We start from the raw sequence: 57,495 nt of genomic DNA on the forward strand, positions 1-57,495 counted from the left end.
TGACAAAGCCGCGCTGCTGTAGCTCGGCGAGCAGCGCCGGATAATCGTCATACAGATGCAGACACAAAAAGGTGCCGCACAGCAGCACGATATCGCCGTCAGACGCGGTAGCCGGCAGTTGATCCAGCACATCCTGCGCGGTGAGTTGCACGATATGGCCGAGATTACTCAGGAAAGAGCGTTCGTGATCCGAATGCGTCACGCCAACGGTAAGCGAGGTTTCGCAGCTGTAGCGCGTCCAGTGCGCAGCGCTGTGCGGAAAATGACTCGCCAGCCAGGCGCTCAGGCCATCATTGCCCTGATTGGCGACCGCGCGATGGCGCACCTGCATCGCTTCCAGCGCCAGCGCGCAGTTGCCCGCCGAGCCGCCAGGACGCAGTTCGCTGTGATTCAGCATCACTTCAGTACCGCGCTGCGGCCAGTTATCCAGCGTGCCCATGATCAAATCGACATTAATGTTACCCACCACATACAGCGTGGCGGTGAGTTTCTGCTCCATTATCCTTTGCTCCCGCCACTGGCAAGGCCGCTAACCAGCGTCTTCTGCAGCCAGATGGCAATAAACAGCGGTGGCACCGACGCCAGAATGCCAACGGCAGCGATCAAGCCATCATCGGTGGCGCGTCCGGCGGTAAATCCGGCAATGGTGACCGGTAAGGTTTGTGCGGCGATATTGCTGGTAAACAGCAGCGCATAGAAAAATTCGTCCCACGCCAGCAGCCAGCCAAACAGTGCGGCGGCCCCCAACACCGGCTTCGCCAGCGGCAGCGTAATGCGTAACAGCACTTGCCAGACGCGCAGGCCGTCGAGCCGCGCCGCCTGCTCAATATCCTGCGGCAGCGTATCGAACTGGTTTTTCAGCATCCAGGTAAGGAACGGCAGAATCAGCGAGCAGTAAACAATGATCAATCCGGGCCGCGTGTTGAGCAGATCGAACTGCTGCAACAGGAAGTAGAGCGGCAACACGAATGCCACCGGCGGCACCATATAGATGGCAAGCGAGGCAAACAGCCAGCCGTCGCGCCCGCGGTAGCGCGAGAAGCTGAACGCTGCCGGAATGGCCAGCAGTAAGCAGATGATTGTCGCGCCGGTGGCGACTAAAAGGCTGTTGCCGAGTGCATGCAGAAACAGTACGCCCGGCTGGCCCGGCTCCAGCGACAGCAGCTTGCCGTAGCGGGTGAAATCCCACTGGCGCGGCAGCCACTCCAGCGGTACGCGGGTGAGATCGCTGGCGGCGCTGACGCTCATCAAAAACAGCCAGCCCATCGGCGCTAACACTGAGAACGCCACCAGCAGCGCGGCGGCGTATTTACCGACATGGCGCAATTTAACCTTCATGAGCGCTTCCTTTGCGGCGCTGGCGCCACAGTAACAACATGTAAAGCGTGATCAGCACCGCGCACAGCAAGGTCATCAACATCGCGTAGGCCGCGCCGCTGCCAGCACGCAAGTAGCTAAACGACTCCTGATACACGTAAAAACTCAGGGTTTTGGTGCTATCGACCGGACCGCCGCGCGTCATTACGTAGATGATGTCGAAAATTTTGAAGGCGTCGATGGTGCGCAGCACCAGCGCCACGCTGAGCGGGCCAACAATCGCCGGGAAGGTGATGGCACGAAAACGCCGCCACGCCGATGCGCCATCCAGCCGTGCGGCTTCGAACAGATCGTCGGGGATCGATTGCAACGCCGCCAGCACCAGTAAGGTCACCAGCGGATAGTTTTTCCAGATATCGGCGAACATCACCGCGTTGAGCGCCGAATCCGGCGAACCCAGCCAGCTGCGATAGCCATCAATGATCCCTAACTGCGTCAGCAGGGCGTTGATGCTGCCGTAATCCGGGTTGAAATTCAGACGCCACATCATGGCGTTAACGATGGTCGGCAGCGCCCACGGCAAAATCACCAGCACGCGCAGCACGTTGCGACCGGCGAATTTCTGGTTCAGCAACAGCGCTACCAGCACGCCGATCACGCCTTCAATTGCCACCGACACCACGGTGAAATAGAGCGTGCGCCATAGCGAACTGCGGAAATCCGCATCGGTGATGGCGAACAGATAATTTTCAAAGCCAATCCAGCCCGGCGCTTCACCGCTGCCGATCAGGGCGGCATCGGTGAAACTCAGCCAGATGGTGCGTAACAGCGGCCATGCGGTGAGCAACAGCATCACCAACAACATGGGTGCCAGCAGCACCCATGCCTGCCGTTGTTCGCGTTGACGCAAACTCAGCATTGTTGCCCCTTAGCGCAGACGCGCCGCACTCTTATCTACCGCTTGCAGCGCGGCATCTGGCGTTGCACTGCCCACCAGCACCTGCTGCAACTGCTGCTGCAGCGTGTTGGAGAGACGCGAATAGTCAGCCGTTTCCGGACGCGACAGCATCACGTTAAGCGACTTATCCGCCGCCGCGATCAGGCTTTCCTGGTTTTTCAGCACCGCCGGATCCTGATACGAGCTTCTCCAGATCGGCAGACTCAGCGTGGCGTATTGGTTCTGTACCGGCTGTGAAGTCATGTAGCGAATGTATTGCCATGCCTGATCCGCATGCGCGCTGCCTTTAGTGATGCCAAGGCCCATCGAACCGTTTACCGCACCGAATTTGCCCGGCGCATCGCCTGGCGCGGGAACGATGCCCACCTGGCCGGCGACCTTACTTTGTTTAGGATCGTTGGCCATGTTGTACATGTAGGTCCAGTTGAGCGCGAAAGCCGCATCGCCATTGGAGAAGGCTTTACGCACATCCTCTTCCAGATATTCGCGTGAAGCCGGATTGCTCAAGCCTTCATCCAGCGAGCTTTTCATCAGCTTCACCGCTTGCAACGAGGCCGGGGAGGAGAAATCGAGTTTGTCGTTGTTATAGAACTTGCCACCGAAACCTGATACCAGCGTGGTGTAATCGCACACCAGCGCTTCCGCCTGCGACCAGCTCCACACCAGCGGATATTTCACGATGTTTTTCTGCTTGATGATGCGCGCGTCATCCATCACCTGCTGCCAGGTTTGCGGCGGGGTGGTGATACCGGCTTTTTCCAGCATCGCTTTGTTGTAATAGAGATATTTGGTATCGAGAATCCACGGCATGCCGAGGGTTTTGCCTTTGAACTCAACGGTGTTCATTGCGCCGGGGAAAATCTGCCCTTTTTCATCAGCGCTGATGCGGCTGCTGACGTCCTGCAATAGATCGAACTTAGTGAATTCTGCCGGCCAGATGGCATCGAACAGCACCACATCGTAGCCGTTACCGCCCGCGCCACGCGCCGCAACAATTTTGTCATGCAGCGCTTCGTACGGCACAAACTCAAGATTAACCTGCACGTCTGGGTGCGTTTTCTGAAACGCCTGCGTCATGGCGCGGATATCATTTTCGCTATACGCCGCCTGCGTCATAAACAATGCATTCAACGTGGTTGCCGCTACCGCGCTGCCTACGCTGGCTAACAGAACTGCTGCAAAACAACCTTTTATGACTGGGTTGAATCGGATTTTCATGGTGTTTTCCGCCTTGATGCAAAAAGAGGGTGTTTTATTAAATCAATTTGATGGATTTAATAACGCGCACAGGTTGTCAGGTTGCTGCGGCTGACATTGGTTAGCTAAAGCAATTGACGTGCCAGGGCATAAATCTCGTTTGCCGCTGGACACTACTTTGCACAGATTTTCGCCGCTGCCAGGTAAACAGATTGTAAAATGTGTGGCCGATCATAGATATTCATGTGGTTTTAAAAAGGAGGACATTTGTGAAAAGTGCCGATCAGCTTTTTGCCGAATGCATTGTTTAGGTGCAGTTGCGTTGGGGCTTGCTGCATGAAAGCGCATCTCTTAACGGCGAAATGCCGTTATCAGTAGCTGGTTAGGATGAGATTTTCGGCTGATAATACAGCCAAAAGCGGACGTCAAAATGATGACGGCTTAGGTAGTTCTGTCACATCAAACATAACACCGCATCTTGAACCTAAGCACCATGTGCTGCTGGCGTTCCCTGATGAAAAACCAGAGTTCACTGTCCTTCCTCCGAACTTAAAGCAACCTGAGCTTTTCCAGTAGCATTCTGCTTATCCTCAAATGTTCCTACCATATGCTCTCTTTCAACATAAAAGTGCTTCACTGAATCGCTGCAGCCCCTTTGCGCGATTGGAAATTAGAGACCGCTTTGAGCAAAAAGAGGATATTCGCAATTTATCGATAAAGGATGCAGGCTTGTAAAACGTTCGCGCATTTATGGTGTAGAAATAAAGCATTCTTTTTATATAGTTGGCTGATGGACTTTCAAAAATCAGTAGGTAATCACATGATCTTAAGTGTCAATCACGTTGGTTTTTCAGTTAAAAATATTGAAGACTCATTATTATTCTGGACTCAGATTCTTGGCGGTAAATTATTACGTGAAGGAAAAATGTCTGGGCCTATAATCGATGAGGTTACAGGTGCAAGGGGAGCTGATGTACGGATGGCTTTGCTTGAACTGGCTGATATCCGAATTGAATTACTCCAATACAATAACATTGAGCAGCCAGAAGAACCTTCAGCGCCCTATATCCCAGGCTACGCTCACCTTGCTTTTATGGTTGAGGATCTTGATACGCTCTTAGGCAAAGTATCGGACTACGGTTGGAAGACGCCGGGTAAACCTCAAACAGTGTCGTCAGGACCCATGCAGGGTACCAGAGTAATATATTTACAAAGTCCTGATGGTCAGACGCTTGAATTGATGGAACGCAGCCAATGAGACCCACATATTATTAGCTGTTATCCTTTAATTAAACCGTGATGTTTGCAAAGCCCGCTTAGGGAAAAGAGTGGACGACGCCAGGCCAATTTCTGTTTTTAGCGAAAAGCGTACATTAACGCTGCCCTTATAATTAATAAGGGCAGCGTTAAATCACAGCGAATTAATTAACGTGTATAGATCAGTTGTGTAGCGGTAATGTGCCAAGCACGATGGCGCCTGACAGCATGCACAATACTGTTCCCACCGCCCATTTAAGGCTTGCGCGCTGATTCAGCCCGTAATCCAGATTAAGAATGCCGACAAGAAGGTAAGTTGACGCAACAAGCGGGCTGAGCAGATGAACAGGTTGTCCAATCAGTGAAGCAACGGCCATCTGCATAGGCGAGATTCCGTAGCTTGTCGCTGTCTGCGCAAGAATGGGTAAAACGCCAAAATAGAACGCATCGTTTGTCATGAAGAAGGTGAACGGCATGCTGATCAGCGCCGTGAGGATGCCGAGCCAGGGGCCGGCTGAGGCTGGCAGTGAATTTACAAGACTGTTAGACATGGCATCTACCATACCTGTTCCGGACAGGATGCCGGTAAAAATTCCTGCTGCAAAAATGAGAGAAACAATGGCAAGCACGTTCTCTGCATGTTTGGCAAGGAGCTCCTTCTGATGCTTCAGGTTAGGGAAATTCACTAGCATCGCCACTGCAAAGGCGATCATAAACAGTGTTGCCATAGGAAGCATGCCCAGAATTAACATAACCAGTAGGGCAATGGTCAGCGCTGAATTAAAGAGATAACGATAATTAGTTACAGATGTAAGCTGCCCGGTCTCTTCACTCAGATCGATTTTAATCACCCCAAGCCGGCGACGTTCGCGCAGTCCAAAAATAACGGCAACCAGCACTACCCAGGCAAGGCCACAGATCATAATGGGCAGAAGCAGCATAAAGAGCTCTCCAACGTCTACCTTCATGGCGCTGGCAGCGCGCGCTGTTGGTCCTCCCCACGGGAGCATGTTCATTACGCCGATTGAAAGCAGCAGTACGGTGGCCATGTACTGAAGCTTTATTCCCAGCCGACGATACAGTGGAAGAAGTGCTGCCGTACAGATGAGATAGGTGGTGGCACCATCGCCGTCGAGCGCCACGCTGATATCAAGGATAGCAGTGCCGATCACCACTTTAAGCGGATCGCCTTTTACAATACGAACAATGAGACGGATAAAAGGATCAAAAAGCCCGGCCTCCCGATAGGTTCAGGATCATGGATGTAGTCACCATCAGCTACACTAAGGGCATCAAAATAGGTATCTCTGTTCTGGAACTGTGTGAATCTTCCGCACATAGGTTGTTCCTCCTTATGGAAGGATAGCTCGTTTAGCGCTGTTTCAATGACGAGGAGATATGTGCTGACACCATATGTTTCGATTCGGTTTTTTGGTGGACTGACATGAAATATACGCATTGAATAAAACCGCCGGCAGCATAGGCAAAGCTTTGGGATTATACGTAATGGCTTGGTCTGATAACTATAAACCCGGCTTACATTAGGCGCTTTGTAAGGGATCTCTTCTCTGCTTCACTATGTGAAGCAATTGCCGGATTTGTTCTTTGATTGGCTTCACGCTATCTCTCATCGCCGGCGCAATATCTCATCAAAATTCATACGCTAACTTCCAAGACATGACGCGTCTCTCTATGGCGTGACATTTACCTTCTGGAGGTCGTATGGAGAATTCAACCCGTCAGTATGGCGGTGAGTACGTGGCGACAAAAACCAATAATCCGCCAAAGCGTACTGCCAAAATCATGATGGCAGCCGGGATTGGTCATTTTATCGAGTGGTTCGATTTTGGCTTATATGGGACCCTGGCGGCGATTATTGCCAGTAACTTCTTTGTCAGTTCTGACCCTGCTACCGCACTTCTGAAATCTTTTGCTGTATTTGGATCCGGCTTTTTAATGCGCCCGCTGGGTGGCTTCTTTTTCGGTTCCATGGGCGATCGTCTGGGACGACGCAAAGTGTTGGTGACGGTAATTGTCATCACCTCAATATCTACATTTGTGATGGGCATTCTGCCGACCTGGCATCAGGTGGGAATTGTCGCACCGGTGCTGTTGGTGATGACTCGATTAGTACAAGGATTCGCCGCAGGTGGTGAGAGTTCCGGCGTAATCACCTATCTGGCAGAAAGCGCTGAGCCGCATCGTCGCGCCACGCTTACCTGCTGGAGTGAGAACTTCAGTTTCATGGCGTTTGTTTGCGGCTCTGGACTGGTGCTGCTGTTGACCTATTGGTTGGGTGAGACGGCAATGAATGACTGGGGATGGCGCATTCCTTTCCTGCTCGCAGCACCGCTCGGATTGGGTGGGTTATATATGCGCCGCAACATGGAAGATTCGGCTGAATTTCACAAGTTAAAAGCCACCGGCAAAATCGAAAAATCGCCACTGCACACAGCCTTGAAAACCTCATTGTCGGCGTTGCTGTTTTGTACCGGTTTCGTCGTGATCAAAGCGGTCAGCAGCTGGGTGCTGCAATCCTTTATGCCCGGCTATTTGTCTACGCATCTGCACTACAGCCGTACTGATTCTTATCTCATCACCACGCTGGGCTTACTGAGCGTCGCTATTTGCATGCCAATCACGGGCTACTTGTCTGATAGATGGGGACGACGGCCGCTGATGCTGGTGGCATGCGCTGGTTTCATCCTGTTGACCTATCCCGCCATGCTGCTAATGACACAGGGATCGGTGGGCAGCTCTATCGCGGCAATGAGTGTATTGGGTGTGTGTGTTGCGTTGTTTAACGGTGGCTGTGGCGCAGCAATGGTCGAACTGTTCCCCACAGCGATTCGCTATGGCGGCATCGCGATGTCCTACAACCTGACTGTGGCGGTGTTTGGCGGTGTAACACCCCTGGCATCCGCCAGCCTGATCTCCTTAACGGGAGATCCGCTGTCACCCGCCTGGTACGTGATGATCACCGCGCTAATTTCATTCATTGCAGTGTGGTTTGCAAAAGAAACTGCCGGAAAAGTGTTGAATTAACGGAAACTGGAGCCTTTATGCACATAACGAAAGTGGAATGTTTCCCACTCAAAATCACCCCGGAGCATGCCTACCTCGGCGGTAAGCCGGACGGAACCGGCCCGGATTATTACTATCGTCCAGAATACCGCTGCGTCTACTCACGCAAGATGGAAACCTGCCTGGTGAAAATTACCAGTAGCGAAGGGCATGTAGGGTGGGGAGAAGCCCTGGCGCCCGTGGTGCCTCAGGTGATCGCAGAACTGATTAAGCAGCTGTTCGCGCCATTGTTGATAGGGGAATCGCCATTCTCTGGCGGCGTGCTCAACTCAAGGATGTATGACTCCATGCGCGATCGTGGACATACCGGTGGTTATCATATCGACGCTATTGCAGGTGTGGATATCGCATTGTGGGATCTCAAGGGAAAAATTCTTGGTCTTCCGGTCCATCAACTACTCGGCGGTGCCTTTCGCGATGTGATCCCTTGCTATGTCTCGGGTTTACCTGAGCCTGATATTGAAAGCCGCAGCCGCCTCGCCAGGCAATGGCAGGAGAAAGGCTTTAATGCCGTTAAGTTAGCTCTGGGCTACGGCGTGCGAGAAGACATTAAAAATATTCGAGCCATTCGTGAAACGCTCGGCGATGAGGCGCAAGTCTTCATTGATGCGCACTGGAATTACGGTGTGGCAGACGCTACTGATTTAGCAGCGCAACTGCACGCGCTGGGCGTCGGCTTTCTCGAAGCACCACTGCTGCCAGAAGATATCGTCGGCCACTGCGAATTGCGTGCCAAAAGTGCGGTCAGCATTGCGTTAGGTGAAACCGAGCGTACGCGTTATCAATTCAAAGCGGTGATTGAACAGCGCGCTGCAGATATCCTTCAGCCCGATGTCGGCAGAACCGGCATTAGCGAGCTGATGCATATCGCGTCGCTGGCCGAGACATGGAATTTACGTGTGGCACCGCATTTAAGCGTGGGTCTAGGTCCTTGCATCGCCGCATCGATCCATGTTGCCGCCGCCATACCCAACCTGTTTATGCTCGAATATCAGCCGCCAGTTTTTGCCCTCGCTAATCAACTGCTCAAGCAGCCACTGATTTGCGAACGCGGTGAGTATCACCTGCCGCAGGGCGCAGGGTTAGGCATTGAAATTGATGAAGATCGCGTGCGCGACGTGATGATGGAGGCTGCATGTTAAAAGGTAACATACCCATTCTCGCCACGGCATTTGATGAGCAGGGCCAGCTGGATTTGGCATCCATTGAACGTCTGGTGAAATTTCTGCTGCAACAAGGCATTGATGGTCTTGCATTGTTTGGCAATGCTTCCGAAGGCTACGCCTTAACGCAGGATGAAAAGCAGACCCTGTTCTTTTGCGTCAAAAAGCTGGTGGGGGATTTACCGCTGGTGGCTGCTGCTGGCGGTGCTTCATCCGCTGTTGCCATTGAAGACATCAACAGGGTGCATCGCTGGGGAGCTCAGGTGGCGATGGTCAATCCGCCTTCGGTGGTTAAGCCCGGTCCGGAGGAGATCTATCACTTCTGGCGAGACATATGCCAGGCCTGCGAAATCGATATCATGATCCAGGACGCGCCTCTGATGACGGGCGTTAACATTCCCGTTTCGACGCTGGTGCGTTTGTGTCAGGACTTTCCTGCCATCAGGTATATCAAAGTGGAACAACCGCCGACGACGTTGAAAATCACTGCGTTAAAACAGGCGCTTGGAGATAGCGTAGGCCTGTTTGGCGGCTTGAACGCAGGTTTCCTCTTTGAGGAGTTATGCCGTGGTGTAACGGGCACCATGCCTGCTTGCGAATTCCCGGACGTGATTAACGCCATCCTGGCGGCATGGCAGCAAGATCGTCAGGAAGCGCAAGCGCTGTTTTATCGCTATCTACCTTTCCTGCGCTATGGAGTGCAACCGGGGATCGGGGTAGCCATACATAAAACAGTGCTGCATCAGGCAGGGATTTTTGCCAGCGATTATGTACGTGAGCCGGCGAAAAGTCTGGATGACGCCACGCGTCGGGAATTGAAAGAGATCACGGATTTCCTGCCTCTCGCCGTGTTAGGAGGACGTCCATGAACTATATCGCGGTGGATTGGGGTACCAGCAACTTTCGCGCCCTCAGCGTGCGCGATGGCGTAGTGATTAAATCTGTGCAAGACAGCTGCGGCGTCGGCAAGTGCCAGCGCTCAGCGTTGCCTGAGATTTTAAAGCAGCAGCTGCATCGGCTAGAGGATGCTTACGATGAACAAATACCCGTGCTGCTCTGCGGCATGATTGGCAGCAATATCGGTATTGCTGACGCCGGTTACCTCAATATGCCACTTAGTTTTTCGCAACTGCTGGGTAAAGGCCTGGAACTGCCGGGTATCCTGCCAAATCCGCTGACCATACGGCCCGGTATTTGCGATAAACGAGTGAATGAGATCTGCCGTGGTGAAGAGATGCAACTGGCGGGTGCGCTCACGCTTTCTGATGCCTCCACATTCGCCGCCGTCGGCACCCACAGCAAATGGCTGTGGGTTGAACGCTCGCAGCAGCAGGTCACTGAGATGCAGACCTTGATGACTGGCGAACTTTATCATTTGTTACTCAATCAATCCGTGGTGGGTAAAGGGCTGCCGGAGCAAGTTCACTCACCGGCCGCTTTTCAGGCGGGAGTCGAAACCGCGCTATCAGTGGTGCATGAAAAAGTTGAACTGGTGACGGAACTGTTTCGCTGCCGAGGCCGTTATATTCTTGGTGCTTTGGCACAGGAACAGGCCGCTTCCTGGCTTTCCGGATTGCTCATTGGATACGAAGTTGCATGCGGACATCCCAGCGGCGATAAAACGGTATGCTTTATTGGTAGTGAAATGCTTTTGCCACGTTATCGATTGGCATGTGAGGTTTTGCATCGTCGTTATGAACTCTTAGCCGCCGAAGACGCAATCATAGCCGGATTAAATGGGGTATTTAGTTATGGTGGATAATAAGCAAATCATCGCTATCCTCCGCGGGATAACGCCAGAAGACGCAGTGCCGCATATTGCCTGCCTGGTTGAGCAGGGCATTCATCGTATAGAAATCACTACCAATTCACCTAACTGGGAAATCAGCCTGCGACAAGTCCGCCATCGCTTTGGGAATGATATCCAGCTTGGCGTGGGAACTGTCACCACGGAAGATCAGGTGCAGCGCAGTTTTGCAGCCGCTGCGGATTTTATTCTGACTCCTAATTTAAACCCGGCTGTGATTGCGCAGGCTAAACTATACGGACTTGTAGTGTACGCGGGGGTGTTTTCGCCGAGTGAAATATTCACTGCTATCGATCTGGGAGTGGATGTGATGAAAGTTTTTCCGGCCTATTCGCTACCGAAAAATTATCCTCAACTGGTGAAAGGTCCACTCTCTCAGCCCGTAAGCTTTTCAGCCGTGGGCGGGGTAGGGGTGGAAAATGCAACTGAGTTCCTGCGTTATTACGACAGTGTGGGACTGGGTTCTACGCTATATAAAACCGGGCAGCTCGTGTCTGAGACAGCTGCTCGTTGCGAGTTACTGCTGCAGCATCGGCAGTGATTCTCCGCTAATTTTCTTCGCTGCCGACGTAAGGTACAAACGTAAGCTCTCAATATCCATTTTTTCACTGCTGATATTCGATAGTGCGATCGCTGCCTGCATGCCGGGAATATTACATGCCAGACGGTAATCTCCCGCACCAAAATTTTTGGCAAACACCTGATGCCGACGCGACTCGTCAATATCATTTCTCAGCAGTTGATAATCGTGGATACCAATCTGGCTGATAATCTCTTCGTCGCTCATCGCTGATAGAAGCTTAATGCCGATCACCGAATCATGGACCGGATATGACTCATAATTGCCTATGGCACGCGCAATACTCTTTCCGCCGCGGGTATGAATCAAATAGACCACCTTATTTCCACTTAGAACACCGATCACGATGGAGATGGCGTGATTCCCGCTCTCTTCAAGTAAGTCCATTACCGCATTGTAAAATGCTGAATTGTGAATCGCGTGAGCCGACAAGCGGTGGATACCGATACCTAAACTGTATTTGCGGTTGGCATCGCGCTGTACCATATCCAATGTCAGCAAGGTCTGTATCAATCGCGTAACCTTAGCTGAATCCAGTCCAAGCTCCCGTCCCATTTCACGAATTCCATGCGGACGAGTCGCTGTCGCAAGTAAGTTCAGGCAGCGGAAAGCATCGTATACTGTGCTGTTCATAGATGGCCTCATTGATAACTATGGTTTGAAAATGATAAATCCTATTGTTTCAGCGTGATATGAATTCAGAAAGAGATTGTGATGCACGTAAGAAGAAAGCATTAAGAGGGATAACCAGGTTAACAACCCCGGCTCATCAATATTAGTTAGAACCGCATAGCAAATGGTGAATAATGCTCCATTCGAAAGCCCGCTACATGCCATAAAATGACACTGATCAAAAATAATAATTTAACTGGCATGTGACGTATTAATCCTCTTGTTATTTTTTGAGCTATGCCATAAAACCGGATAGGAGGGCAGCCCCTCTTAAATTAGAAGGATAAATATCATGGGTCTTAAACCTGGTCCAAAACCAATAGCTAAATCGACAGGAAAGCCTGATCAGCGTCGGCGTGACAACAAAGATACTCTCGGAAATACTCCAGGATTAAAACCTAGTAAATCCACTGGGAAATAATAATATGGGAGGGTGATAAAGGTTAACTCCCTCCTATTCCCTAATTAATGGACACTCGCATCTTAAATCCTCCCACTTATAAATCGCTGTCCCCTAGGCACGTCACTCACTCTTTTCAAAAAATCTCCAATCGAAGCCTCAATAACTGGCACACTCAGCGCCTCAGCATCAACAACCATCCGTAGCCCATGCCCATAAGCGAACCCCGGCAGAAATTGATAACTACAACATACATCCTGCTGTTCATCTTGTCCTATTTCCTGCTCACGCTTCTCAACAAACTGCCAAAATGTCAGCCCACCAAAAATCGCATAAGCCTGTTTTTCTCGGTGTAGAAAGGTACGGCTAACGATTTTGCCTTTGCTATTCACATTGGGAGTTGTTTCATATCGCGCCTCTTCTTCTTGTTCCTGCTGACTGAGCATCGCCCAGGTTTCATTGAATGCGCGATCATGTACCGCATCTTGAAAGGCCAACTTAGCCGTGATGATTTCAGCATTCCAGAGATCGGCGGGATCGCGGCCGACAAAATAGATATCACTCCATGCCCAAATATGGTCAGGGTTATCTTTGTAGTATTGGATATCGCAATCATCATAGAACAACCCGCCACAACGCTGACGTCCACGATAGATACGGTTTTTAAGTTCGATGACTTTTTTACGACGCTGACGACGAGAAAGGGAAATGAAGGGGCGGTGTTTATTGAAAGGCGACATGGAAACTCCTTAACCGGCAACGCTAATGCGGCTGGAAGCAGTCCAGCCGCATAGGCTAGCAAAAGGCGAGGTTGAGGAACAGTCGTCACGGAAAGAAAATTTAACTGTACACCACCACTGTAATCCCTTCATCCGCATGCAATTAGACAACGTAACGGCTGCGCATAGGTCGCTGCAACCTCGGGAAATCCGCTATGAGCGAACAGCGGACATAATTAGCTACCTTAAACTTTATATTCCGTTGATTTTATTTTGACATTATTATGAAAATTATTTTGTCATACATGGAGTTAGACTAATGAGTATCTACGTAAGAACAGCTCAACTCTCTGATATCGAGGGTATGTTCGACGTCAGAACATCGGTAATGGAGAATCACCTGAGTCGTGAAGAGATGCGGCAGATGGGTATTACCGAAGGCGTCGTAGGCGATATGATTGAAAAAAGTCTTTGCGCATGGGTTGCGACTGAAAATAACAAAATTATTGGCTTCTCCATGATTTTGCCGGATGAAGGCTGTCTGTTTGCAGCCTTTGTTCTGCCTGAATATGAAGGCAAAGGAATAGGTCGCAGGCTTGTTAGGCTAGCTGAGCAGGAGTTATTCCAACATCATGAGATTGCCTGGTTGGAAACCGATAAAAATAGTCGAGCGGCGAAATTTTATATGCAGCTCGGTTGGGGTAATGAAACAGATCTCAATGGCACTGACATCAAATTAGAGAAATCTCGTGGCGTTTAATTCACAGCAATTTTAATCGATGTCCGCTTCTGGCACAAAGCGGACATGCTCGCGTGGCAAGGTCTACTATGAGCGAGAAGCAGACCTATCGGCTCTCAATGTAGGCTGCAATATCACGTTGCAGCTTTCTTGAAGAGAGTTTTAACATGCAAAAATTCCTCAAGTCTCTTTTTGCCATGTTGTCACCAAAAGATTCAATCACCGTCATACTGTGCTCTTGTTTCCCGGAAATAGCTTGCGGATGTAATAATCCAAGACCATAAAGGTAGCATCCGCAGAAGCATTTCTTTTCCCATATCTGTAATCGCATAAACCACCCGGGGCAACTTTTCCTCATAATCATAGCGAGATATAAGCCCGTCCCGCTCCAGATGTCTCAGTGTTCGCGTCAGCATTCTTTGAGTGACACTCGTAAGGTAGCGGCGTAACTCTCCGTAACGAAGAGGTCCGTTAGTACCAAGAATATGCAGCACGCCCAGCGACCAGCGATTACCTGCATGAGCCAGGATCTCACGTTTTAGGCCCTCATCATCGTTGCTTAATTCCTCACAAAATTCCCTGGAAAATTGCAACAGTGCTTCCCGCTCAGACTCCATATCACCTCCGGTATCATGCGTGTGCCTAATTGAACCAGGTCATGTCAGCTGTCAGGATGACGTTTTAATACAACAGGAAGCAACAATGAATACTGAAAAGAAATCTAAAGATACTGTTTTAATACTCGGTGCAGGCGAGCTTGGTATTCAGGTATTGAGAGCGATGAGCAATAAAGTGCAGGAACATACCGATGTAAAAATTAGCGTGTTACTTAGAAGCGAAGCCGCTTATGCCATTTCTGGCTCGCGCAAGGCACGGCTGGATGAACTGACGAAGCTTGGAATCGCTGTAGTAGAGGGCGATCTGCAGGAAAACAGTATTGATGAACTGAGTGAACTATTTGCTGCTTTCGACGCCGTCATCAACTGCAGTGGTTTTGTCGGCGGGCCGGGAACACAGATAAAAATTACGCAGGCGGTATTCAAAGCGGCTGTAGCCCGCTACTTCCCATGGCAATTTGGCGTTGATTATGACGTAGTGGGTAAAGGCAGCGGTCAACAAGTTTGGGATGAACAGCTCGAAGTTCGCCACCTTTTACGCCAGCAAAACGCAACATCGTGGGTCATCGTATCCACAGGCATTTTTACCAGCTATTTGTTTGAGCCCGGTTTTGGTGTGATTGACGCGCAAAGTAAAACCGTCTGTGCCTTAGGAGACTGGAAGCACGCGGTAACGCTAACTACACCAGAAGACATTGGCAAGCTGACTGCGGACATTTTCTTCCATCAGCCCACTTTCAAAAACGAGATTGTCTATATTGCAGGTGATACGCTGACTTACAGCGAGCTTGCGGATTTAATGAGTGCTTACTGGGGCATCAAAGTAAACAGAAAATTACTGGACAGGCAACAGCTTCAGGGTGATGCGCAGCACAATCCGCAAGATATTGGTGCAAATTACCGAATTGCTTTCGCACGGCCAGACGGCGTAGCCTGGAGTAAGCGCAATACTTACAATCACCGTCAGAGAATTTCAACTACAACGGCCAGTCAATGGCTGGCAAAACAGCACGGCATGTAGCACTCCGGTACTGTTAAGCTCTATTTTAAGCGGTGCAGAACAAAATCAGATGCCGACGTTGTGAATATCTATTGCTCTTGTCTTCAGAGAAAAAAAGCCACTGCAATTTTGCTGAAATTGCGGTTTACCCACCTATCCATAGAGCCAGAGCTTAAAATGAAAGCCCTAATATATTTAGGGCCCGCCTTCGCCCTAAATCAATTCTTCAACGTCCGCTTTTGGCACAAAGCGGACCTAAGACCGGGAACGGTCCGCTATGAGCGAAGAGCGGACAGGATTGATGTCATCCCCAGCACATTGAACGAGCCAGATAATTAATCTAAGCGAAGTACAACCTCTGATAAATAATTGAAGCTTATCGGAGGTATATTAACCTTATGAAATTTCTATAAAATATTCCAGTTTTGATAGCAGATGTTAATTTCGCGGAGCGATGCAAGCATTAGCTTGGGAATGGTTGCCTGCTCGAAAATTTTCATATGGTGAAGGTGGTTTTTAGGGGCAGTATGCACAATGTATTTAAGCATTTCCCAAGTCACATTCTCCCTTCGGATATTGAGACCACCGATCCTAGGTTTGGACGAGTAACATCGGCGTATGTAGCGCTGTAACGCTATCGTTACCGGCACATTAAGCAATACCAGTCCTGTGGCACGTTCAAGTCGGGGGGATATGCACTTTGTGTAATTACCCTCTATCACCCATCTTTCTTTACGAATTGCCTCTTCATGCAAGCGATAAAAATCTTCTGGTTCACGTGGAACCCATTTTGTATCAGGCAGATGATGCAGTTGATCAAGATGAATTAAAGGTAATGACGTTTTAGATGATATAGCTTTTCCCAATGTGGATTTACCACTATTTGATGGCCCCATGATGCAAATGCGTGGCCCCAGGTCACCTAATGATAAAGAAATATTCACTCATCGACCTCTCAAAACCCAGTAAGAATTACCGATGAAAATTATAATTATATTAAAATGTTATGTAAATTTAATGCTGCCTGGTAAATGCAGGTAGTATTACTATGCAATCATTTCTGTGCGAAATTGGCTACTTCCGTTCTGGCATAGAGCAGACTGACTTACTGGGCTAAAGGTCCGCTTTGAGCGAACAGCGGACGTTTACCAACTTTAACTTGCATATACTCAATTTTTACACTGTATATAGGCAGCTACCGGCACGTTTATAAGAAACAATCGACATGCAATCTGCGTATCTACTGGAACAAAATGCGTGCCCCGTGCAATATTCCCACCAGGTATTTTGCCGGAAATAAATTTTTTAAGGCTTATTAGTATTTCATCTGAAAGATTAATTCATAGCTGCGTTAAATATCCTTTAGGAAGTCAGGAAACCGGCCCACAACGCGTTTAGATTGCTGTCACCGGTATGTAATAATCCCCCTGAAAGTGAGATGACATACGGTTTGCCTCATGGCCCGGCCCCATAATGAATAAGTCGTGCCCGTCCCGCCGGGCTTCAGCACGGCGCGGCAGAATGTGCCGGTAAACATTCATCTGCATTTCAGTCAGTTCTGCCGCACTACCTTCAAACGGGAAGCGCAGGAACATGCATGGACTGGACGTCTTCTTCCCGCCACGCTCATCTTTATCCTCGCGACAGCCAAAGGTCAGTGTCAATCGAATATTGCCGGAGGAGCTGTCAGGCTCAAAACGTTCTGCGAACCAGGTGGGGGATTGTCCGCGAAGGAGGCGCGCCGCCTTTTTAAGGCCCTGCTCACGCTGCTCCGTGTGGAAATCAATACTGTAAAGGTCGGCGCTTTCACACTGGTAGCTGAAGGTCACATCAGAAAGCGCGGGCGCTAAGCCATGTGGTTTCCGGTTCCGTCATGGTGCCAGCGTTTGATAAAAGACTGGGCTGCAGGCCGCGAAAATGCCACTCCCTGGTCTGCCTGTAACGCGCCGGGGGAAGACAAAAATATTTTGTAAAGGTCCGGGTGAAAGCCTGCTGATTGGTAAAGCCAAACTTTTCAGCGGCATGGATAACAGGTGCGCTGGTCATTTTCAACAGGATGGCCGATTCGGACAGTCTGCGTTCGCGAATGTAGGTGGCCAGCTTCATGCCCGTTTCCTGGCGAAACAATCGCTGGAGATGCCACTTACTGTAACCGGACTTCTCTGCCACTTCGTCGAGGATGATTTTTTTATCAAGATTCTCTTCAATCCAGATAATGAGATCGCGGGTAAAACTTTTCATTTGGATTGGTCCCGGTGCATCATTAAATTACGCATCGCTTGTTACCCATGTTCATGAGCAAAAACAGATGCGTTGTTGAATGCCTGAGAAAATAAAGCCGCTGGTTATTGTCCAGTGAGACGCTTTCAATGAGGCCTGAGAGGCCTTTACATGCGCTAAGTCACTCGTGTCTGCGTCCGGGCAGGGAACCTGCCGCAAAAAATCATAACTCAACAAGGCTGGCAAAAACGTGCTCGTGAATAAAATGCCAGCATCTCACGAGCACCGGTTCTTTCTTATTGGAGGTTCTTTGCTGAAGCAATTAGCGCACTTTTATTTTCAGTCAAATATTCCCGCACCGTTTTCGCTGGCCTGCCGAGAATATAAGGAAGATCGTTTTGCACCATCGACATATAGGACATCCTGCCATCAAGCATCTGGGTAACGAAATCAATGTTTGCGTTTGCGTACCAGCTGTCAGCCCCTTGAGAGATAAGTGAATCAATCAACTGACGGAATCCTTCCAGTCCTTTGTCTTCGCACCTGATTTCAAGCCCGGTCACCTCACTCATAAGCGCGGCAATTTCTTCACCGTTCAAACTTTCCACGCTCAGCCAGTAATGCTGACCGGCATGACGCGCAGGCCCATCGAAGAGCACTTTTGCGGCTACGGCGGCAATGTCCTCGGGCGCGATATAGCCGACTCTCCGATCGCCCCAGTAAGTCGTGTAGGTGAAATTTTTGGGGATATAAAGGCCGGTGAATACATTCATAAACATATTTGGATGGAGATGCGTCCAGGCAATACCACTCGCCTCGATATATTTTTCAATCATCTGATGCCATACAAAGTGGGCATCCGTGGTATCCCATTCAGCGAACACACCCACATGCACGATATGGCTCACACCTGCCTTTTTGGCTGCATCCACCAGGGTTTTACTCTGCGTGAGCATGGCAACGCTGTAGCCGGTTAAGAGGAAAACGCGATCTACGCCCGCCAGCGCGAGCGCGAAGGTCTCCGGTTTATCAAGATCGAGATAAACGCCATCTTTTCCATCCCTGCGCAGCTGGTCTACCGTGTCTTGCTTGCGTGAAGCGATACGAAGATGAACCTCTTTGTCGTCGAGTTCTTTGACGATATGGCTACCGATAGTTCCGGTAGCGCCCAGAATCAGTACGACGGGCTTCTGATGCATTGCCATGAGTTCAATACCTTATTCAGTTTGTTGATAGAGCGTCAGAGCGTCGACACGTTTCAGGAAAGGGCATGTCTGAACCGGCCACAACGGCTGCATACCCGGGTCGCTGCGTGAGCTACATAAAGAGCGCGCGCGTCAGACGCACGGCATAGTCCGAGTCGGGATTAGTGGTGCTGTCGCCAACCCGTTCCATAATCGCCTCGATGGCGAGGTCACGACGTTTCGGCAGGCGGGCCCGCTCTGTCGCGGTCAGAGCATCCGTCAGTTCATCGCGCGTCAGGTCCGTGCAGTAGCCTGGCGAGCCTGGTTGCTGGCGCCATGATTCGCTGAGCGGTCCCGCATAAACAGCGTCGAGCCCGGTCTCGTCGACCAGCCTTATCGCCACATCCCGTTCACGCTCGCCGCTGGCAGCAACGGGAATGGCGATCCGCCCGGCTGTCCCTGCAGGGAGGCCTTTCTGTGCAAAGGAAGCGGAAGTAATGGCGTTCCACGCTTTGGCGATGGGGCGGCCAAGCTGCTCTGCAACCCACTCGCTTTCGGTTTGGCCGGCTTCGATGTCAGCGATTTCACCGTCACGTTTTGGATAGTAGTTGGAGGTGTCGATTATAACGGTGCTGGCAGGCACGCTGGCGAACAGCGGGGCGATCTTCGGAATGGCGCTGAGTGGTGTCGACAGGATCACTACGTCGACGCCCGTCAGGGCTTCAGTGGCCGTGACGGCACGGGCGCCATGAGTCAGGATTTCGCCTTCGATCGTGTCAGGACCGCGTGAATTGGCGACCTTGACGTCATGACCAGCAGCGCTGAGTTTCATAACCAGCGTTTTACCGATATTGCCGGTGCCCAGTATGCCAATATTCATGATCTCATCCTCGTTACGATTAATCGCTGTGTAATTGATGCGGTGGAGGACGGGGCGGATAAAACAATGACGCCCCATCCTCTGTCAGTCGTGTAAGGTGACACTGGTGTCGACCGGTACACGATCCATGCGGAACCGGTTACCGGGCGCCGCCTCATCCGGGTAGCCGAAAGATATGCCAAAGAGCAGTTTCAATTCGTCAGGCACGCCGAGGAATTCACGGATTGTCTGGGCAAAAAAACCAAGCGAAGTTTGGGGAATACCACCGAGACCACGCGCCGCGAGCGACAACAGGAAGGTCTGTCCATACATACCGATGTCTCCTGCAACGCGCACATTGTCACCAAATGAGGGCATGAACAGGAACGCGACCTGGGGAGCATTAAAGAACGAGTAGTTCATCGCGCCCACGCGATGCCGCCCCTCCTTGTCCTCGCGCATCACGTTCATGGCTTCATAATAGGCCTTGCCTAGCGCGTCGTTACGCTTACGATATTCGCCGTAATAGTCGTTCTGGTCGAAAGTAAAGTCCGGTGTGAATTCTCCAGCATCGTTTTTGACGTGCAGAATTCTGGAGAGCTGCCTGAGCTTCTCGCCGCGGACGATGTGCGTATTCCAGGGCTGCGTATTGCAGTTAGAAGGTGCGTACTGAGCATCTTCCAGCACCTCCCGGATAATGCTTAAAGGCACGGGATTATCGAGAAAGCCACGGACAGAGCGACGCGTGCGGATAGTTTCTCTGAACGACAGCGTTTCATCTGGTGAGGTTTCGGCGCTGGAATGAATGAGATTCATAGTCATAACTGCTTCCTTTGTTAGGGTGAGTGTCTGTCAGGTAGCCATGACCATAACGTCATGGACACGACGGCCCTGGGCGACAATTTCTTTCGATCATCAGATGACCTTAATGGTGGGTCATATTCCGCCCAAACATCTCTAGTCAGCAAGACTCTAGCGTACTAGATAAGTTAGCGAAAACAGACTGTAGTCGGCCTCTTTAATCGTTTCGAGGTCTACAGAGGTCCTGCAAAGTCTCGCGAAGCAAAATAAGTCCAGCTTCGTCCAGCTTACAGGCACTCTTGATCTTCTTAGTAACGCCCAGGATTTCTTCCCGGATATTCTCGGCACGTGGGGTCAGATTGACCAGCACACGTCGTTCATCGTTCGGGTCTCGGGTACGAGTAACAAAGCCGGCTGTCTCAAGACGCTTGACAAGCGGCGTGATAGTGCCCGTGTCCATATCGAGAGAGGTGCCAAGCGTGCCAACTGATAACGGCGATCCGTTCAGGAGTTCGAGTATTACCAGGTACTGCGGAAACGTCAGCCCTAACGGCTCCAGGAACGGCTTGTGCATCCGGGCCATACGGTTAGCTGCCCCATAGAGAGCAAAAGAGAGCTGCATACCAACGCTGCGGGACATAGTCATCATTATCTCGAACGATATCTTCTAGTGCACTAGAGTAAGCCATTACACAACTTTTTCAAGAACCATGACTACCTTCCCGGCCAAAAAATCGTCGGCTGTGCTGCGCTCCTTGAGCCTGAAAAGGCTATCTGGATTAAGTAGTGAAAGGCGGTTGGCCTGTTCTTCAACGTAAGCTTACAGGCATTGGCCCGATTATTTCCCGGTGATTAAATTAACATAATGGTTGCTAAGTCCGCTTCTGGCACATTGCTGATGGCCTCTTCTGACAGCAACAATCAGCTAACACATCGGCATACACTTGTAACTAAAGCCCGCATTATTTCGCCCGAAACTGTTGATGAAAGTAAGCAATAACTTACCAAACACAGCAAACATCGGAGCACGTAATGACCATTTCACAGCGGCTTTTCCTGACCTTCTCGCTACTGGCGATATCACTGATCGCACTCGTTACCACATCCGTTAATGTGGTGACCGGATTTCAGGCACGTTTTAAGTACGTGCAAGAAAACACTATCCCTTCCATTACAGATATTGACGACCTGATTGATACGAGCAACAAAATTATCATTAGTCTTTACCGGCATCAGAGTTCAAAAATCCTCAGCCAGCAGGCAAAGTTTGAAAAAGAGATTAACGAAAATATCGACCAGCTGACGGAAGGTACCCGGCACTATCTTGAGGTGAACGTTTCTAACGACGAAGATCGACAGATGACTGAGCGTGAACTTGCCATTATTCAGCAAATGCGTGCCAGGTTACCGGCTTTTTTTGCTGGTTCCAGAGCGCACAATGATGATGTGGCGATGCCCGACCTGCAGGGAAATGACGGTGTAGGCGCGACCACCCGTAGCCTGATTTATGACTATCTGAAGCAGCGTCAGCTTAACGTCGGCATCGGCAACGCATTCGACGCGCATAACACCCGTACTTATCATAAGACTTTATGGACACTCATCGCGGGTTCTGCCGCGGGTATCGTGATACTGGGTTATTTCACGGTAAGAACCATTCTGTCTATTCGCCGCCATCTGAATGGCATGCGTACCGTAATGGAGAGCGCAAGTGAAAATCTTGATTTAACCCTTAGGGCAGATGAGTCTCGTCGCGATGAGATAGGGCTTACCGCGAAAGCGTTTAATCAACTTGTAAGCAAGGTTGACACTTCACTTAAGACCGTCGGGCAGGCGGCATACTCCGTCAGCGTTTCTTCAGGCGAAATAGCCGCGGGCAATGATGATTTATCCTCGCGGACCGAAGAGCAGGCTGCCTCCCTGGAGGAAACCGCAGCCAGCATGTATCAGCTCAGCGAGACGGTCCGGCAGACGGCCGAAAACACCCGGCTGGCCAGTAAGCTGGCGAAAAATGCCCGTGAGATTTCTGATGACAGTTCCGTCAAAGTCAGCACCATGATTGGTACTATGTCAGACATCCGGAGCAGCTCGGCCAAAATCACAGACATCATAGCCCTGATTGAGGGCGTGGCATTCCAGACCAATATCCTCGCACTTAACGCAGCGGTCGAGGCCGCCCGCGCCGGTGAGCAGGGTCGTGGTTTTGCGGTTGTGGCTGGCGAAGTCAGAAACCTGGCACAGCGCTCTTCCGCCTCTGCCCGTGAAATCAAGGCGCTGATTGAATCCTCGATTGCTTTTGTTGAGGCGGGTACGTTACAGGCCAGCGAAGTTGGTGAGAACATGACGCGGATGGATGACGCTGTTCGTCAGGTCAATGAGCTGATAGACGGAATTTCGGTTGCCGCGCAGGAACAGTCTCTGGGAATAAGCCAGGTGCATCAGGCGATCAATCAGATGGATGACGTGACGCAACAGAATGCCTCGCTGGTCGAAGAAGCATCTGCAGCTGCCCATTCACTGACCGAACAGGCTGAAGCCCTGAATGGCATGGTCTCAGCGTTTACTATTAGTGAAGGCGTTTCTATCCTTAAACCAGAAGTTAAGCTACACAGCAGCAAACTTGTTATGCAGCCGGTAACGTAAAAGCCGTTGTCTGAAACATTCCACAGTAGCGACGACAACTGGGCTAAGTGCTGACAAAATCAGACAGCCGGCGGTATATGCGGCTGCCTGAGCTTATCCGGCCCACACAAGGAAATCCGAATGCACAGTAAGATAAAGAGTGGCGCTGCCGAAACTAATTGGTCAACTTATTGGTATGGGTACTCGAGCCCCCTATCCCCACAGGCAGGGAACACTTATCCATTATCAGGCTGTAGTACAATGAAGCCAGGCAATGTTCGCTTCGGGTTGTGAGTTCAACGCTATCCTTAACCATGGGGGACGTTGCCATGAAAGGAAGAACGCGTACTTATTACAAGACAGAACAGAAAGCGATTATCTGGGACAGATAATCGCGAAGTGATTACCTGCATGATATCGCCAGAATGTTCGACAGATATCATTTTTCTATTATGCACACTATTCAGCAGACTGGTGGGTATCGCCCCTGGTGAGAAAACGGTATCGGTAATCTTTTTCACTTGCTGAAAGAGAGGAAATATCCAGAGGGCTGGTAGCAAAAATCACCATCAGGGCGATCGCAAACAACTTATCAAGAGCCCCCTCAGCGATCAGCCGCTTGATCAGGAGGTACAGAGGTGCAAAACAATACCGGGCAGCAAAAGCCAATGCTGCCTCGTGGGAAAGTGCTCTGAGACCAAAACTCTGCAAGCTAATGAAAGCACCACATTGTGTAAAATTATTGCTGAGAAGATGCATCAGGACTGGTCGCCGGAATAAATCGCCGGTTGGCTGAAACCCTGTTATCCGGATAATCAGGAAATGCATGTGTCACACAAAATGGTTTAAAAAACGCATTTTATACAAATCCGTGGAGCATTAAAAAACAACTGCATCAATGACTCAGAAGCGGAAGAACGGTACGTTGATCCCCAAAGTCTTCACTTAAAGGGAAAGGATTGGGATCAATCCCGGATGCGATATCTGTCACCCAAAAGGCCAGCTGAAGCCGCAGACAGAACCATACCTGGCCACTGGGGAGGTGATCTGATCCAGGGCTCTAAAAACTCCTCTTTCGTCATCCTCGTTGAACGCCGTTTCCGCTTTGTTATGCTCACCATAATCACGGACAACAAAAACAAAATTGTTATATCTGCACTTATCAAAAAAGCGCGGAGATTACCTGATGAGCTTTATATAGCACTAACATGGGATCGAGGCGCTGAAATGACCAGCCCCGCTCGATTTACTGTAGCGACAGACATTCAGATTTATTTATGTGATCCTCAATCTCCCTGGCAGCGTGACTCAAATGAAAATACTAACAGGCTGCTCAGACAATATTTTCCGAATGAACTGACCTGACTGTTAACAGCCAGCAAAGACCTAACAGTGTTGCCACTCAGCTAATTTAAAGGCCGAGAAAAACGCCAGACTATGAATCACCCGCAGAACGGTTCAATAGTGTATTGCATCCATCGGTTGAACTTATAGTGAGAAGCGGACGTTCGGAATTTTTCTCACTGCCCCATAGAAGCATCACAAACATTGCACTGAGTTAAAAAGGCATCAAATCAACAGATGTCTCATCAGCGCAATGACAATGCCTATACTCTGAGTTAACCCTATTGATTTACGAAGGAGTAGGTATGTCCTGTAAACTTCAGGCAGTACTATTTATCGCCTGTTTTTTCTCTGCTTCAGTTAGCGCCGCCCCTCAGAATACTTTACTTATCCGCCAGGGTTACCTGTTACCCATGACAGCCAACGGACAGGATCAGCCCTCGACCGACATCCTGATCCGCAATAACCAGATAGTACAGATCGGAAAAAATCTTGTCGCCGCCGACGCAAAGATAATTGACGCCCGAGGTAAATATGTAATGCCGGGGTTCGTCGATGCGCATAATCATTTATGGGTCACCACCATGCGTGGCCAGTTCAGAAATAAACAGGGAAAGTTTTTCCCTGTCAGTAACAAGTTAGCAAAGAAGATGCAGCCGGATGATATTTGGCTGGCAATGTATTCTGGTTCGCTTGAACTGTTACAGTCTGGAATCACGACTACTGGCGACTTCTTTGATAACATTCATGGCCCTGCATGGGGTGATGCTGGCTTCAGAGCGCTCGAAAAAAGCGGCATTCGCGCCATCATGTATTACGGTGGTCCCGATAAAACCACAAAAAGAATGATTGATTTGACGCACCTGGCTGAACTCAAAAAGCAGTCAACGGATCGTGTTCAACTCGGGCTGGGCTGGCGGATCCCCAGGGACTTATCCAGCCAGCAGAACTGGGCCATGCGGGATAAAGAATACAGGTTTGCTGTTCAACACAATTTGCCCATTCAGGTGCATGTCAGCGGCGATGCCCGCGCAATGTTCGATGCACTTATAGACCGTCAGTATTTATCGCCATCGCTGACAGTGATACACGCAAGCGATGCGCTCCCGCAGCAGTTAAATGCTCTGCAAAAATCGGGGGGTGGGCTGGTATTAACACCGGTCAGCGAGCAACGAGTTGGTTATGGGCTGACCCTGCTTAATCACTTTCAGGACGTTGAAAGGCAGGGGCTGGGCATAGATGGTAATGCATTGTCTGGCGGGGCTAACATGTTTGAAACGCTCCGCACAGCCGCGCTTACTGAAAGTGGTAAAGCAAAAGATGAAACGCTTCCAGACGCGCGCCAGCTTCTGGCGTTAGCAACGCGTCGCTCTGCTGAATCGATAGGGCTGGGGGAATTAACCGGCACCCTTGAAGAGGGTAAGCGGGCAGATATTCAGATAATTAATCCCAACACGCTGAATATGGCAGGATTTGGCGGTGGCGACCCGGCAGCCCTCATCGTCTACTCAGCTCAACCGGAAAATGTAGAGACGGTCATTGTCGACGGCCGCATTATCAAAGCAGATGGAAAACTGCAGGGTATTAATCTGGAAGAGCAGCTAAGAGCGACTAATGCTTCTGCAAAAAAACTATTGGAACATAGTGAATCGCAGATGTAATGAGGCCTGCTAATGTGCCAGCCATGAGGACATAGCAACGTCCGCTTTTGGCACAAAGCTGCCTTTGGAGAATCCATGTCCACTATGGGCGAAACCCGATATATGTAGGTTGCTATTTGACCAACCTTGTTTAGGTGGCTACTTTCGGACTGCACCAATCACGGTATCCGGCTGCATCAGTCCTGAAAAATCCCAGGAAGGTAGGCGCTGGGCGGAGACAGGCGGGCAAAAGTGCATGATTAATAGCTTACCCACACGGCAGTATGGGTAAGCACGATCCGCGAATCAGTTGAATACCATTCCGCCGTCGATCAGTAGCGATTGGCCGGTCATGTAGTCGGAATCCGGTCCCGCCAGAAATGCGACGCATGCGGCCACATCTTCCGGTTCAGATAGCCGGCCCAAAGTAATACGTTTTGCAAATTCCTGCGTCCCAAAGCCAACCGGTTTACCCGCTGCTTGTGAAATTTGCCTGTCGATCGATTCCCACATGGGGGTTTTAACAATACCCGGACAGAAGGCATTGACCGTAATGCCTTTCGACGCAAGATCTTTAGCCGCTGTCTGCGTCAGCCCGCGAACGGCAAATTTGCTGGAGCTATAAACTGCCAGCTCCGGATTGCCAACATGTCCTGCCTGAGAGCAGGCATTAATGATTTTGCCACCGTGATTTTCCGCGGAAAAAGCGCTAATCGCCGCCTGCATTCCCCAAATCACACCCTTAACGTTGACGTTATAAACCTTATCAACAATCTCCTCGGTGATATCGGTAATCGGTGTTGATGGCGCAATACCGGCGTTGTTCACAATGACGTTGAAATCACCCAGCGCATGGCGCGCTTCTTCAACGGCGTGAAAAACGTTATCGCGTTGGGTGACATCAACCTGCAGCGCGATAGCCTTTCCTCCTGATGTGACAATCTCATCAGCGACATGCTGCGCCGTTTCAAGATTGAAATCCGCGATGGCTACGGAAAAGCCGTCTTTTGCCAGGCGTAAGGCAATGGCTGCGCCAATGCCCTGTCCGGCGCCGGTTACAAACGCAACTCTGTTTTTCATAATCATATCCTTTCAATTAGAGAATTTGACTCAGGTGTAACTGACTCATCAGTAGCGGGTTATCGCTGTAGTCGACCGGAATTGCGACCACAGCGGGGCCGCTGACATCCATTGCTTTGCGCAATGTTGGCTCAAGTTCTGCCGCACTGTTAACGGAGAAGCCGGCTGCGCCAAAGGCTTCGGCATAGGCTTTAAAATCCACCGGACCGAAACTGACGCCTGAAACTCGCTGATACTTTTTCTCTTCCTGCATGGCGACCATGTTGTAGGCGTTATCAACCCAAATGATGTGCAGGATATTGGCCTTCAGCCTGACGGCAGTTTCCAGTTCCATGCTTGATTGCAAAAATCCGCCGTCCCCGGACACCGATACCACCTTGCGTGAAGGATCAACCAGCCAGGCACCAATAGCCCAGGGTAGGGCGACACCCATGGTCTGTTGACCATTAGAGATCATGATTTGGCGCGCACGGAAGCTATACAGATAGCGCGCTATCCAGATATGAAAGCTTCCCATATCAACGGTAAGGCTGATGTCAGAGTTAATGATGTCTTGCATCGCATGCACGATGCGCAGGGGATGCAGCGCAAATTGATTTAAGCTGGCACCTTGCATTGCCAGTAATTGGCGTTGCTGCTGGCGGTCTTCCAGTACAGTGGCGGCAGCGTGGCTTAGCGTTAATGGTGAGAGGATACGGGCGGCAATCTTGCATACGGTCTGCGCAATGTCGCCTACCAGTTCTGCATCGGGCTGGTAGCGGTTATCCGTATCAGCCGGTAGCACATCAATATGTACCAGGATGGCTTTGCCGCTGTTCCACATTGCCGGCTCATACTCAACCGGGCTATAACCGATAGTGATGATCAGGTCCGCCTGCTGTAATAACCGGTCTCCAGCCTGGTTGTTAAATAATCCAACCCGTCCAGCAAACCTTGAGAAGTGCTCCTGTCTGACTGCGCCTGCAGCCTGGTAAGTACTGGTAACGGGGATCTGGCTTTTTGACAGCAGTTCATGGATTGCGGCGCTGTTTTCTGGTTGGCTGGCCATCAGGCCCAGCAGGATAACCGGATTTTTTGCCCGGCTGATTTCCTGGCTGACAGCCTCAATTAGGGCATCGGGGGCCGCGCCCAACTTAACGTGTCCACTGTTTTGCAAAGGGCTGCCGGAAACCGGCTGATCAACAATATCCTGCGGCAGGCTGATAAAGGCACCTCCACCGCGTCCGTTTTCTGCATAACGAAATGCGTTAGAGACACATTCGGTCAGCGCGGAGGGGGCGGTGACCTCAACAGCATATTTCGTTACCGGACGAAACATCGACACGGTATCCAGGCTCTGGTGAACCTGTTTGGCGCTATCCGATCGTTTTACCGCTCCGCCAATGGCCACCACCGGATCGCCTTCGCTGGTGGCGGTTGCCATGCCGGTAACCAGATTCGAGCAGCCTGGTCCGGAGGTCACAAGTGCAACACCGGCATGTCCCGTAAGTCGGCCTACCGCTGCGGCCATAAAGGCAGCATTTGCCTCATGCCTGACAGGGATGAGTTGAATGGGAGAATCCACTAATGAATCAAACACTTTGTCGATTTTGGCTCCGGGGATGCCAAACACGTGGTTTACGCCTTGTGCTTCAAGCTGCGCGACCACGAGATCGGCGCCGCTGTTCCAGTGAGTGTGGGTTTTTAACGTTTTCATATTGCCCCCTATTGTTAGCTTTCGACGGCGCGAATGGCTTCATCAAGATTGTGCGGCGTAAGCTCTGCTTGAAGAAATTCATTATCCCGGGGAAGATCAATGACAAGCTTATTAATGGAGCCAAAGGTTAGCGTTCCTTCCTTCAGCACATAATCGAGGATGTGCCCACCGCCTTGCCGGTCATCCGTAATAAAGTGCTCGTGATAACCCGCCACGTTGATTCCCTGCATGTACTGCGGCGTACGGAAGCCAATCAGTTCACCCTGCGTCTCTTTAAATGCGAAGGTTGGCTGATCGCCCAGCACTTCCGGCATCGAGCGATAAGGGCGACATTGGCAGGGAACGGTTCGAGTCCGTACGGCATGAAAGCGACCACTGATACGCATGGCACAGAATTGGTTATCTGAAGTGATTTTGCTGTCGATAACCTGATGAACCTCTTCTCGCGTGGCGGTTTCGGTAAAGCGGTAGCGATTTTCAGGTTTGAAAAAAGTCATCACAGCAAACGGCGTTTGTTGCTCGGGCTGAGCAGGATTGGCGCTGCCATCGGAGCGTAACTGATAGACCTTGCTGTCGAAGGCAATGAGTTCTCCATCCAGCTGGTTGAACGTACCCAGGCCAAAATCGCCTTTCTTTAACAGATCGGACACCGTGGTGGATCCGTCATAAACACCGCTCAGCAGCGCGCTCATCAGTGAAGTCTGATAGATAACCTTTTCTGGTGAATCATCATGGAGTTTAAAGACGGTTTCTCTCAGCTGTTCCTCGCATGAACAGGCAGATACAAAATTACACATTTGCCACCTCGCAAACCAATAGTTAAGCCGTGTTAATATCATGGTGGGCTTTTTGGCTTACCGAATCCAATAGCGAAACCTGTTAACTTTGAGACGTTTTTGATATGGAACTTCGCCATCTGCGTTATTTTGTTGCTGTCGCCGAGACGCTACATTTCACCCGTGCTGCCGAAATGCTCGGCATTTCTCAGCCACCGCTGAGCCAGCAAATACAGCGACTGGAACATGAGATTGGGACACCATTACTGAAACGCCTGACGCGCGGCGTTGAACTCACCGATGCGGGAAGGGCATTCCTAAATGACGCCACTGAGATTGTGCAGCTGGCCGACCATGCGCTTGAGAAAGCCCGTGGTATGGCGCGGGGCATAAGCGGAAAGATGTCGCTCGGGTTTGCCAGTTCTGTCGCTTTCGGGGCTCCCGTGTTTGACCTTCTTCAGCGTTTTAGAACGCGTTATCCGGCAATGGAACTCATTGCCAGGGAAGAGAATATGGCTTTGCTGATGCAGGATCTGCGGGATGGGTTGCTTGATGCGGCGTTTATTCGTTTGCCGTGTGAAAGCAGCAAAGCGTTCAATTTGAAAGTCATCGCTACCGAAAGAATGATGATTGCGTTACCTGCGGGCCATGCATGTAGCTCCTCTGGCACCATTGCATTAGCGCAGTTGGTGGACGAAACATTGATTATGTTTCCGCGTGAAGTCGCTCCCAGCCTGTATGAGCTCATCGTCAGCACCTGTCTGCGCGCGGGGTTCACCACAACACGATTTATTCAGGCTCCCCAAATCACCTCGTCTCTCGGCATGGTCGGAGCAGGTTGTGGCATCGCGTTGGTACCAGAGTCCATGTGCTGTGTGAACAACCCGCATGTTACATTTTGCGAAATAGAGAATAACACCCTGTTTACCGATATCGCCTTTGCCTGGCGGCGCAACAATCCCTCCAGGACGGTGATGCATCTACTCAGTTTGATTAGCCAGTGATACGGCTAACTCTGTGACATTGATACAGTGCTTGATCTTTATCGAATGATACGGACAAGGCAGCTTACTTTTTTTGTTGCGACACCAGTGCAAAATATGGATGTTGCCCAGCCAGCAACAATAACAATTCATATTCGCCCTGGCTGAGCTGCCCTGGATTCTTCGCAGACTCTTTCGACTGCCAAACACGCAGGCTAAGATCGAAACGCTCAGCGGCACTCTGTTGTGAAAGGCCAGCGGCAAGCCTGAGATCACGAATATTATGCTGTACGGCCACGGGCCGCTCTAAAAGTTGATTTCTCAAAGAAAACTCCTTAAATACGGGATGGAGTGAATTTGGGTGTATCGCTCACCCGCCTCTAAACATCACGTTAACTTGACCTGGATGCAGTGTTTTAATTTTCTCATTTATCAGAGGCTTATTAAGAAGAAATGAAAATAATTATTTTTTAGTTTAATGAAATAGATATTGTTAACACATGTCAGAATAAATCGCTGGCCTCGCCAGGATTACTCTCCTTTTTTATCCCCACCTCAACAGCAGGAATATTCCTCTATTTTATCCAGGGTGATTGTTCAATATAGGGAATGTATTGCGCTGGCAAGCCTCATGCCGGGCGTTCCTACATAAAACAGAAAAGGATAAAAATAATGAAAAACCGTCAATACATTCAGCGGCGTATTCCCGCAGACCTCAGTCAGGTAGAGATACGCGAGCAGTGGCAAATCACGTTCTGGACTCTGAAGTTAAGCACCACACAAGACCGACTGAGTCAGGCCCTGCGCGAAGTCGGGCCGGACCTGGAGAACGTGCGCGCGTGGCTTGAGACAACCCCCACTTCTCGCCCAAAACGTTAGTGCCGGTCAACCGTTAACCACCCCCGTGAGGGTGGCGAACGGACCTTGTGGTAGTGAAGTGCTGCTTATAAACGCCCGCGATAACCTGCGGCGCGTCGTAAACCTGCCCAACAAAAGCGTGTGTGCATAAGGTTTTCCCCGGTGTTGTCACTATAAATAAGAATTTTTATCATTTATGTATATCGCGTGCTTTATAATAGCGCGCTATTTATGTAGCTTTTTTATTGTGACAGTTAGCTGGAAAAAGTAAAACGTTTGCACGATGAAATAAATGTATCGTCATTAGATAATTATTTCGTTAAAGAAAGTACAAATAGCTGCTTTCCCAACGGGACACTCTTTACGTTCCAGAATAATCATTCAGGTACGCCTTCCCTAAGCGGCAATACACTTCCACTGAGTAGATAGATCAAAATTCCGGTCGTTGCTCTTGGCTAGCCAGTCAGAGGAATGAATTAAAAAAGTAACCAATTGATAACCAGCGTGGGAGATCTGTTTTTTTTTGCTACCTTCAAACTATCCATAACACCAGTGGATGAAGGGATATTCAGGCTCAAATAACACCTGCACATATCGCTGTTACGTTAAGCAACCTCCGCAGGGGCTGCAGCATCATAAATTACATTCACGTGAGCCGAATTTGTATGAGCAAAAAAAATCATCGCACAGTACCAGGCGTACACCCCTATGATGGCCCGGCGGGCGGTTGGGGAGCACTTAAGGCAACCGCAATAGCCGTTAAAAACCAAATGGATACCTTAAAAGCGCCGCCTACGCTGATGCGCACTAATCAGCCCGATGGGTTTGATTGCCCCGGATGTGCCTGGCCGGATAAGGATCATGGCTCAACCTTCCAGTTCTGTGAAAATGGCGCTAAGGCGGTCACATGGGAAGCGACCACCAAGCGCGTTACGCCGGCATTTCTTGCCGAAAACACTATTACGTCGCTGCTACAGCGTTCCGATTATGAGCTGGAGGGATACGGCAGGTTAACCACGCCGCTGCGCTATGATGCAGCAAGCGACACCTTCATCGAAGTGAGCTGGGAAGAGGCTTTTACGCGTATTGCCAATAAGTTAGCTGCACTGCCGCCAGATGAGGTTGAGTTCTATACCTCCGGTCGCGCATCAAACGAGGCGGCCTATTTGTTCCAGCTTTTTGCCCGGGAGTATGGCACTAACAATTTTCCTGATTGTTCAAATATGTGCCACGAGGCAACCAGCGTAGGTTTGCCTCAGTCGATTGGGATCGGTAAGGGCACCGTGTCACTGGACGATTTCGATAGTGCAGAGCTTATTCTCTCAATGGGTCATAACCCAGGGACCAATCATCCGCGCATGATGGGAACGCTACACGAGCTGGCGCGCCATAACGTACCGATTATCGTGTTTAATCCGCTGCGCGAACGCGCGCTTGAGCGTTTTGCCGACCCGCAGAATGTCATGGAGATGGCAACCAACAGCTCAACCGATATCGCGTCAACGTATTATTTGGTCCGTGCCGGTGGCGATTCGGCTGCGCTTAAAGGTATCGCCAAAGCGGTGCTGGCGATTGAGGCTGAAACCGGTACGGCACTGGATCATGACTTTATCCGCGAGCACACAGAAGGGTTTGAGCGCTTCGCGGCGGACATCGAAGCCACATCCTGGGCATTAATCGAGCAAGACTCTGGCCTGAAGCAGGCAGATCTCAGGCGCGTCGCTGAAGCTTACGTCAAATCGAATGCCACTATCCTGACGTATGGTATGGGCATTACACAGCACAACCGCGGTACGGATAATGTGCGCCTGTTGGTCAATCTGCTGCTAATGCGAGGCAATATAGGTAAACCCGGCGCAGGCGTTTGTCCGTTACGAGGCCACTCCAACGTGCAGGGTAACCGTACCGTGGGGATCACTGAGAAACCGTCGTCCGATTTTCTCAATAAGCTGGAAAACGTGTTTGGATTTACACCACCGTCGCATCATGGTCATGATGCGGTGCAGGCGATGAAAGCGATAGTCGATAAGCAGTCGAAGGCGCTCATTTGCCTCGGAGGAAATTTTGCCGTGGCGCTGCCCGATTCAGACGTGACCTTTCCGGCGATGCGTGAACTTGAACTCAGTGTTCACATCGCGACCAAGTTGAACCGTACTCATCTTCTGACCGGGAAAGAGACACTACTGCTGCCGTGCCTTGGCCGTACCGAACTGGATGAGCAGTCTGGCAATCGCCAGTCGGTCACTGTTGAAGATTCCATGTCGATGGTGCACGCCTCTTCCGGAAAGTTGAAGCCAGCGTCGCCGCTGCTGCGTTCTGAACCGGCCATTGTTGCCGGGATGGCCAGCGCGGCTCTGCCGAGAACGCGGGTTAACTGGAATGAGTTGATAGCCGATTACGATCTCATCCGCGACCTGATCGAAAAAACCATACCCGGATTCGATGATTACAATGCCCGCATTCGCCAACCCGGTGGTTTTCAGATGCCACTGCCGCCGCGGGATCGCATCTGGCCGACCCCGAGCGGTAAAGCGATGTTTTCGCTTTATCAAGGCACGCATGAAGACTTGACGGTGCCGGGCGACGACGTGCTACGTCTGATTACACTTCGCAGTCACGATCAATACAACACGACGATTTACGCCATGGATGATCGCTACCGCGGAGTATTTGGCCGCCGTGACGTCCTGTTTATGTGTGACTTTGATCTGGAACGTTTGGGGCTTGAGCACGGGGATGTTGTGGATCTGGAGTCAGCAGTGCCGGGCTTCCGTATGCGTCTGGAATCCATGACGGTAATTCGCTATGCCATCTCACAGGGATCGATTGGAGCCTATTATCCGGAGGCTAACGTCCTGATCCCGCTGGATTACATCGACAAGGAGAGCGGTACGCCATCGTATAAATCTGCGCCGGTACGTATCACGCTGCGGTCACGCGACGTTGTCACTCCGCAGGCTGTTGAATCCCATTAAAGTGAAAATAAGGCAGGCTTGCCTGCCTTCTGATTGCCACAACCGTGGCAAAAGGGTCGCCAGTTTGCAATGTCTTAAGGTCTGCTATGAGCGAGGAGCAGAGCCCTCATCGTGAGGACAGCAAATGTCTACGGGAACGGGGTCACTTCAGAAGGAAAGTGTGACTGTCCAGTATTCATCAGGATCAGCCCCACCGAAGAGGGGGCGGTGAGCAGTGCCTGTGCATTCTGTGGCGTGCCATAAAGCGCATAAGGCACACGCATCAATCGGCGCGTTCTTTCTTCTGTTTTCTGTCTATCTGCAGAGTGCCTTACATTTAAATGCCTTAGTTGCAGGCACGCTTTTTCTACCCTCTGGTGTCGGCTTTCTCATTGGTCCGTTACTGACACCGTACCTGAGGCAGTATGCCGGAAATTACCTTAGCGCCATCGGAATGGGATGTGAAACCGCAGGTTTGGCAGGTATGGCAGGATTGATCGCTACGACGATGCCCGGTAACTCTCCCGCGATGCTGCCGCTCGCCATGCTGCTTTTCCTGACTGGGCTGGGGCAGGGGCTGGCGATGCCAACTCTGGTGCGGATGGTGACAGGCCGGGTCGCGCCACAGTTTTCAGGTATGATTGCAGGCATAACCAGTTCGACATTACAAATTAGCACCGCGTTAAGTGTCGCGGTTATCGGCGGCATTTTTTACAGCATGGTGGGGAACGGTAACAGCGTCGCAATAATTACACATGCTTTTATCGTCGCGCTTCTGACGATGGCTATCTGCCTGGCTATAGGGGCAGGGTTAAGTATCAGGCTAATTCGGCGCTCCTTTGATCGCTCTAGAAATCCGGAGGGCTTATCTCAAAGGTAACGCGACAGTTCTCAGCTGACGGTAAGCGCCATATAATTAGGCAGCAAGCTGAGAACGTGTTTTTATTTCTATTTTCCAGACAGGCTGTTCAGTTTCTGCAGGAAATATGCACAAGGATAATTCTTCGTTTTGCACGTACTTCAGGCAGATTATTTTTTATCGTATCAGGGATTTATTCGGTATTCATGAATAATTCGTGACATCAAAGTCGTCCGCTACTGGCACAATAAGGACATGCGCGCATGGCAATATCTTCTATGCTCAATGAGCAATGGGTGGATGGGTTAAACATCCTGAGCGCTGAGGGCATTTAATGTTGAAAATGCTGAAATTTATCAACGCATCAACTGGTGATGAAATCATGAAAAAATCTATCGTCCCTGAAGAATTTCAACATTATTTCGATGATTGGCACTTTTCCCCCGTTATCGAAGCAGATGGCACAGTATATCTTTCCGGTGTTACCGCAGCGCGAAGGGATAAACCTATAAGTAAGCATCCTGAAGAACAATTTCATGATGCCTTTTATAAGCTTGGCGTTTATTTAAATGCCGCAGGCTTAAACTATGAACACATACTTGAGATGACCACTTTTCACATTGACCTCAAAATACATATCGACGTTTTTTCCAGAGTAAAAGATGAGTATGTAAAGGCGCCATATCCAGCTTGGTCAGCTATAGGCGTGTCAGAGTTCATTCCTGAAAATGCCCTTGTGGAAATGCGGATTGTAGCCAAAAGATAGTTTTAGGCGTGGGCACTAAAATAATAGTTGTGTCGGTTTCTGGCATCAAGCGGACCGGTATGTCAGGTCCGCTATGAGCGAGAAGCGGACATCCGACTTTTCCATGAAAACCGTTAGCTTTCAGTTAATCAAACAAAAGAAGGCGGAAATTCTCCTTAACTTTCTTCCTCCCTTTTATGGAAAATTAATTATTTTTAAACGACTGGTCGTAGATAATGCAATCTCTACCTGCTCTCTTAGCTCTGTACAGGGCATCATCAGCTGCATTGATAGCAGAGGAAGATGAGTCATGTTTAAGCTTTGTTGCCACACCAATGCTTAGCGTGATACCGAAACTTCCGTTGCATGCATCTGAAACCGAAGTTTTAATTTTTCTGATGATATCTTCTGCGTTGATATTATCAAAGATAACGATGGCAAATTCTTCACCACCCGATCTTGCAATAAAAACATTCTCGCTTACAAGATTACTTAGCCTCAGCCCGGTATCTCTCAACACCCTGTCTCCAGCCTCATGACCATATGTGTCATTAATTTTTTTGAAGTGGTCAATATCAGCAATGCAGATAGTTCCTGACCGGTTCTCCAATCCTCTCAATATAACATTCAAATGTCTTCTGTTAGGCAACCCTGTTAATTCGTCTGTAAGTGAAAGATTAACCGCTGATTTATAATTATGGTTCACGTAGGATATAAACTTTTCAAATAAAAAAATAATCATTAATATGGCTGGAATATAAATAATTGAAGCAATTAATGATGCTGTATCTCTTTCTATTAAACCAAGTCCGCCTGCCATTGAAGCCAGGGATGAGTTCAAAAGCAGAAACAAACTCACTCTAAAAACAAGCAAGTTCACCTCAGTAGATTGGATATTAAAAGATTTCCTGATAAACCATGCCATCACTGCTACAGTGCAAGAATTAATGAAGAAATAAAAGTTGATTTTTGAAGTGTCACCAATAGCAAAAGAGAGAACAATAATCAAGGTTGCCATAAAGCAAGTATAAGTGATCACCATCCTATAAAGAAGTCCTTTAGGAGATTCAACTTCATGTATGAGTTTGTCATGTATCTTGAAATTCATCACGCTATCCTGTTTTGGTCAGGTATAAATAGTACCACATAATTATTTATGGAGGTGATGGTTTGTGTGGCTGAGGTGACTAACCAGGAATGCTAATTTATTGTTTCAAATGAATAAAAAAAGGCTTCCAACTCAATCCTGCTGATTTTCTTTCTATTTATGATTAGATACTTATGGTTTCAATATTGTTCAGGATATACCCGACCTGCTCAGAAATTATTAATGTAATGCAAGACTATCAGCGCCCATTTCTGGCACAAAGGGGACATGTTTAGAAATGAGGTCTGCAATGAGTGAAGAGGGAAAAATAACGCTTCAGGCTCCGTTCATACAGTCCAACCTTACTGCCATATGCAGCATAAAAACTTGGCGGTTTTATACTCAGCGCCATAAGTCGGTGGATCTTCCCGTCAGCCCCGGTAACTTCCGCAACTGCGCGTGCGCGATTTCAGCAGCGTCCTCCAGGCCGAATACCCGCATACTGAGGTCAAGTTCACCGGCAAATACTCCCAGCCGCAGCCTGTTTCTGCAACAATGATAATATTCAGGCCGGCACTTTTAGCCTGGGCGGCGGTTATGCGTCCCGTGTATCAGTTGGCGCCATAAATCAGTAGTGTTTTCATGATTAAGGGTGCTGCCATTCTTTAAAGACAAATTCAAGGCTGTAGCCATCGGGGTCGAAAACGCCGGCGGCGTAGTAGCGGGGATCGTAGTGAAGCCGGGCGCCAGGTGCGCCATTGTCAGACGCGCCGGCACGCATGGCTGAAGCATAGGCTTCATTCACCATTGTTTGATTTCGCGCGACAAACCCGACATGTACAGCAGCTGGCGCAACAGTTCCTTCGCGAAGCCAGAAAAAAATCCGGCCCTGAGCACCGAACCCTTTCAAATCCGGGTGGCCGGGCGGCCCCTCTTTTCCGTCATAATCATGACGAACGGTGATGCCGAGAGGAGCAAGCGCTTCCGTATAAAAACGGACAGAACGGTCTGTATCGCTGACCGTTAAAAATAGATGATCGAGCATAAAACCTCCGGAAGGATTCAGATTTGGTAGCCGCCGGCGACCTCGATGGATTGTGCGTTGATCCAGACGCTGTCATCAGAGACCAGGCCTGCGATTACCCGGCCGACATCATCCGGCTCCCCCACGCGTTCCAGCGCGGTCTGTGAGGCGAGCAGTTTCTCAAATTCTTCGTTCAGTCCTCCGCCCAGCGACGTACGGATTGCACCCGGAGAGACTGCGTTTGCCCGGATGCGCCGCGGCCCGAACTCTTTGGCCATATAACGGGTCAGTACTTCAAGGCCGCCTTTAAAGGCAGCGTAGGGCGCAACACCTGTCGTGGCCACGCGCGTGGTGGCGCTGGTAACGTTGATGATGTGTCCTCCATCGCAAATCAGAGGCAGCAGCTTTTGGGTCAGGAAAAAAGGGCCCTTCAGGTGCACGGCAAAAAGAGTGTCGAACTCACTCTCCGTCACCGTTTCAATCGGGTTGAAGAGCCCAAACCCGGCGTTGTTTACCAGCACGTCAATGTGCTCACGTTCCCAGGTGATACTGACTATCTCCAGTAAGGCATCGCGGAAAGTGCCGAAGGTTTCGGTGCGAGCCACATCCAGATGCAGCGCAACGGCATGGCCGCCTGACGCTTCAATCTCCTTCACAACCCTCAGGGCAGATTCAGGATGGCTGTTATAAGTCACAATCACCCCCATCCCTTTAGCCGCGCACTGCTGCGCCACGCTGGCGCCAATTCCGCCACTGCCGCCGGTAATCAGTACAATTTTCAAGGTTTCATCCTTTCTGTCTGCGAGAGGAAAAAGGATAAAACCTCCGGGACAGCTCAGCCTCTGCGTTCCTGCTCGATTCTTGCCTTTTTCTGCTTTATGCTCGCTTTAATCATCATACGGAGGAGGCTGACCTTGACACTGGAACCCCTGCTTGACGAACTGCGCCTTCTGGCCGCTCATGCCCGAAACTGGCGAACCGAAACCGGTATACCGCGTGTGGCAATGGTGCAGGGGGACGTTCCCGCGCATGCTCTGGCTGCGGTCTATGAGCCGATGGTTAATCTCATACTGCGGGGAAGTAAATCCATGACGGTAGGTGACCGGATATTCCACTACAATCCTGCTTCTTACTTTGTCATGTCAGTAGATTTGCCAGCCGTAGGCGAAGTCCTTCCCGAGGCCACCGGTGCTCCTTATCTCGCGATCAGTCTGACCCTGAAACCTGAGCGGATAGCGACGTTGTTGGCTGATTTACCTCCCGTGAAGGCTGATCCACAGTCGGGTGCTTTTTCCGTTGCTGCCGTCACGCCCGAGCTGCTGGATGCCTGGGTAAGAATGCTTCGCCTGATGAAGAGCCCTGAAGATATCCCGGCTCTCGCACCGGTATATGAACGTGAAATCCTTTATCATGTTCTGAAAGGCCCACATGGCTGGATGCTGAGGGATATTGCTTCACCGGGAACCATGCTGGCGCGGATAGGTAATGCGATTCGCTGGATAAGACATAATTTTGCTGATGAATTTGTGGTTGAATCACTGGCCGCACAGGAAGCCATGAGCGTATCGGCTTTTCATCGTCATTTTAAGTCCGTGACAAACATGAGTCCGGTCCAGTATCAGAAGCGCGTCCGTCTTCTCCATGCCAGAACCAAATTACTGGCGCGCCAGCAGAGCGTCACGTCTGTTGCCATGGAGGTGGGTTATCGCAGCGTGCCTCAGTTTAATCGCGAGTACGCCCGTTTCTTTGGCCGCTCTCCTTTGAAAGACGTTGCAAGTCTAAGGTACGACGCTGATGGTGCAGAAAGCCCGCTGAATCACCACGTTTGATGCGGCAGTAAATTTTGCTGCCGTAACAAAGCAATAACTCACCACACGATATTTCACTTCGCGGGTAGCAGCCAGGCGAAACTAACAGGCCGTAATTCAGATGGGATTCAATTTCGCAAAGTGACGTCCGGCCATCTTACTCATCCTTTCTGACAGACGACTTCGATGTTATTACCGTCAGGGTCTAAGATATAAGCGGCGTAATAGTGAGAGTGGTAATGATTGCGAATTCCCGGTTCGCCATTGTCTCTACCGCCTACCTGTAGAGCGGCACGCCAGAATTCGTCGACTATGGCCCGTTCACTGGCAGCAAAAGCGAGATGTGTTGAAGCGCCTGTTATGTCTTTATCATGAAGCCAGAGCCTCGATGCAGGTAGCGTATACCCGCTATGAGTAAGAAGCGTCAGTTCATGATGCTGACTTTTGCTATCAGCCCTCTGGATATTTCCTCTCTTTCATCAAGTGAAAAGGAAGTCTTCAGCCTAAAGCTGTAGGGCTAGAGAGCATCTTATGCACCCGGATTATGATGGAGATACGGACGTTGTCTGACTGTCTGACGGGCCGGTAAGGGCAGGTGAATTTACAGTCCCGGCAGAGGCTAAATTTTCTTCAAACCAACCCAGAAAATTCTGCAGCTTTGGCCTGCTCCGATAGCCCAGCGGCATGACGAGATGATGTGCGCTGATGGTATGGCTAAACTGCTCAGGAAGGATCCTGACCAACGTACCCTGACGCAGGAATTTCTCTGCCAGAAGCTCGCTTTCAAGCACTACACCGTGCCCCATCGCGGCGGCTTCCAGGCTCATGTATGAACGATCAAACCTGAAAAGCCAGGGCTGGGCGGGCTGGGCGATGTTATGTGCCCGGAACCACTCAGGCCAGCGTAGTAATGTATTTTCCGAATAGATAAGCCTGCGTGAGATCAAATCCTCTGGCGCACTAACGGGTGCGTGCGCAAGGTACTCCGGTGATGCCATGGGCAGAATGCGTTCATTTCTCACGGACCTGATATCGAAACCTTCCCATGACGGAAAGCCATGTCGGATAGCGATATCCACTTCGCCGCGTCCGAAATCCACGTCCTCATACGAGCAGGCCAGCGTAACTTCGGTGCCGGGATACTGCTGCTGAAATGACTGAATGCGCGGTAAAAGCCACAGGTAGCCGAAGGTGGGTGAGCTGTGAATATGGATTTTGTTCACGCGGCCTGCGGCCTTCATCTCCGCGGTTGCCTGAATCAGCCCCTGTAGATGCACGCCAATGATCTCCAGGTAAGCTTCTCCCCTGGCGGTCAGTTTCACGCCGGCAGCGTGACGTTCGAACAGCTGGCACTCCAGGCTCTTTTCCAGCGTGGCTAGCTGATGGCTCGCGGCTGACGCGGAAATACCCAACGCTTCAGCCGCACGAACCACGTTTCCCGCCCGAGCAATATGCTCAAAAACCTGGAGACACTTCAGTGAAGGGATCTCCGCATAATTTCTCATTTTTCAAACCTTGTAACACCAGACTGACCCTATTTTATCAGCTTCAAAAAGGCGGTCACAGTCAATCCTCACTAAGTGGTTAACCATTTGTCGAGATCGCTCTCACAGTTCTGTATTTACACAGCAAGCGTAAATGGACATATGAATGGGGTTTATTGTTAAGTGGTAAACCATTAAGACAATACCACTCAAGGGAACTTCTGATGACAGAACTGAATCACAACCTTCACGGCCTTTCTGAACATGCTTATTCGATTCGCCGGCATGCCCTGCGTATGGGCGCCGTGCAGGGACAGGGCTACATAGGGCAGGCACTGGGCATTGCTGATGCGCTCACGGTGGCCTATTTCCATGCCATGTCCTTCCGGGCGGAAGATCCTGAATGGGAAGGTCGTGACCGCTTTCTGCTTTCAATCGGTCATTACGCAATTGGCCTGTACGCCGCTCTCATCGAGGCAAAAATCATTCCTGAGCATGAGATAGAGAATTACGGTAGCGACAACAGCATTCTGCCAATGTCCGGCATGGCGGCCTATACCCCGGGGATGGAAATTACCGGCGGCTCGCTAGGGCATGGTTTGGGTATTGCTGTTGGCATGGCGCTGGGCCTTAAGAGAAAAGGGAACAATGCGGCGGTGTATAACCTGCTGTCGGACGGTGAGCTGAATGAAGGGTCGACGTGGGAGGCCGCGCTTTCCGCCAGCCACTGGAAGCTCAACAACCTGATCGCGCTGGTAGATGTTAACCGCCAACAGGCGGACGGAGACAGTCAGGAAGTTCTGGCCACTGAGCCGGTCGATAAAAAGTTTGAGGCGTTTGGCTGGTTTGCTCAGCGCGTGAACGGGCACGATTTGCAGGCACTTGTCAGTGCATTCGATGCGGCCCGGCATCACGCGGGCGATCAACCACGCGTGATCATTCTCGATACGCTGATGGGGAAGGGAGTGCCTTTCCTGGAAGAGAGAGACAAAAATCATTTCATTCGCGTAGCTGATGCCGAGTGGCAGCAGGCACTTGATGTCCTGAAACGCCATATCTGAAAATCACTTCCGACTCAATGAGGCCACTATGACCACTAAAAAACTGACCACATCTGCCATGATTGCTTCAATTGCTGAAGAGGGGCAGGCAACCATTCCGGCTCCTTTTGGCCATGCCCTGGTCGAGCTCGCAAAAAAACACAATGATATCGTCGGCATGTCGGCAGACCTGGCGGCCTATACCGATTTGCACATTTTCTCGCGCGAGTTCCCGGAACGGTTTTATCAGATGGGTATGGCTGAGCAGCTGCTGATGAGCGCCGCTGCAGGGCTGGCCCGCGAGGGGGCTACGCCTTTTGTCACCACCTATGCCGTGTTCGCCGCACGACGAGCCTATGATTTCATCTGTATGGCTATCGCAGAGGAAAAGCTTAACGTCAAAATCATCTGTGCATTGCCGGGGCTCACAACGGGATATGGCCCCAGCCATCAGGCAACAGAGGACATTGCTATTTTTCGCGGCATGCCGAACATGACCATCATCGATCCATGCGATGCCATTGATATTCAGCAGGCTATTCCGGCCATATATGAACATGAAGGTCCTGTCTATATGCGCTTGCTGCGAGGAAAAGTGCCGGTCATTCTGGATCGGTTCCCTGACTACAGGTTCGAGGTCGGAAAAGCGAAGCTGCTGGCAGACGGCCACCAGGCGCTGATTATTTCGACTGGCCTGATGACCATGCGCGCCATTCAGGCCCGTGACCTGCTGGAAAAAGAGGGTATCAGCGTCGCGATACTGCACTCGCCAACCATCAAACCACTGGATGAAGCAACCATTTGTCGTGAGGCGGAAAAACGTCACTGTCTGGTGATCACCGCAGAAAACCACACGGTGATTGGCGGACTGGGCGAAGCCGTAGCCTCCGCGCTGATGCGACACGGAATATTCCGGCCATTCAGGCAGGTCGGGCTGCCGGATAGATTCCTGGATGCTGGCGCGCTGCCAACGCTTCATGACCGCTATGAGATATCCGCACGTTCACTTGCCTCCAACATTGCATCCTGGATTAAACAATAAAGCATGTCATCCACACGCCTCTGCGTGTGCAGGGGTGTGTGCAACTCTGTTTTAAAGCCTTGCCATTGAAAATATCCGAAAGATAAAGGGCTTATCATGATTGATAAATTAAAAAGGAAGAGTCAGTACAGATGGTTTGTGATAGCACTCATTTTTATACTCTTTATGGTTGCACAGGCAGACCGGGCAAACATCGGCTTCGCTATTCCTTTTATCCAGAAAGAATATGACCTGACCAATTCAGAGATAGGTCTCATCATCAGCCTGTTTTTTGCCGGTTACGGACTATGTCAGATCCCGGCGGGCTTTTTTGTTAAACGTAAAGGGATCCGGGTTTCCTATGCCGCCGGTATGCTGTTGACATCCGTCTTCACGTTTATGATGGGCAAAGTTGATTCTGTCTGGCACCTTAAAATTCTGCGCGCGCTGGTGGGCGTCAGCGAAGCTCCCGTCGTGATCAGCTCAACGGCCACCATCAACAACTGGTTTCCAACGAAAGAGAAGGGGACGGCCACGGGCATTTTTCTGGCCGGTTCAAAATTCGGCCCGTTGCTGGTTCCTCCCATCTGTGCCTGGATTCTGATTCATTATGACTGGCGCCATATCTTTCTGTTCTTTTCAATACCGGGAGTCATTCTGGCTTTGGTGTGGTATGTCCTGGTCAGGAATACCCCGGCAGAAAGCCGCTTTGTGAATCAACAGGAGGCGGATTACATCGCGGAAGTCAGCCGTGATGAAGAAGGGAGCAAGCGACGTTTCAAAAGCCGGGCGTTCCGATATGGCTTCATTGACCGCATGATCAGAACGACAAAGCTCATCCCACTCGACTCATCCCGGTCTATTTTCCGGTCATGGGATATTTACGGTGCAGCAATCGGTTACATGTGCATGGTGGGGATTGTTGACGGCGTGATTATGTCCTGGCTGCCAAAATATCTTCTGCAGGAACACAAGCTGTCCATTGTGGCTTCCGCGGCGCTTGCTGCCACGCCGTTCGCCGGAAACGTGATAGGGAATCTTTGCGGCGGCTGGATTTCGGATAATCTGCTGGCCAAGCGCCGCAAGCCCCTGATGATGTTCAGTGCAGTCTGCACGATTGTGATGACAGGGTTGATGACTATAGCGCCACAGAACCCCTACCTGCTGGGCCTGCTGCTGTTCTGCCTGGGATTTCTGATAGCGCTGGGGTACTCAGCTTACTCGGTATATGCCATGGCTCGGGCGTCCAGGGAAACCTATCCGGTCGCTTACGCGATTATTAACATGGGCGGGCAGCTGGGAGCGGTGTGTATGCCTCTGATCGTCGGAGTATTGCTGGATAACTACAGCTGGAATGCGGTGTTCATCACGCTGGGTATCGCCGCGGCACTGTGTCTGGTGGTGGTCTTTACCATTCGTGAACCTCTGCCTGCAGGTGCTGAACTGGAGTGATAAACAGCCAATGTAACCGGCTGCACGCAGCCGGTTGCACGATCACTGCATAAGCAGATTCATCAGCATATTTTCCCGCTCCCAGTGGGCGAAATGCGCCTCCATGGCTACCCTGGCGGCATCGGGATCGCGGGCCGCAATGGCCTTAACAATATCTTTGTGATTGCTGTTAATGCGGGTTTCCGATTCGTTCAGACCTTTCATGATGCTGCGTCGTCTTCTTAGCAAATCGGCGATGAAAGAAGCGATGCTCTGATAAAAAAGCATGATGACAGGATTATGGGTCATACCAGCCAGCACCAGGTGAAACTGATAGTCTGCCTCAACCTTTTCTTCAAAACCTTCAACCGTCACCATCAGATCGCTCAGGCGTTCGAGTTCGGCAATTTCTTCATCAGATGCATGCGTGGCCGCTTCTTCGGCCAGCATTTTCTCGAACATTTCCCGGGCGTCTTCGATGGTATCGAGCGAGATGTAGCCTAACTGTGAGGCAATATCAAAATAGAGGTTGGCAAATGACAGGCGAGGCATTCTGAGAAACGTTCCGCTTCCCTGATTACGCTCAATAAAACCAAAAAATTCCAAAGAGGAAAGGGCATTTCGGATAATGGATCGCTGAACCCCCATTTTTTCCGCCAGGACCCGTTCAGAAGGCAGTCTGTATATGCCATTTTTATCAATTGCAGCAGTCGCGAGTATCCGTTTGATCAGGGACTGACTTTCTTCGGGGATTCCGGTCATGTTTATCACATAAGATGATTACAGAGGGCGGGTGGGTTACCGAATATCCTAACGCCTGCATCAGGGGATGACAACATAAGAGGCGTGCCGGGCGGGGACAGAACAGCATTCTGAGCAAAAGTTACCCGTTCTCCCCGCAGGTAATGAAATCAGACCATTACCTGCCGGTCAGATGGTTTCAGGCGTTTCCGCCCGCTATTTTTTTCAGTGCCACGACTTCTGAATGCTCAATATACGGCGGGAGTTCGCTGAAGAGTTTAACGATATGGTCAGCATTCAGATGCTTTTGTAGTAGGTCAAGAGAAGACCATTCTTCGGTCCAGACAAAACGACGGGGATTCTCTGCGTCCTGGTTAAGCTGATAAGTAATGCAGCCTTCTTCACTCAGAGTTCTCGCAATGACGCTGCAAAACATTTCTTGAACCTTATCTTCAAAGCCTTCCTTAACAGTAAATAATGCGACGACCGGTACAGTCATAGTGCCTCCTGAATAGTAACAATTGGCTTATTGAGCCTGATCAAACAAGTTATTCACGCCGCTCAGGGCAGACATGAAATCAAGATAGATGCGCGTCTTTGCACCGAATCGGATGTCATTGACAATCGTGAGCGAGCGCAATAGTGGATAAAGCCTGAAGTCCGATTCATTGATCTCTTCCCGGTACTCCAGGATAGTCTCGAGTTCACCGAGCCTGGCATTCCCTCTGCCTTTCAAGAACCTCCCGCCATACTGCCCATCAACGTAGTGAACGATATCCATACTTTCAGCCATGAAGGTGTCGTCGTCCTTCTCAAGGATAGGGGCAATTTTTTACTTACCATTCTTGTGGACGTTTCAGCATCAGACATGACGCGCAGTTCAAAAGGAATTTTCTTTATCCCAAAAATCATGCGGGCCCGCACGCAGAATGGACAATGCTCGTAAATATGTAATTTCATCAAGCAACCTCCTTGTAGATTTTAGATTACTCACAAGTAACATTACTCAATAGTAATGTTACTTGTGAGTAATCTTGGTGTCCACACATAATCCTTTATTTTACTTAGCTGTTAGAGAGTGATTACACTAGATGCGTTGCTGATCCAGTTTACTTATCGGAGCCCTGCTTTGTCACATCGCGTTACCCAGCCTCAGAACAGTCCGCAGCCTACCAGAGGCGAAGTAACCCGCCAGCGCCTGCTGGAGCATGCCTGCCGCGAATTCGCCAGACTGGGATTTCACAGCACTAAAGTGAGCAATATCGTCAAAGCCAGCGGGCTGAGCCAACCCACGTTTTACATCTATTTTGACAGCAAAGAAGCCGCATATGAGGAGCTCGTTCATGAGTTTCGCCGCAGACTCAGGATCATCACGAAAGATTTGCTGATCCAAAAGCCCATCGGCGGAGAAGCCTTGGTCAAAAGTCTCCAGTTCAGCTTTATCAGTTTCCTGAGTTTTCTCGCAGAAGATCCGGATCTGACAGAAATTGGTCTGTTCCAGCCGCCGGGCTGCACGGAAACTAAAGCCTCGCTCGCCATATGGATCGCGGACAACATTGCACAGGAGCAGGAGCTGGGGGTATTCAGCAAGGACGTCGATGCGCTGACGGTCGCGCGATGCTTCGTCGGGATGATCGATCAGGCTGCCAGGGTTCCCCGGGATGAAATGACTTTGGAAGAGCTGGCAATGGGCTGTGCGCGTGTGCTGTGTAAGGGCATAGGGCATTGAGTCGGGTTTTACACCCTTAATCGAAAAAGTGGCGGCAAAAAACTAAAACTCAGACATCTGTCCTTGTAATGACACTGATAGAGCCTGCACCTCCACGTCTTCATAAAATTTAACCATTTCTACCGCATCATCGAGGGTAAATCCCCGTTGCGTGCTGCCTGTGGTCTCGTTAAGCGTCTCACTCGCATAAAGTGTATAGCTTTTCCCGTCTCTTTTTACTGAATGGTTAACTTGCCTGACAACACTTAGGCTGCATCGGCATGGGTGGGTATGCCGGGGTAATTCCGTGTGGGTGGGAGGGTCATACGCATGACGGAAAGCTGTGGCCTGCCCGAAGGATAGTGCTAATAAGGCTGCCCGCTCCATGCTTTGTCGCTCTGAAGTACGAGTTCGTGCTGCAGGTAAACCTGCTGCGGTTTTTTTTGCGTGTTCATCCTTCATACACTCTCCTTAAATTTAATTATCGCTGAGTGTAGCAGCCGCAAAAACGGCACCCGCAGGTGCCGTGATGGCTATCAGATTGTGTCCGGTAACGCGTAGGCGATGACATAATCGCCTTTACCTGTTCTCATGAAATGATGTCCGGTTGCTTCGATCACCACATACTCTTTACCGTTCTGTTCATAAACCATTGGGTTTGCCTGGCCACCTGCCGGCAGCGGCGCTGACCAGACCGTTTTCCCGGTTCTAATATCAATGGCACGGATAAGGTCATCCGTCGCTGCTGCAATGAAGACCAGCCCGCCTTTAGTTACGGCAGAACCCCCATTGTTAGGCGTTCCGATGTTGATCGGCATACCGGTTGGAATGCCAAACGGACCGTTTTTCCTGGCCGTCCCCAGCGGGCGATCCCAGACGGTGTGCCCGGTACGCAAATCAATTGCACGAATGCCACCGTACGCGGGCTCGTTGCAGAGCATGCCGGTAAAGCCATTCTGCCAGCCCGGATTGATGTTCAGCGCAAACGGCGCGCCGCTCTGAGGTGTCAGCGGACTGGCATGGGTGTCAAGGTTATAGCCAATTTTATCCGAAGGATGGACGTGAAGCTTATCCGCAACGCTCCTTGCCACAAACTCGGTATAGTTAACGGTGTTGTTATAGTTGGCAATGACAAGACCATTCACAGGGTCAACTGAAACGCCACCCCAGTCACTTCCGCCGTTGTAGCCCGGATAGGAAATAAACGGTCTTCCGATTGAGCCCGGCGTATAGGCGCCTCTGTAGTCAGCCTGCTGGAATTTAATCCGGCAGTACAGCTGGTCCAATGGCGTCAGCCCCCAGGTGCTGGCAGGCGTCAGATCCGGTTTGCGCATGCTATTGAAAGTGGAATATGGCTGGGTCGGCGAACGCTTATCCGGGTCGGTTCCTCCCTGCGGCGCCGGCTTTTCAATCACGTCAAACAGCGGCTTACCGGTTTCACGATTAAGAACGTAAAGCTCAGCGTTTTTGGTCGGCAGAATGATGGCGGGAATTTTACTGCCATCGGCCTGAGGATAGTCAACGAGGGTAGGTGGTGAGCCCAGATCGAAATCCCAGATGTCATGATGGGTCGTCTGGAAGTTCCAGCGCGGGAGCCCGGTGTTGATATCAAGTGCTACCAGCGAATCGCCGTACTTTAGCTCAGCAGGGGTACGCGGCGCGCTCCAGTAGTCACCGGAAGGGTTAGCGACAGGAAGATACACCAGCCCCAGTTTTTCATCACCGGTAAACGAGGTCCAAACGTTAGGACTTCCGCGCTTGTAAGCGTCATTGCCGTGCTTAGGCGTGGCGTCCTCAGGATTAGCAGCATCCCATGCCCACTTTAGCTTGCCGGTTCGAACGTCGTAGGCTTTAGTAACGCCTGGCGGGCCAAAGACACGCTGGCCGTCAATGACCTGATGACCAACAACAATCGTATCCCTGATCACTACCGCTCCGGAGGTAATCGAAACGTAGCCGGTGTAGGTTTCACCCATATCCTCAAGGATGGATACCTCACCGTTCTTGCCGAAATCAGTGCAACGGGTTCCGTCCTGCGCATCCACCTCGAATACACGGGCATCGAGCGTGCCCAGAATGATCCTGCGATCACAGTGTTGATAAACAGCAGCGATAGCAGGAGCCGAAGCCGGCTGAGAAGGTTGTTGAGAGGGTTTCTGAGTACCGTCAAAATAGGCCAGAGAGCGGCATGCGGGGGTATATGGCAGCGCATCCCGGTTAATTTTAGGGTCAAAGCGCCATTTTTGTTTTCCCGTAGTAGGGTCTAAGGCGACTATATTGTTTTCAGCTGTACAAACATAAAGGAAATCACCCACTTTGATTGGCGTGTTCTCCGTTCCCCAGCGAGCGCCTGGTGGCAAATCTCCCGCATGAGTCTGCCAGGCAACCTTCAATTTACTGACGTTTGCAGGCGTAATCTGTGACGTTGAAGAATAACGTGCTGCAGACAAATTTCCACCATAGGCAGGCCAGTCATTTTTGACCTCCTGTGAAGTGGTTCCGGTACCGGTGTCAGCGGAAAAGTTTTTACCGTCAGGTGCCGGAAAACCATTGGCTTCGGTCGTGTTATGAGGAAGAAATGCCAGACCGCCCGCGCCAATAAAGGTGAGAACCAGTACTCCCGTCACAGCCCCGCTGTGCTTACGCTGCAGGCGTGGAAGCAGCGTTGACAGGTGGAAGGAGAACGCGATCGCCAGCAGCAGTATCAGTGCGAAACGAGGCACCCAGCGCCAGTAATCCGTACCGGATTCAGATATCGTCCAGAACAGCGTGCCGAAGAACAGCAGGCTGAACCAGAGAACCGCAATAGCTTTCCCCCTGAAAAGGGCCACCCCAGACAGAATGCTGAGGACGCCTGCAATGGCGTAATACCAGTTACCTCCCAGCGAAATAAGCCAGACACCGCCGGCAAGCATGTAGATTCCCAACAGCAACAGTATTGCTGCAAGCAGTTTACCGACCCATCCTGGACGGTTCTTGAGGTTTGAAGGTTGATTCACGATTATGACCTTGCCTGTATGAATAATTAAACTAAATAAAGCGCGCAAATTGTTATCACGATGTAAGTATTTTGTCACACCAGTTATTTATATTAAGCACTAATTATCCAATGGGCTTTTAATTCATGAGTGCATGAGAAAAAACTCAGTATATTAAGAATGAAAATGTATGCCTATAGTCTTAAGGGGCAGGTGCGCTTGAGTAGTGAGGTATTAATCAGATGGTTGGGTTCATAAAATATCTGCTTTATTTATCTCATAAAGTACGCATCTGAAATTTCGTTAACTTTAAAAGGGATTAAATATGGGAACTAAAAGCCAAAAGAAATCCGAGCGGTTCATTCCTGCTGAAATAGCTAAGAAACTCCCTGAGACCTCTGAAAGCATGTTGGCGGATGAATATCTGACAGACAGGCCTCAAGCCAGTTGCAGGGTCTTCCGAGCCTACAAAGGTGTTCCCCCGCATTTCCATCAACAGTGTGATGAGTATTTATATGTTGTATCTGGCAGAGGGACGTTCTGGATGGAAGATGAAAGCACCGAGGCCGAGTTTGCTCCGGGTCACCTGTTATTTTTTGAGCGTAACGTGGTTCATGCGCTGCCAACGCTCATTGAAGAGCCCGTCGTTTTCCTGTCCATCGACAGTCCCCGTCGGGAACCTGATGATATCATTTTTGTGAACCCTGAGGACGGCTCTGCGTCTGATTTTATGCTACGTAACGGGCAGGGATAGCGCGCAATTGCCCGATGTTCTGCCGTGAGTGTTCTGGCGACAGAGGTCGGGCAGGCCACATATCAAAGCCGTACCTGTCATGCGTGGCATGGTCTTCTGATGCAGAGTTCAGTTAGTGTGATTTCATTCAAAAGCAATAAGTCAGCTAAAGCCGGTTTAGAAATCAGTATTTGTTTCAACCGATTTGACATTCGTGTACAAGATACTAAGCCGATGATCTTTTCGCTCATTTTTAAAATCACCGTCAGCCAGAGATCTTATACCTTCAACTATTAATTTCTCATTCAGAGCCGTCGCATCCGCTAATGGCAGGAAACGGACGCGCGCGTCAGGTTCGCTATGAGCGAATAGCGGACATTCACGGCCATCAATTTAGCTGACAACATGCCCTTGATATATCGTCAAATTAGTGGAGTTTTTCTTTCATTATTCTTTAAACAGATTCAAATTTCATTTGTTATGACTCCTGCATCTTAACGACTACTTTGCCCTTCGCGTGCCCCTGAACCAAATAGGCAAGAGCTTCCTTTGTTTCTATAAAAGGGAATACCTTGTCGATCACCGGCTTGATTTGTTCTGCCTCAATGAGTTTGCCGATTTGGGCGAGCTGATCGCCATCAGGACGGACAAAAAGAAATGAATAAATGAGGCGTCGATTTTTTGTAAGACGTATGATCTTGCGGCTCATCAGCCCGAAAACTAAACGCAGCAGGACGTTGAGTCTCCGCGACCGGGCGAACGCAGCATCTAATGGACCGATGAGAGAAACAATCTTTCCGCCCGGCTTGAGAATTTGGGTGGCTTTTTCAATTGAATCGCCTCTGATAGTGCCGAGAACCACATCGTAGCCGCTCAGCTCGTTTTCAAATTCCTGCTTTTTATAATCAATCACTTCGTCTGCGCCAAGATGACTCACCCACCCGGCGTTGTCTGTGCTGGTTGTCGTGGCCACCTGTGCGCCAAGGTGCTTCGCCAGTTGGATGGCAAAACTGCCAATCCCCCCGGAACCTGCCGGGATGAAGACCTTCTGACCAGGCTGCAACCCGGCTCGCTCTGTCAGCGCCTGCCAGCATGTGAGGCTCACCATCGGGAGCGAAGCCGCCTGCACGAAATCCAGGTTTGTGGGTTTTATGGCTGCAGCGCTCTCTGGTACCACTGCAAACTCCGCAAGAGAACCTATTCCCGTGTCGAAAGTGCTGGCGAAAATTTCGTCACCAGGCTTGAACCGCATCACTCAACTCCCCACGGCGATGACAACCCCGGCTAAGTCGCTTCCCAAAGTGGCGGGGAGTTTAAAATGCAAAACCGGTTTGAATATTCCGGTTGGGATCATGTTATCAATCGGGTTCAGACCCACAGCGAAAACTTTTACCAGGATTTCATTATCATCGGGGGAAGGGCAATCGATGTTATCGAATCCCAGCTCAGGGGATTTACCATAGCGTTTAAACGTAAGTGCTTTCATCGTCTTATTCTTCATTTATTTTTTCGCATCAAGCTGAAGACTTTTGCGCACCACATTATCCAGGAATGACGCAGGGGCGAATCTGAGAATAAAATTCAATTGACCTGCCAGCCTTCCCGCCGTGTAGCGCACCTTCGGGCGTAAAGTCTGAGCAGCTTTAACCACCACGTCAGCCACCACCTCCGGACTTTCCGCCTCAGCCATTGCCTTGCTCACCACTTTCGTCAGCTTAGCCCGGATCTGGTCATACTCCTGAAGCTTTGCATCCGCCTCGATATTATTGGCTTCAAACTGTGTTTTCATGTAGGCAGGTTCGATGACAGACACTCTGATGCCCTGTGTGCGCAGTTCATGATCCAGTGCTCCGGTATACCCTTCGACCGCATGCTTACTGGCAGCATAAAGTGCCACATACGGCAACGGAACGATGCCGAGTATCGAACCGATATTGATGATGCGCCCGCTGCCCTGACGGCGCATATGAGGGATCACTGCGCGGCTCAACCTGACGATGCCCAGAAAGTTGGTGTCGAAAATGTGTTTGGCCTGTTCGACAGAACTCTCTTCCGCCGCCGCTGGAGCAACCCCAAAGCCCGCATTATTAATCAGAACATCGATTCGCCCCTCCAGACGCAGCAACTCCTCAATGGCGGCCTCGACAGAAGCGTCGTCCGTCACATCCAGCGCCAGTAAAGGAAATGGATGCTTTCCCGCCTGAGCGCCACGACGGCTCGTACCATATACCGTAAATCCTGCGGCTAAAAGTTTATGACCAGACGCTTCGCCGATACCCGAAGACGCGCCGGTAACCAGTGCAACACGTTTTTTTGCCATGCTGAATAAGGCCTTCATGAGATGTTTCAGGTTTCTCATCGCTGATGAGACGACAGGCTGTAATTGATTTATGTCGGATTTACCGCTGTGCAGAACAGCCGGAAGACCGTTCTGCACAGGACACCTCATTGATTACAGTGATTTATATCGTTCTGCGGATTCATCTTGTTTGATGTCTGAAAGCAGAGCCTGACGCGAAGCATCCAGGGTGTCCCAGCGGGCAGCATTATGTAAAGGCGGAATGGTAACCCGTTCACGGCGGTCAAAACCTACCAGTGCGGCATCCACTAATTCGCCCACTTCCATGAATTTTGCCGAGTTAGTGATGTCGATACCCGCACGGTCCCAGATTTCCGTGTAAGTGCCGGCAGGGAGCACCGCCTGGATATAAATGCCTTTAGATGACAGCTCGACATGCATTCCCTGAGACAGGAAAAGCACGAAGGCTTTGGTGGCGCCGTAAACCGTCATGGCAAATTCTGGGGCGAGTCCGACGATGGAACTGATGTTGACGATCGATCCCTCGCCCGCTTGCACAAAGCGTGGTGCCACGGCACTGGCAAGTCTCGTCAGCGCAGTAACATTAAGCGCGATAAGGCTTTCTATTGAATCAGGTGTCTGCTCTGTAAAACTGCCGGACTGTGCAATACCCGCGTTATTGATAAGAATGCCAATCTGCGCGTCTTCACGCAGGCGAGCTTCGACCACAGCTAAATCGCTCGTTTGCGTAAGGTCAGCAGGCAAAACATCGACAGAAATGCCATTTTCCTGTCGCAGACGATCGGCCAGTATTTCTAACTTCGTTTTGTCGCGCGCAACCAAAACCAGGTCGTGGCCCCGGCGGGCGAACCGTTCAGCGTAAACCGCACCAATACCCGTGGATGCGCCTGTAATGAGAACTGAAGCTTTAGTCATAATTTGATCTTCTTTATTAAAGTGTAAACAGAATTCGCCATGTGCGATGTATGAAGAACCGTCACACCGGTGCTTTACTTACTGGTCTCAGTCAGCGACGGGTAATCGGTATATCCCGCTGCGCCACCGCCATAAAGTGTTTCAGGATTGATTGAGGCCAGAGGTGCGCCCGTCTTCAGCCTTTCGACCAAATCGGGGTTGGAGATGAATGGGCGACCAAACGCGAACAGATCGGCTTTACCCTGCGCAAGCTGAGCGGACGCCAGTTCCAGGTCATAGCCATTGTTGCCAATGTAGGTGTTTTTAAAACGCTGGCGCAGGGAGTCGTAATTGAACGGGGATACATCACGCGGGCCGCCCGTCGCACCTTCAACTACATGGAGGTACACGATGCCTAATGCGCTGAGTTGGTCAGCGACGTAATCATATTGCTGCTGCGGATCACTGCACGAAATCGCATTAGCAGGAGAAACCGGTGAAATACGTACGCCGGTGCGGTCAGCACCAATCTCATCTTTTACAGCCGCCGTGACTTCCAGCAGCAGGCGCGCACGATTCTCAACAGAGCCGCCGTATTCATCAGTTCGCTGATTTGCGCCATCTTTGAGGAACTGTTCCAGTAGATAACCATTCGCGCCGTGAATCTCTACACCGTCAAATCCGGCGGCAATGGCATTGGCCGATGCCGTCCTGAAATCGTCAATAATCCCCGGTATTTCCTGCAACTCCAGCGCACGTGGCTCAGAAACATCAGCAAAGCCATTGTTCACAAAGGTTTTTGTCTCGGCGCGAATGGCAGACGGCGCGACCGGTGCAGCACCATCCGGCTGTAAATCGACATGAGAAATTCGTCCTACGTGCCATAACTGTACAAATATGCGCCCACCTTTGGCATGCACCGCGTCAGTCACTTTACGCCAGCCATCGATCTGAGCCTGCGTGTAGATCCCCGGCGTATCCTGATAGCCCTGCGCCTGTGCGGAGATCTGCGTGGCTTCAGTGATCAGCAATCCTGCTGTGGCACGCTGGGCGTAGTAGGTCGCCGCCAGTTCGCCCGGTATCAGGCCCGCTCCGGCCCGGTTACGTGTCAGCGGTGCCATCACGATATGGTTGGCCAGTGTTAGTGAGCCAAGTTCATAGGGTTGAAATAATGTCTGATTCGTCATGCTTATTCGCCCGTTAATGGTGGGTTAAGGTGTCAATATAATGATGATGATCATAATCTATAATGTCAACTCGTTTGATTACGGTCATCATCAATGTATACTTAAACTCAATTTTTAAGAGGGGCAGGAAAGCATGAAAGTGTCGAAAGAGCAGGTTCGGGAAAACCGGACACGCATTGTTGAAACGGCCTCAGAACTCTTTCGCGAACGCGGTTACGATGGCGTGGGCGTGGCGGAACTGATGTCAGCGGCAGGCTTAACCCATGGCGGGTTTTACAAGCACTTTGGTTCAAAGGCAGACCTGATGGCGGAAGCGATGAGCTGCGGATTTACGCGTTCTGCAGAAAGCACGGCAGGTGTGGACCGGGAAAAATTTATTGAATACTATCTCTCCCGACAACATCGCGATGATATGGGAAAAGGGTGCGTGATGTCAGCACTGGGCACCGATACATCCCGTCAGTCTGAATCAATCAAGGCGACATTTGCCGCCGGACTTGAACGCCAACTCGCCGTTTTAGGAACTGAAAATGGCACGCGCGCTGACCTGATAGATACCATCGCCCATCTTGTGGGTGCACTGGTGTTGTCTCGTGCCTGCCCAGATAATTCCGCTCTGGCTGATGAAATTCTGGATGTCTGCCGTGCGCGTCTTGTTAATCATGAAGCCAGTGAGGATTGAATGTGTTGGGCTTAGGGGACTTTTTTTCAGCAGTGCATATAAATAAATCATCAACGTCCGCTTCTGGCACAGGGCTGCTGTTGCAACTCTCGCTAGTTAGACTTCAATCGATTCAGATATCTCCAGGGCATCATCCACTTTAATGCCCAGGTAACGAACTGTGCTTTCGAGTTTTTTATGGCCCAACAGAAGCTTGATTACCCTCAGATTTTTTGTTTTTTTGTAGAAAAGATAAGGTTTAGTTCTGCGCATAGAATGCGTGCTGTAAAGCGAATCGTCGAGATCGAGCTTTTCAATCCATCCGTGAAAAATACGGTTATATTGCCGGGTTGAGATGTGGCGTTATGAGCCAACGCGAGACTGGAATAGATAGTCGCCATTTCGCAGGTGAGCCATTTTGATCCAGGCCGCTACTGCCCCCTGCGCAGTATGAAGAATACAGAGTAGCCACTTTAAGTAAGGCTGAATGTGTCAAACTTTTCGATGAAACTAACCACAAAAAGTTCATCCTTAGCCACGAACGCAGTTTCATGAAGCCGTTGCTATCTGATAAACAGCATTAACCTGTTATAAGATGCAATGAGATAAATAGACGAGCTAAGCCAGGTGAAACTGCATAACTCAGATAATATCTGCTTCTGCCAAAAAGTGTAATGACGTCAGGCCAATGTCCCATATTAGCGAGAAGCGGAAGCCAAATTGCTTTCCTTTGCGGGGCAGGGGGTGCCAACAAAGCTCGGCAATATTGAGGAAACATATTTGTTGAATCCGGTAAATCTCAGTGCTAAAAGAAAAGAGCAGTTTTTTTGGATTCGTTGTGTTTCCTGTTCCTGATACCCAACCCATAAGAGAAAGTCAGAAAATGATTAAGTCAGTTCATCCAGTTACAACCGTTACCACCACCGGAACTTTCGGCGGCGTGGGCGTATCTGTGACTGGCTCCTGACAAAACAGACTCTGACTCCCCGCCAAACCGGACGGGGAAGAAAATTTCTCCGTTCATGACTTACTGAATGGAGATACATCATGATTTCATCTGAAAATGCGCTTTTAGTTATCGATATGCAGCAGGGACTTTTCCGTGGCCCCGCCTCACCGTATTTTGCCGACTCGGTTCTGTCTAACATCTGCTTGCTGATTGAAAAAGCGAGGCAGGCTAAGGTGCCCGTATTTTTTGCCCGCCACACCGGACCTGATGATTCTCACTTCTCTGAGCAAAGTCCGTT

Annotated in this window: 54 protein-coding genes and 7 pseudogenes (2 of these 61 cut by a window edge); 24 read left to right on the forward strand and 37 right to left on the reverse strand. The window is 50.4% G+C overall.

The genetic code is table 11. The annotated features are described in order from the left end of the window. The 4 genes in view from IB226_RS11475 to IB226_RS11490 are tightly spaced (at most 9 nt apart) and all read right to left on the reverse strand, a layout consistent with a single transcriptional unit that may run on beyond the window. Positions 1-499, reverse strand: partial view of a carbohydrate kinase family protein gene (locus IB226_RS11475; protein WP_101761764.1) — the 5' portion only. It extends 446 nt beyond the left edge of the window; the window shows 499 of its 945 coding nt (coding positions 1-499); its start codon is at positions 497-499; its stop codon lies beyond the left edge, outside the window. Next, complete coding sequence (locus tag IB226_RS11480) at positions 499-1,338, reverse strand: carbohydrate ABC transporter permease (RefSeq protein ID WP_064739810.1); 840 nt, start codon at positions 1,336-1,338, stop codon at positions 499-501. The genes IB226_RS11475 and IB226_RS11480 overlap by 1 nt, the downstream gene beginning before the upstream one ends. Next, entirely contained in the window at positions 1,328-2,236 is a 909-nt protein-coding gene (locus tag IB226_RS11485) for a carbohydrate ABC transporter permease (protein WP_064739811.1), read from the reverse strand. The genes IB226_RS11480 and IB226_RS11485 overlap by 11 nt, the downstream gene beginning before the upstream one ends. A gap of 9 nt (positions 2,237-2,245) precedes the next feature. Beyond that, positions 2,246-3,493, reverse strand: coding sequence for an extracellular solute-binding protein (locus IB226_RS11490; RefSeq protein WP_192235501.1), 1,248 nt, complete (start codon positions 3,491-3,493; stop codon positions 2,246-2,248). Positions 3,494-4,292: 799 nt separating this feature from the next. Here IB226_RS11490 and IB226_RS11495 point away from each other — a divergent pair. Beyond that, a complete protein-coding gene (locus IB226_RS11495; RefSeq protein WP_137387207.1) occupies positions 4,293-4,730 on the forward strand; it encodes a VOC family protein in 438 nt (145 codons plus the stop codon). A gap of 181 nt (positions 4,731-4,911) precedes the next feature. Here the strand turns inward: IB226_RS11495 and IB226_RS11500 are convergent, their stop codons facing one another. Further along, positions 4,912-5,946, reverse strand: a complete 1,035-nt coding sequence (locus IB226_RS11500; RefSeq protein ID WP_192235623.1) for a citrate:proton symporter — start codon at positions 5,944-5,946, stop codon at positions 4,912-4,914. Between the two features lie 505 nt (positions 5,947-6,451). Here IB226_RS11500 and IB226_RS11505 point away from each other — a divergent pair. From IB226_RS11505 to IB226_RS11525, 5 genes are read left to right on the forward strand one after another with little or no spacing between them, the layout of a single operon-like run. After that, positions 6,452-7,774 carry an MFS transporter gene (locus IB226_RS11505; RefSeq protein WP_225608265.1) on the forward strand — a complete coding sequence of 441 codons (1,323 nt, stop codon included), beginning with the start codon at positions 6,452-6,454 and terminating at the stop codon, positions 7,772-7,774. A gap of 17 nt (positions 7,775-7,791) precedes the next feature. Continuing rightward, positions 7,792-8,955, forward strand: coding sequence for a mandelate racemase/muconate lactonizing enzyme family protein (locus IB226_RS11510; protein WP_110866997.1), 1,164 nt, complete (start codon positions 7,792-7,794; stop codon positions 8,953-8,955). After that, entirely contained in the window at positions 8,949-9,845 is an 897-nt protein-coding gene (locus IB226_RS11515; protein WP_192235503.1) for a dihydrodipicolinate synthase family protein, read from the forward strand. Before IB226_RS11510 ends, IB226_RS11515 begins: the two co-directional genes overlap by 7 nt. Next, the gene (locus IB226_RS11520; RefSeq protein ID WP_192235505.1) at positions 9,842-10,738 is read left to right on the forward strand and encodes a 2-dehydro-3-deoxygalactonokinase; all 897 of its coding nucleotides are present in this window, start codon (positions 9,842-9,844) and stop codon (positions 10,736-10,738) included. Before IB226_RS11515 ends, IB226_RS11520 begins: the two co-directional genes overlap by 4 nt. Further along, positions 10,728-11,324 (forward strand): bifunctional 4-hydroxy-2-oxoglutarate aldolase/2-dehydro-3-deoxy-phosphogluconate aldolase, encoded by a 597-nt coding sequence (locus IB226_RS11525; RefSeq protein WP_192235507.1) that lies wholly within the window; start codon positions 10,728-10,730, stop codon positions 11,322-11,324. The genes IB226_RS11520 and IB226_RS11525 overlap by 11 nt, the downstream gene beginning before the upstream one ends. Here the strand turns inward: IB226_RS11525 and IB226_RS11530 are convergent. Continuing rightward, a complete protein-coding gene (locus tag IB226_RS11530) occupies positions 11,301-11,996 on the reverse strand; it encodes a helix-turn-helix domain-containing protein (protein ID WP_101761095.1) in 696 nt (231 codons plus the stop codon). The genes IB226_RS11525 and IB226_RS11530 overlap by 24 nt on opposite strands. Before the next feature lie 522 nt (positions 11,997-12,518). Next, positions 12,519-13,175, reverse strand: a complete 657-nt coding sequence (locus IB226_RS11535; protein ID WP_192235509.1) for a hypothetical protein — start codon at positions 13,173-13,175, stop codon at positions 12,519-12,521. Positions 13,176-13,473: 298 nt separating this feature from the next. Between IB226_RS11535 and IB226_RS11540 the strand changes: the two genes are divergently transcribed. Continuing rightward, on the forward strand, positions 13,474-13,914 hold the full coding sequence (locus tag IB226_RS11540) for a GNAT family N-acetyltransferase (RefSeq protein ID WP_101761092.1): 441 nt from the start codon (positions 13,474-13,476) through the stop codon (positions 13,912-13,914). Positions 13,915-14,108: 194 nt separating this feature from the next. Here IB226_RS11540 and IB226_RS11545 read toward each other — a convergent pair whose 3' ends face one another. Next, a complete protein-coding gene (locus IB226_RS11545) occupies positions 14,109-14,510 on the reverse strand; it encodes a helix-turn-helix domain-containing protein (RefSeq protein WP_192235511.1) in 402 nt (133 codons plus the stop codon). An 85-nt stretch (positions 14,511-14,595) separates the two neighbouring features. On the opposite strand from IB226_RS11545, the gene IB226_RS11550 reads away from it, so the two are divergent. Next, positions 14,596-15,531, forward strand: a complete 936-nt coding sequence (locus tag IB226_RS11550) for an aromatic alcohol reductase (protein WP_192235513.1) — start codon at positions 14,596-14,598, stop codon at positions 15,529-15,531. A gap of 386 nt (positions 15,532-15,917) precedes the next feature. Here IB226_RS11550 and IB226_RS11555 read toward each other — a convergent pair whose 3' ends face one another. The 7 genes from IB226_RS11555 to IB226_RS11585 form a co-directional block, all read right to left on the reverse strand. Then, on the reverse strand, positions 15,918-16,454 hold the full coding sequence (locus tag IB226_RS11555) for an AAA family ATPase (protein ID WP_192235515.1): 537 nt from the start codon (positions 16,452-16,454) through the stop codon (positions 15,918-15,920). A gap of 450 nt (positions 16,455-16,904) precedes the next feature. Continuing rightward, positions 16,905-17,339 carry a hypothetical protein gene (locus IB226_RS11560; RefSeq protein ID WP_192235517.1) on the reverse strand — a complete coding sequence of 145 codons (435 nt, stop codon included), beginning with the start codon at positions 17,337-17,339 and terminating at the stop codon, positions 16,905-16,907. A 1-nt stretch (position 17,340) separates the two neighbouring features. Beyond that, positions 17,341-17,751, reverse strand: coding sequence for a helix-turn-helix domain-containing protein (locus tag IB226_RS11565; protein WP_192235519.1), 411 nt, complete (start codon positions 17,749-17,751; stop codon positions 17,341-17,343). Between the two features lie 275 nt (positions 17,752-18,026). Continuing rightward, on the reverse strand, positions 18,027-18,935 hold the full coding sequence (locus IB226_RS11570; RefSeq protein ID WP_192235522.1) for an NmrA family NAD(P)-binding protein: 909 nt from the start codon (positions 18,933-18,935) through the stop codon (positions 18,027-18,029). Positions 18,936-19,047: 112 nt separating this feature from the next. Further along, on the reverse strand, positions 19,048-19,794 hold the full coding sequence (locus tag IB226_RS11575) for an NADPH-dependent F420 reductase (protein ID WP_192235524.1): 747 nt from the start codon (positions 19,792-19,794) through the stop codon (positions 19,048-19,050). Between the two features lie 84 nt (positions 19,795-19,878). Beyond that, entirely contained in the window at positions 19,879-20,595 is a 717-nt protein-coding gene (locus tag IB226_RS11580; RefSeq protein WP_192235526.1) for a nitroreductase, read from the reverse strand. 196 nt (positions 20,596-20,791) lie between these two features. After that, positions 20,792-21,214, reverse strand: a complete 423-nt coding sequence (locus IB226_RS11585) for a MarR family winged helix-turn-helix transcriptional regulator (RefSeq protein ID WP_225608267.1) — start codon at positions 21,212-21,214, stop codon at positions 20,792-20,794. Between the two features lie 392 nt (positions 21,215-21,606). Here IB226_RS11585 and IB226_RS11590 point away from each other — a divergent pair, with 392 nt between their 5' ends. From IB226_RS11590 to IB226_RS11600, 3 genes and pseudogenes are all read left to right on the forward strand, one after another. Beyond that, positions 21,607-23,217: a methyl-accepting chemotaxis protein gene (locus tag IB226_RS11590; RefSeq protein WP_192235528.1), complete on the forward strand. Its 1,611-nt coding sequence runs from the start codon at positions 21,607-21,609 to the stop codon at positions 23,215-23,217. A gap of 308 nt (positions 23,218-23,525) precedes the next feature. Next, a pseudogene (locus tag IB226_RS11595) lies at positions 23,526-24,682 on the forward strand (IS30 family transposase). A 163-nt stretch (positions 24,683-24,845) separates the two neighbouring features. Beyond that, positions 24,846-26,201: an amidohydrolase family protein gene (locus IB226_RS11600; protein ID WP_192235530.1), complete on the forward strand. Its 1,356-nt coding sequence runs from the start codon at positions 24,846-24,848 to the stop codon at positions 26,199-26,201. A gap of 285 nt (positions 26,202-26,486) precedes the next feature. Here IB226_RS11600 and IB226_RS11605 read toward each other — a convergent pair whose 3' ends face one another. The 3 genes from IB226_RS11605 to budA are packed head-to-tail and all read right to left on the reverse strand — an operon-like array spanning position 26,487 to position 29,753. Then, complete coding sequence (locus tag IB226_RS11605; RefSeq protein WP_192235625.1) at positions 26,487-27,260, reverse strand: (S)-acetoin forming diacetyl reductase; 774 nt, start codon at positions 27,258-27,260, stop codon at positions 26,487-26,489. 16 nt (positions 27,261-27,276) lie between these two features. Further along, positions 27,277-28,956: an acetolactate synthase AlsS gene (gene alsS, locus IB226_RS11610; protein WP_192235532.1), complete on the reverse strand. Its 1,680-nt coding sequence runs from the start codon at positions 28,954-28,956 to the stop codon at positions 27,277-27,279. 14 nt (positions 28,957-28,970) lie between these two features. After that, positions 28,971-29,753 carry an acetolactate decarboxylase gene (gene budA / locus IB226_RS11615; RefSeq protein ID WP_192235535.1) on the reverse strand — a complete coding sequence of 261 codons (783 nt, stop codon included), beginning with the start codon at positions 29,751-29,753 and terminating at the stop codon, positions 28,971-28,973. 104 nt (positions 29,754-29,857) lie between these two features. Between budA and IB226_RS11620 the strand changes: the two genes are divergently transcribed. Continuing rightward, positions 29,858-30,736 carry a LysR family transcriptional regulator gene (locus IB226_RS11620; RefSeq protein WP_192235537.1) on the forward strand — a complete coding sequence of 293 codons (879 nt, stop codon included), beginning with the start codon at positions 29,858-29,860 and terminating at the stop codon, positions 30,734-30,736. Between the two features lie 64 nt (positions 30,737-30,800). On the opposite strand, the gene IB226_RS11625 is transcribed toward IB226_RS11620, so the two are convergent. Continuing rightward, a complete protein-coding gene (locus IB226_RS11625; RefSeq protein WP_110868383.1) occupies positions 30,801-31,040 on the reverse strand; it encodes a transcriptional regulator in 240 nt (79 codons plus the stop codon). A 347-nt stretch (positions 31,041-31,387) separates the two neighbouring features. Between IB226_RS11625 and IB226_RS11630 the strand changes: the two genes are divergently transcribed. Beyond that, positions 31,388-31,594 carry a DUF3606 domain-containing protein gene (locus IB226_RS11630; RefSeq protein WP_101761078.1) on the forward strand — a complete coding sequence of 69 codons (207 nt, stop codon included), beginning with the start codon at positions 31,388-31,390 and terminating at the stop codon, positions 31,592-31,594. A gap of 644 nt (positions 31,595-32,238) precedes the next feature. Next, entirely contained in the window at positions 32,239-34,548 is a 2,310-nt protein-coding gene (locus tag IB226_RS11635; RefSeq protein WP_192235539.1) for an FdhF/YdeP family oxidoreductase, read from the forward strand. 155 nt (positions 34,549-34,703) lie between these two features. Here the strand turns inward: IB226_RS11635 and IB226_RS23250 are convergent. Beyond that, positions 34,704-34,820 (reverse strand): annotated as a pseudogene (locus IB226_RS23250) (LysR family transcriptional regulator); the annotation flags it as partial. On the opposite strand from IB226_RS23250, the pseudogene IB226_RS11640 reads away from it, so the two are divergent. Both IB226_RS11640 and IB226_RS11645 read left to right on the forward strand, forming a co-directional pair. After that, positions 34,811-35,407, forward strand: a pseudogene (locus tag IB226_RS11640) (MFS transporter); the annotation flags it as partial. The pseudogenes IB226_RS23250 and IB226_RS11640 overlap by 10 nt on opposite strands. Positions 35,408-35,768: 361 nt before the next feature. Then, a complete protein-coding gene (locus IB226_RS11645) occupies positions 35,769-36,152 on the forward strand; it encodes a Rid family hydrolase (RefSeq protein ID WP_192235626.1) in 384 nt (127 codons plus the stop codon). 184 nt (positions 36,153-36,336) lie between these two features. Here IB226_RS11645 and IB226_RS11650 read toward each other — a convergent pair whose 3' ends face one another. The 4 genes and pseudogenes from IB226_RS11650 to IB226_RS11660 form a co-directional block, all read right to left on the reverse strand. Beyond that, a complete protein-coding gene (locus IB226_RS11650) occupies positions 36,337-37,239 on the reverse strand; it encodes a GGDEF domain-containing protein (RefSeq protein WP_110868391.1) in 903 nt (300 codons plus the stop codon). Positions 37,240-37,546: 307 nt separating this feature from the next. After that, positions 37,547-37,627: pseudogene (locus IB226_RS23405) on the reverse strand (TetR/AcrR family transcriptional regulator); the annotation flags it as partial. Between the two features lie 237 nt (positions 37,628-37,864). After that, complete coding sequence (locus IB226_RS11655) at positions 37,865-38,263, reverse strand: VOC family protein (protein WP_192235541.1); 399 nt, start codon at positions 38,261-38,263, stop codon at positions 37,865-37,867. A gap of 17 nt (positions 38,264-38,280) precedes the next feature. Continuing rightward, a complete protein-coding gene (locus IB226_RS11660; protein ID WP_192235543.1) occupies positions 38,281-39,024 on the reverse strand; it encodes an SDR family NAD(P)-dependent oxidoreductase in 744 nt (247 codons plus the stop codon). Between the two features lie 96 nt (positions 39,025-39,120). Here IB226_RS11660 and IB226_RS11665 point away from each other — a divergent pair, with 96 nt between their 5' ends. Beyond that, complete coding sequence (locus tag IB226_RS11665; protein ID WP_192235545.1) at positions 39,121-40,071, forward strand: AraC family transcriptional regulator; 951 nt, start codon at positions 39,121-39,123, stop codon at positions 40,069-40,071. A gap of 140 nt (positions 40,072-40,211) precedes the next feature. Here the strand turns inward: IB226_RS11665 and IB226_RS11670 are convergent, their stop codons facing one another. Together IB226_RS11670 and IB226_RS11675 are read right to left on the reverse strand one after the other, a co-directional pair. Further along, positions 40,212-40,514 carry a VOC family protein gene (locus IB226_RS11670; RefSeq protein WP_370579611.1) on the reverse strand — a complete coding sequence of 101 codons (303 nt, stop codon included), beginning with the start codon at positions 40,512-40,514 and terminating at the stop codon, positions 40,212-40,214. Between the two features lie 78 nt (positions 40,515-40,592). Next, a complete protein-coding gene (locus IB226_RS11675; RefSeq protein WP_192235547.1) occupies positions 40,593-41,555 on the reverse strand; it encodes a LysR substrate-binding domain-containing protein in 963 nt (320 codons plus the stop codon). 203 nt (positions 41,556-41,758) lie between these two features. On the opposite strand from IB226_RS11675, the gene IB226_RS11680 reads away from it, so the two are divergent. From IB226_RS11680 to IB226_RS11690, 3 genes are all read left to right on the forward strand, one after another. After that, on the forward strand, positions 41,759-42,595 hold the full coding sequence (locus IB226_RS11680; protein WP_192235548.1) for a transketolase: 837 nt from the start codon (positions 41,759-41,761) through the stop codon (positions 42,593-42,595). A gap of 28 nt (positions 42,596-42,623) precedes the next feature. Beyond that, positions 42,624-43,616, forward strand: a complete 993-nt coding sequence (locus IB226_RS11685; protein WP_192235549.1) for a transketolase family protein — start codon at positions 42,624-42,626, stop codon at positions 43,614-43,616. Positions 43,617-43,712: 96 nt separating this feature from the next. Next, on the forward strand, positions 43,713-45,047 hold the full coding sequence (locus IB226_RS11690; protein ID WP_192235550.1) for an MFS transporter: 1,335 nt from the start codon (positions 43,713-43,715) through the stop codon (positions 45,045-45,047). A 42-nt stretch (positions 45,048-45,089) separates the two neighbouring features. On the opposite strand, the gene IB226_RS11695 is transcribed toward IB226_RS11690, so the two are convergent. The 4 genes and pseudogenes from IB226_RS11695 to IB226_RS23260 all read right to left on the reverse strand — a co-directional run. Beyond that, entirely contained in the window at positions 45,090-45,788 is a 699-nt protein-coding gene (locus IB226_RS11695) for a FadR/GntR family transcriptional regulator (protein WP_192235551.1), read from the reverse strand. Between the two features lie 178 nt (positions 45,789-45,966). Then, the gene (locus IB226_RS11700) at positions 45,967-46,266 is read right to left on the reverse strand and encodes a putative quinol monooxygenase (RefSeq protein WP_110868401.1); all 300 of its coding nucleotides are present in this window, start codon (positions 46,264-46,266) and stop codon (positions 45,967-45,969) included. A 27-nt stretch (positions 46,267-46,293) separates the two neighbouring features. After that, positions 46,294-46,548: a hypothetical protein gene (locus IB226_RS23255; RefSeq protein ID WP_225608290.1), complete on the reverse strand. Its 255-nt coding sequence runs from the start codon at positions 46,546-46,548 to the stop codon at positions 46,294-46,296. Then, positions 46,525-46,727, reverse strand: a pseudogene (locus IB226_RS23260) (glutathione S-transferase N-terminal domain-containing protein); the annotation flags it as partial. The pseudogene IB226_RS23260 and the gene IB226_RS23255, both read right to left, overlap by 24 nt. 169 nt (positions 46,728-46,896) lie before the next feature. Here IB226_RS23260 and IB226_RS11710 point away from each other — a divergent pair. Beyond that, positions 46,897-47,496 (forward strand): TetR/AcrR family transcriptional regulator, encoded by a 600-nt coding sequence (locus IB226_RS11710; RefSeq protein ID WP_192235552.1) that lies wholly within the window; start codon positions 46,897-46,899, stop codon positions 47,494-47,496. 42 nt (positions 47,497-47,538) lie between these two features. On the opposite strand, the gene IB226_RS11715 is transcribed toward IB226_RS11710, so the two are convergent. Then, complete coding sequence (locus IB226_RS11715; protein ID WP_192235553.1) at positions 47,539-47,937, reverse strand: hypothetical protein; 399 nt, start codon at positions 47,935-47,937, stop codon at positions 47,539-47,541. 74 nt (positions 47,938-48,011) lie between these two features. After that, complete coding sequence (locus IB226_RS11720; protein WP_370579590.1) at positions 48,012-50,474, reverse strand: membrane-bound PQQ-dependent dehydrogenase, glucose/quinate/shikimate family; 2,463 nt, start codon at positions 50,472-50,474, stop codon at positions 48,012-48,014. Between the two features lie 304 nt (positions 50,475-50,778). Between IB226_RS11720 and IB226_RS11725 the strand changes: the two genes are divergently transcribed. Next, entirely contained in the window at positions 50,779-51,207 is a 429-nt protein-coding gene (locus tag IB226_RS11725; protein WP_192235554.1) for a cupin domain-containing protein, read from the forward strand. Positions 51,208-51,664: 457 nt separating this feature from the next. Here the strand turns inward: IB226_RS11725 and IB226_RS11730 are convergent. The 4 genes and pseudogenes from IB226_RS11730 to IB226_RS11745 form a co-directional block, all read right to left on the reverse strand. Further along, positions 51,665-52,687: pseudogene (locus tag IB226_RS11730) on the reverse strand (NADP-dependent oxidoreductase). Further along, positions 52,688-53,506, reverse strand: coding sequence for an oxidoreductase (locus IB226_RS11735; protein WP_192235629.1), 819 nt, complete (start codon positions 53,504-53,506; stop codon positions 52,688-52,690). A 132-nt stretch (positions 53,507-53,638) separates the two neighbouring features. Then, on the reverse strand, positions 53,639-54,421 hold the full coding sequence (locus tag IB226_RS11740) for an SDR family oxidoreductase (RefSeq protein WP_192235555.1): 783 nt from the start codon (positions 54,419-54,421) through the stop codon (positions 53,639-53,641). 74 nt (positions 54,422-54,495) lie between these two features. After that, the gene (locus IB226_RS11745; protein ID WP_192235556.1) at positions 54,496-55,587 is read right to left on the reverse strand and encodes an alkene reductase; all 1,092 of its coding nucleotides are present in this window, start codon (positions 55,585-55,587) and stop codon (positions 54,496-54,498) included. 133 nt (positions 55,588-55,720) lie between these two features. Between IB226_RS11745 and IB226_RS11750 the strand changes: the two genes are divergently transcribed. Next, positions 55,721-56,269, forward strand: a complete 549-nt coding sequence (locus IB226_RS11750) for a TetR/AcrR family transcriptional regulator (RefSeq protein WP_192235557.1) — start codon at positions 55,721-55,723, stop codon at positions 56,267-56,269. 96 nt (positions 56,270-56,365) lie between these two features. Here the strand turns inward: IB226_RS11750 and IB226_RS11755 are convergent. Beyond that, a pseudogene (locus IB226_RS11755) lies at positions 56,366-56,686 on the reverse strand (tyrosine-type recombinase/integrase); the annotation flags it as partial. A 609-nt stretch (positions 56,687-57,295) separates the two neighbouring features. Here IB226_RS11755 and IB226_RS11760 point away from each other — a divergent pair. Then, positions 57,296-57,495, forward strand: the 5' end (the start) of a protein-coding gene (locus tag IB226_RS11760) for a cysteine hydrolase family protein (RefSeq protein WP_192235558.1). The gene runs 325 nt beyond the window's last position; only the first 200 of its 525 coding nucleotides appear in the window; the start codon lies at positions 57,296-57,298; its stop codon lies beyond the right edge, outside the window.

This window comes from Pantoea sp. PNT03 (assembly GCF_014852515.1).
Taxonomy (GTDB): domain Bacteria; phylum Pseudomonadota; class Gammaproteobacteria; order Enterobacterales; family Enterobacteriaceae; genus Pantoea; species Pantoea leporis.

Bases quoted from the DNA above. Each gene is read 5' to 3' on its own strand.
- IB226_RS11605 (WP_192235625.1), bottom strand. From the start codon at position 27,260: ATGAAAAACAGAGTTGCGTTTGTAACCGGCGCCGGACAGGGCATTGGC.
- IB226_RS11630 (WP_101761078.1), top strand. From the start codon at position 31,388: ATGAAAAACCGTCAATACATTCAGCGGCGTATTCCCGCAGACCTCAGT.
- IB226_RS11675 (WP_192235547.1), bottom strand. From the start codon at position 41,555: ATGAGAAATTATGCGGAGATCCCTTCACTGAAGTGTCTCCAGGTTTTT.
- IB226_RS11665 (WP_192235545.1), top strand. From the start codon at position 39,121: ATGCTCGCTTTAATCATCATACGGAGGAGGCTGACCTTGACACTGGAA.
- IB226_RS11485 (WP_064739811.1), bottom strand. From the start codon at position 2,236: ATGCTGAGTTTGCGTCAACGCGAACAACGGCAGGCATGGGTGCTGCTG.
- IB226_RS11480 (WP_064739810.1), bottom strand. From the start codon at position 1,338: ATGAAGGTTAAATTGCGCCATGTCGGTAAATACGCCGCCGCGCTGCTG.
- IB226_RS11750 (WP_192235557.1), top strand. From the start codon at position 55,721: ATGAAAGTGTCGAAAGAGCAGGTTCGGGAAAACCGGACACGCATTGTT.
- IB226_RS11690 (WP_192235550.1), top strand. From the start codon at position 43,713: ATGATTGATAAATTAAAAAGGAAGAGTCAGTACAGATGGTTTGTGATA.
- IB226_RS11695 (WP_192235551.1), bottom strand. From the start codon at position 45,788: ATGACCGGAATCCCCGAAGAAAGTCAGTCCCTGATCAAACGGATACTC.
- budA (WP_192235535.1), bottom strand. From the start codon at position 29,753: ATGTGTAATTTTGTATCTGCCTGTTCATGCGAGGAACAGCTGAGAGAA.
- IB226_RS11655 (WP_192235541.1), bottom strand. From the start codon at position 38,263: ATGCTCGATCATCTATTTTTAACGGTCAGCGATACAGACCGTTCTGTC.
- IB226_RS11585 (WP_225608267.1), bottom strand. From the start codon at position 21,214: ATGTCCCGCAGCGTTGGTATGCAGCTCTCTTTTGCTCTCTATGGGGCA.
- IB226_RS11740 (WP_192235555.1), bottom strand. From the start codon at position 54,421: ATGACTAAAGCTTCAGTTCTCATTACAGGCGCATCCACGGGTATTGGT.
- IB226_RS11545 (WP_192235511.1), bottom strand. From the start codon at position 14,510: ATGGAGTCTGAGCGGGAAGCACTGTTGCAATTTTCCAGGGAATTTTGT.
- IB226_RS11550 (WP_192235513.1), top strand. From the start codon at position 14,596: ATGAATACTGAAAAGAAATCTAAAGATACTGTTTTAATACTCGGTGCA.
- IB226_RS11680 (WP_192235548.1), top strand. From the start codon at position 41,759: ATGACAGAACTGAATCACAACCTTCACGGCCTTTCTGAACATGCTTAT.
- IB226_RS11735 (WP_192235629.1), bottom strand. From the start codon at position 53,506: ATGGCAAAAAAACGTGTTGCACTGGTTACCGGCGCGTCTTCGGGTATC.
- IB226_RS11700 (WP_110868401.1), bottom strand. From the start codon at position 46,266: ATGACTGTACCGGTCGTCGCATTATTTACTGTTAAGGAAGGCTTTGAA.
- IB226_RS11590 (WP_192235528.1), top strand. From the start codon at position 21,607: ATGACCATTTCACAGCGGCTTTTCCTGACCTTCTCGCTACTGGCGATA.
- IB226_RS11645 (WP_192235626.1), top strand. From the start codon at position 35,769: ATGAAAAAATCTATCGTCCCTGAAGAATTTCAACATTATTTCGATGAT.
- IB226_RS11515 (WP_192235503.1), top strand. From the start codon at position 8,949: ATGTTAAAAGGTAACATACCCATTCTCGCCACGGCATTTGATGAGCAG.
- IB226_RS11535 (WP_192235509.1), bottom strand. From the start codon at position 13,175: ATGTCGCCTTTCAATAAACACCGCCCCTTCATTTCCCTTTCTCGTCGT.
- IB226_RS11725 (WP_192235554.1), top strand. From the start codon at position 50,779: ATGGGAACTAAAAGCCAAAAGAAATCCGAGCGGTTCATTCCTGCTGAA.
- IB226_RS11575 (WP_192235524.1), bottom strand. From the start codon at position 19,794: ATGAATATTGGCATACTGGGCACCGGCAATATCGGTAAAACGCTGGTT.
- IB226_RS11525 (WP_192235507.1), top strand. From the start codon at position 10,728: ATGGTGGATAATAAGCAAATCATCGCTATCCTCCGCGGGATAACGCCA.
- IB226_RS11650 (WP_110868391.1), bottom strand. From the start codon at position 37,239: ATGAATTTCAAGATACATGACAAACTCATACATGAAGTTGAATCTCCT.
- IB226_RS11510 (WP_110866997.1), top strand. From the start codon at position 7,792: ATGCACATAACGAAAGTGGAATGTTTCCCACTCAAAATCACCCCGGAG.
- IB226_RS11495 (WP_137387207.1), top strand. From the start codon at position 4,293: ATGATCTTAAGTGTCAATCACGTTGGTTTTTCAGTTAAAAATATTGAA.
- IB226_RS11600 (WP_192235530.1), top strand. From the start codon at position 24,846: ATGTCCTGTAAACTTCAGGCAGTACTATTTATCGCCTGTTTTTTCTCT.
- IB226_RS11530 (WP_101761095.1), bottom strand. From the start codon at position 11,996: ATGAACAGCACAGTATACGATGCTTTCCGCTGCCTGAACTTACTTGCG.
- IB226_RS11570 (WP_192235522.1), bottom strand. From the start codon at position 18,935: ATGGCAATGCATCAGAAGCCCGTCGTACTGATTCTGGGCGCTACCGGA.
- IB226_RS11620 (WP_192235537.1), top strand. From the start codon at position 29,858: ATGGAACTTCGCCATCTGCGTTATTTTGTTGCTGTCGCCGAGACGCTA.
- IB226_RS11580 (WP_192235526.1), bottom strand. From the start codon at position 20,595: ATGACTATGAATCTCATTCATTCCAGCGCCGAAACCTCACCAGATGAA.
- IB226_RS11715 (WP_192235553.1), bottom strand. From the start codon at position 47,937: ATGAAGGATGAACACGCAAAAAAAACCGCAGCAGGTTTACCTGCAGCA.
- IB226_RS11520 (WP_192235505.1), top strand. From the start codon at position 9,842: ATGAACTATATCGCGGTGGATTGGGGTACCAGCAACTTTCGCGCCCTC.
- IB226_RS11565 (WP_192235519.1), bottom strand. From the start codon at position 17,751: ATGAAAAGTTTTACCCGCGATCTCATTATCTGGATTGAAGAGAATCTT.
- IB226_RS11745 (WP_192235556.1), bottom strand. From the start codon at position 55,587: ATGACGAATCAGACATTATTTCAACCCTATGAACTTGGCTCACTAACA.
- alsS (WP_192235532.1), bottom strand. From the start codon at position 28,956: ATGAAAACGTTAAAAACCCACACTCACTGGAACAGCGGCGCCGATCTC.
- IB226_RS11540 (WP_101761092.1), top strand. From the start codon at position 13,474: ATGAGTATCTACGTAAGAACAGCTCAACTCTCTGATATCGAGGGTATG.
- IB226_RS11635 (WP_192235539.1), top strand. From the start codon at position 32,239: ATGAGCAAAAAAAATCATCGCACAGTACCAGGCGTACACCCCTATGAT.
- IB226_RS11685 (WP_192235549.1), top strand. From the start codon at position 42,624: ATGACCACTAAAAAACTGACCACATCTGCCATGATTGCTTCAATTGCT.
- IB226_RS11505 (WP_225608265.1), top strand. From the start codon at position 6,452: ATGGAGAATTCAACCCGTCAGTATGGCGGTGAGTACGTGGCGACAAAA.
- IB226_RS23255 (WP_225608290.1), bottom strand. From the start codon at position 46,548: ATGGATATCGTTCACTACGTTGATGGGCAGTATGGCGGGAGGTTCTTG.
- IB226_RS11490 (WP_192235501.1), bottom strand. From the start codon at position 3,493: ATGAAAATCCGATTCAACCCAGTCATAAAAGGTTGTTTTGCAGCAGTT.